The 57,071-nt window shown below is 46.8% G+C and carries 59 protein-coding genes, 1 other RNA gene and 1 pseudogene (2 of these 61 cut by a window edge); 22 read left to right on the plus strand and 39 right to left on the minus strand.

The window, feature by feature from the left end; all coding sequences use genetic code 11:
• The 12 genes and pseudogenes from rfaE1 to gyrA all read right to left on the minus strand — a co-directional run.
• Positions 1-813, minus strand: partial view of a D-glycero-beta-D-manno-heptose-7-phosphate kinase gene (rfaE1, locus tag FD971_RS07490; RefSeq protein WP_215333672.1) — the 5' portion only. The gene continues 117 nt to the left of window position 1, outside the view; only the first 813 of its 930 coding nucleotides appear in the window; its start codon is at positions 811-813; the stop codon falls past the left edge of the window.
• A gap of 50 nt (positions 814-863) precedes the next feature.
• Complete coding sequence (locus FD971_RS07495) at positions 864-2,228, minus strand: UDP-glucose/GDP-mannose dehydrogenase family protein (protein ID WP_215333674.1); 1,365 nt, start codon at positions 2,226-2,228, stop codon at positions 864-866.
• A gap of 21 nt (positions 2,229-2,249) precedes the next feature.
• Positions 2,250-3,461, minus strand: a complete 1,212-nt coding sequence (lapB, locus tag FD971_RS07500; protein WP_215333676.1) for a lipopolysaccharide assembly protein LapB — start codon at positions 3,459-3,461, stop codon at positions 2,250-2,252.
• A gap of 108 nt (positions 3,462-3,569) precedes the next feature.
• Positions 3,570-3,866, minus strand: a pseudogene (locus tag FD971_RS07505) (integration host factor subunit beta); the annotation flags it as partial.
• A gap of 52 nt (positions 3,867-3,918) precedes the next feature.
• Entirely contained in the window at positions 3,919-5,592 is a 1,674-nt protein-coding gene (rpsA, locus tag FD971_RS07510) for a 30S ribosomal protein S1 (RefSeq protein ID WP_215301598.1), read from the minus strand.
• A 133-nt stretch (positions 5,593-5,725) separates the two neighbouring features.
• Entirely contained in the window at positions 5,726-6,388 is a 663-nt protein-coding gene (cmk, locus tag FD971_RS07515) for a (d)CMP kinase (RefSeq protein ID WP_215333678.1), read from the minus strand.
• 11 nt (positions 6,389-6,399) lie between these two features.
• Positions 6,400-7,719 (minus strand): 3-phosphoshikimate 1-carboxyvinyltransferase, encoded by a 1,320-nt coding sequence (aroA, locus tag FD971_RS07520; protein WP_215335290.1) that lies wholly within the window; start codon positions 7,717-7,719, stop codon positions 6,400-6,402.
• An 8-nt stretch (positions 7,720-7,727) separates the two neighbouring features.
• Positions 7,728-8,609 carry a prephenate dehydrogenase/arogenate dehydrogenase family protein gene (locus FD971_RS07525; protein WP_251368606.1) on the minus strand — a complete coding sequence of 294 codons (882 nt, stop codon included), beginning with the start codon at positions 8,607-8,609 and terminating at the stop codon, positions 7,728-7,730.
• A 31-nt stretch (positions 8,610-8,640) separates the two neighbouring features.
• Positions 8,641-9,771 carry a histidinol-phosphate transaminase gene (gene hisC / locus FD971_RS07530; protein ID WP_215333683.1) on the minus strand — a complete coding sequence of 377 codons (1,131 nt, stop codon included), beginning with the start codon at positions 9,769-9,771 and terminating at the stop codon, positions 8,641-8,643.
• Positions 9,768-10,862 (minus strand): prephenate dehydratase, encoded by a 1,095-nt coding sequence (gene pheA, locus FD971_RS07535; RefSeq protein ID WP_215333685.1) that lies wholly within the window; start codon positions 10,860-10,862, stop codon positions 9,768-9,770. The genes hisC and pheA overlap by 4 nt, the downstream gene beginning before the upstream one ends.
• On the minus strand, positions 10,862-11,959 hold the full coding sequence (serC, locus tag FD971_RS07540; protein WP_215333687.1) for a 3-phosphoserine/phosphohydroxythreonine transaminase: 1,098 nt from the start codon (positions 11,957-11,959) through the stop codon (positions 10,862-10,864). The genes pheA and serC overlap by 1 nt, the downstream gene beginning before the upstream one ends.
• A gap of 31 nt (positions 11,960-11,990) precedes the next feature.
• Positions 11,991-14,714, minus strand: coding sequence for a DNA gyrase subunit A (gene gyrA, locus FD971_RS07545; protein ID WP_215333689.1), 2,724 nt, complete (start codon positions 14,712-14,714; stop codon positions 11,991-11,993).
• 160 nt (positions 14,715-14,874) lie between these two features.
• Between gyrA and ompA the strand changes: the two genes are divergently transcribed.
• The 4 genes from ompA (at position 14,875) to ssrA (ending at position 17,339) form a co-directional block, all read left to right on the plus strand.
• Positions 14,875-15,447 carry an outer membrane protein OmpA gene (gene ompA / locus FD971_RS07550; protein ID WP_215333691.1) on the plus strand — a complete coding sequence of 191 codons (573 nt, stop codon included), beginning with the start codon at positions 14,875-14,877 and terminating at the stop codon, positions 15,445-15,447.
• Between the two features lie 100 nt (positions 15,448-15,547).
• On the plus strand, positions 15,548-16,237 hold the full coding sequence (gene ubiG, locus FD971_RS07555) for a bifunctional 2-polyprenyl-6-hydroxyphenol methylase/3-demethylubiquinol 3-O-methyltransferase UbiG (protein ID WP_215333693.1): 690 nt from the start codon (positions 15,548-15,550) through the stop codon (positions 16,235-16,237).
• Positions 16,234-16,911 (plus strand): HAD family hydrolase, encoded by a 678-nt coding sequence (locus FD971_RS07560; RefSeq protein WP_215333695.1) that lies wholly within the window; start codon positions 16,234-16,236, stop codon positions 16,909-16,911. Before ubiG ends, FD971_RS07560 begins: the two co-directional genes overlap by 4 nt.
• A gap of 69 nt (positions 16,912-16,980) precedes the next feature.
• Positions 16,981-17,339, plus strand: a transfer-messenger RNA (tmRNA) gene (ssrA, locus tag FD971_RS07565).
• 79 nt (positions 17,340-17,418) lie between these two features.
• Here the strand turns inward: ssrA and FD971_RS07570 are convergent.
• Together FD971_RS07570 and FD971_RS07575 are read right to left on the minus strand one after the other, a co-directional pair.
• Positions 17,419-19,170, minus strand: a complete 1,752-nt coding sequence (locus FD971_RS07570; RefSeq protein WP_215333697.1) for an IlvD/Edd family dehydratase — start codon at positions 19,168-19,170, stop codon at positions 17,419-17,421.
• 35 nt (positions 19,171-19,205) lie between these two features.
• Positions 19,206-20,195: a tripartite tricarboxylate transporter substrate binding protein gene (locus FD971_RS07575; protein WP_215333699.1), complete on the minus strand. Its 990-nt coding sequence runs from the start codon at positions 20,193-20,195 to the stop codon at positions 19,206-19,208.
• A gap of 109 nt (positions 20,196-20,304) precedes the next feature.
• Between FD971_RS07575 and FD971_RS07580 the strand changes: the two genes are divergently transcribed.
• Positions 20,305-20,727 carry a VOC family protein gene (locus FD971_RS07580; protein ID WP_215333701.1) on the plus strand — a complete coding sequence of 141 codons (423 nt, stop codon included), beginning with the start codon at positions 20,305-20,307 and terminating at the stop codon, positions 20,725-20,727.
• A 20-nt stretch (positions 20,728-20,747) separates the two neighbouring features.
• Here the strand turns inward: FD971_RS07580 and FD971_RS07585 are convergent, their stop codons facing one another.
• The 3 genes from FD971_RS07585 to FD971_RS07595 are packed head-to-tail and all read right to left on the minus strand — an operon-like array spanning position 20,748 to position 23,543.
• A complete protein-coding gene (locus FD971_RS07585) occupies positions 20,748-21,938 on the minus strand; it encodes a class I SAM-dependent methyltransferase (protein ID WP_215333703.1) in 1,191 nt (396 codons plus the stop codon).
• Between the two features lie 3 nt (positions 21,939-21,941).
• Positions 21,942-22,493 (minus strand): carboxymuconolactone decarboxylase family protein, encoded by a 552-nt coding sequence (locus FD971_RS07590; RefSeq protein ID WP_215333705.1) that lies wholly within the window; start codon positions 22,491-22,493, stop codon positions 21,942-21,944.
• 9 nt (positions 22,494-22,502) lie between these two features.
• A complete protein-coding gene (locus FD971_RS07595; protein WP_251368607.1) occupies positions 22,503-23,543 on the minus strand; it encodes a tripartite tricarboxylate transporter substrate binding protein in 1,041 nt (346 codons plus the stop codon).
• 48 nt (positions 23,544-23,591) lie between these two features.
• Between FD971_RS07595 and FD971_RS07600 the strand changes: the two genes are divergently transcribed.
• Positions 23,592-24,359 (plus strand): sulfurtransferase, encoded by a 768-nt coding sequence (locus FD971_RS07600; RefSeq protein ID WP_215333707.1) that lies wholly within the window; start codon positions 23,592-23,594, stop codon positions 24,357-24,359.
• Between the two features lie 11 nt (positions 24,360-24,370).
• Here FD971_RS07600 and FD971_RS07605 read toward each other — a convergent pair whose 3' ends face one another.
• Complete coding sequence (locus FD971_RS07605) at positions 24,371-24,673, minus strand: antibiotic biosynthesis monooxygenase (RefSeq protein ID WP_215333709.1); 303 nt, start codon at positions 24,671-24,673, stop codon at positions 24,371-24,373.
• 75 nt (positions 24,674-24,748) lie between these two features.
• Between FD971_RS07605 and FD971_RS07610 the strand changes: the two genes are divergently transcribed.
• The 4 genes from FD971_RS07610 to FD971_RS07625 are packed head-to-tail and all read left to right on the plus strand — an operon-like array spanning position 24,749 to position 27,759.
• Entirely contained in the window at positions 24,749-25,723 is a 975-nt protein-coding gene (locus tag FD971_RS07610) for a D-2-hydroxyacid dehydrogenase family protein (protein WP_215333711.1), read from the plus strand.
• Entirely contained in the window at positions 25,686-26,267 is a 582-nt protein-coding gene (locus tag FD971_RS07615; protein WP_251368608.1) for a chromate transporter, read from the plus strand. Before FD971_RS07610 ends, FD971_RS07615 begins: the two co-directional genes overlap by 38 nt.
• The gene (locus FD971_RS07620) at positions 26,264-26,785 is read left to right on the plus strand and encodes a chromate transporter (RefSeq protein ID WP_215333713.1); all 522 of its coding nucleotides are present in this window, start codon (positions 26,264-26,266) and stop codon (positions 26,783-26,785) included. The genes FD971_RS07615 and FD971_RS07620 overlap by 4 nt, the downstream gene beginning before the upstream one ends.
• The gene (locus FD971_RS07625) at positions 26,782-27,759 is read left to right on the plus strand and encodes a tripartite tricarboxylate transporter substrate binding protein (protein ID WP_215333715.1); all 978 of its coding nucleotides are present in this window, start codon (positions 26,782-26,784) and stop codon (positions 27,757-27,759) included. The genes FD971_RS07620 and FD971_RS07625 overlap by 4 nt, the downstream gene beginning before the upstream one ends.
• Before the next feature lie 15 nt (positions 27,760-27,774).
• On the opposite strand, the gene crcB is transcribed toward FD971_RS07625, so the two are convergent.
• Genes crcB through FD971_RS07645 form a run of 4 tightly spaced genes read right to left on the minus strand, consistent with a single transcriptional unit; the run spans position 27,775 to position 29,290 of the window.
• Complete coding sequence (gene crcB / locus FD971_RS07630) at positions 27,775-28,152, minus strand: fluoride efflux transporter CrcB (RefSeq protein ID WP_215333717.1); 378 nt, start codon at positions 28,150-28,152, stop codon at positions 27,775-27,777.
• Positions 28,153-28,160: 8 nt separating this feature from the next.
• Positions 28,161-28,940: a 4,5-DOPA dioxygenase extradiol gene (gene ygiD, locus FD971_RS07635; RefSeq protein WP_215333719.1), complete on the minus strand. Its 780-nt coding sequence runs from the start codon at positions 28,938-28,940 to the stop codon at positions 28,161-28,163.
• A 9-nt stretch (positions 28,941-28,949) separates the two neighbouring features.
• Positions 28,950-29,087, minus strand: a complete 138-nt coding sequence (locus FD971_RS07640; RefSeq protein ID WP_173960827.1) for a hypothetical protein — start codon at positions 29,085-29,087, stop codon at positions 28,950-28,952.
• A 35-nt stretch (positions 29,088-29,122) separates the two neighbouring features.
• Positions 29,123-29,290 (minus strand): hypothetical protein, encoded by a 168-nt coding sequence (locus FD971_RS07645; RefSeq protein WP_015421675.1) that lies wholly within the window; start codon positions 29,288-29,290, stop codon positions 29,123-29,125.
• 29 nt (positions 29,291-29,319) lie between these two features.
• On the opposite strand from FD971_RS07645, the gene FD971_RS07650 reads away from it, so the two are divergent.
• On the plus strand, positions 29,320-29,982 hold the full coding sequence (locus FD971_RS07650) for a site-2 protease family protein (RefSeq protein ID WP_215333721.1): 663 nt from the start codon (positions 29,320-29,322) through the stop codon (positions 29,980-29,982).
• 91 nt (positions 29,983-30,073) lie between these two features.
• Positions 30,074-30,523 carry a cytochrome c gene (locus tag FD971_RS07655; RefSeq protein WP_215333723.1) on the plus strand — a complete coding sequence of 150 codons (450 nt, stop codon included), beginning with the start codon at positions 30,074-30,076 and terminating at the stop codon, positions 30,521-30,523.
• Here FD971_RS07655 and FD971_RS07660 read toward each other — a convergent pair whose 3' ends face one another.
• The gene (locus tag FD971_RS07660; RefSeq protein WP_215333725.1) at positions 30,524-31,204 is read right to left on the minus strand and encodes a cytochrome b/b6 domain-containing protein; all 681 of its coding nucleotides are present in this window, start codon (positions 31,202-31,204) and stop codon (positions 30,524-30,526) included.
• Between the two features lie 44 nt (positions 31,205-31,248).
• Between FD971_RS07660 and FD971_RS07665 the strand changes: the two genes are divergently transcribed.
• A complete protein-coding gene (locus FD971_RS07665) occupies positions 31,249-32,454 on the plus strand; it encodes an MFS transporter (RefSeq protein WP_215333727.1) in 1,206 nt (401 codons plus the stop codon).
• Positions 32,455-32,461: 7 nt separating this feature from the next.
• Here the strand turns inward: FD971_RS07665 and FD971_RS07670 are convergent, their stop codons facing one another.
• On the minus strand, positions 32,462-33,403 hold the full coding sequence (locus tag FD971_RS07670; RefSeq protein WP_215333729.1) for a 3-hydroxyacyl-CoA dehydrogenase family protein: 942 nt from the start codon (positions 33,401-33,403) through the stop codon (positions 32,462-32,464).
• A gap of 84 nt (positions 33,404-33,487) precedes the next feature.
• Here FD971_RS07670 and FD971_RS07675 point away from each other — a divergent pair, with 84 nt between their 5' ends.
• The 4 genes from FD971_RS07675 to FD971_RS07690 all read left to right on the plus strand — a co-directional run bounded on the left by FD971_RS07675 (position 33,488) and on the right by FD971_RS07690 (position 38,454).
• Positions 33,488-34,417, plus strand: a complete 930-nt coding sequence (locus FD971_RS07675; protein WP_215333731.1) for a 2-hydroxyacid dehydrogenase — start codon at positions 33,488-33,490, stop codon at positions 34,415-34,417.
• A gap of 12 nt (positions 34,418-34,429) precedes the next feature.
• Positions 34,430-35,356 (plus strand): dihydrodipicolinate synthase family protein, encoded by a 927-nt coding sequence (locus tag FD971_RS07680; RefSeq protein WP_215333733.1) that lies wholly within the window; start codon positions 34,430-34,432, stop codon positions 35,354-35,356.
• A gap of 28 nt (positions 35,357-35,384) precedes the next feature.
• A complete protein-coding gene (locus FD971_RS07685) occupies positions 35,385-36,335 on the plus strand; it encodes a TAXI family TRAP transporter solute-binding subunit (protein ID WP_215333735.1) in 951 nt (316 codons plus the stop codon).
• A 106-nt stretch (positions 36,336-36,441) separates the two neighbouring features.
• Positions 36,442-38,454 (plus strand): TRAP transporter permease, encoded by a 2,013-nt coding sequence (locus FD971_RS07690; protein ID WP_215333737.1) that lies wholly within the window; start codon positions 36,442-36,444, stop codon positions 38,452-38,454.
• Between the two features lie 76 nt (positions 38,455-38,530).
• Here the strand turns inward: FD971_RS07690 and FD971_RS07695 are convergent, their stop codons facing one another.
• Positions 38,531-39,664 carry a mandelate racemase/muconate lactonizing enzyme family protein gene (locus FD971_RS07695; protein ID WP_215333739.1) on the minus strand — a complete coding sequence of 378 codons (1,134 nt, stop codon included), beginning with the start codon at positions 39,662-39,664 and terminating at the stop codon, positions 38,531-38,533.
• A 114-nt stretch (positions 39,665-39,778) separates the two neighbouring features.
• Between FD971_RS07695 and FD971_RS07700 the strand changes: the two genes are divergently transcribed.
• Both FD971_RS07700 and FD971_RS07705 read left to right on the plus strand, forming a co-directional pair.
• Positions 39,779-40,705, plus strand: a complete 927-nt coding sequence (locus tag FD971_RS07700; RefSeq protein WP_215333741.1) for a 3-hydroxyacyl-CoA dehydrogenase NAD-binding domain-containing protein — start codon at positions 39,779-39,781, stop codon at positions 40,703-40,705.
• 71 nt (positions 40,706-40,776) lie between these two features.
• Positions 40,777-42,231 (plus strand): M23 family metallopeptidase, encoded by a 1,455-nt coding sequence (locus FD971_RS07705; RefSeq protein ID WP_251368609.1) that lies wholly within the window; start codon positions 40,777-40,779, stop codon positions 42,229-42,231.
• Positions 42,232-42,317: 86 nt separating this feature from the next.
• Here FD971_RS07705 and FD971_RS07710 read toward each other — a convergent pair whose 3' ends face one another.
• Positions 42,318-42,758 (minus strand): universal stress protein, encoded by a 441-nt coding sequence (locus tag FD971_RS07710; RefSeq protein WP_215333743.1) that lies wholly within the window; start codon positions 42,756-42,758, stop codon positions 42,318-42,320.
• A gap of 88 nt (positions 42,759-42,846) precedes the next feature.
• Between FD971_RS07710 and FD971_RS07715 the strand changes: the two genes are divergently transcribed.
• Positions 42,847-43,248, plus strand: a complete 402-nt coding sequence (locus tag FD971_RS07715; RefSeq protein ID WP_215333745.1) for a DUF2177 family protein — start codon at positions 42,847-42,849, stop codon at positions 43,246-43,248.
• Between the two features lie 13 nt (positions 43,249-43,261).
• Complete coding sequence (locus tag FD971_RS07720) at positions 43,262-44,899, plus strand: SulP family inorganic anion transporter (RefSeq protein WP_215333747.1); 1,638 nt, start codon at positions 43,262-43,264, stop codon at positions 44,897-44,899.
• Here FD971_RS07720 and FD971_RS07725 read toward each other — a convergent pair.
• Positions 44,896-45,627 (minus strand): sulfite exporter TauE/SafE family protein, encoded by a 732-nt coding sequence (locus tag FD971_RS07725; RefSeq protein ID WP_215333749.1) that lies wholly within the window; start codon positions 45,625-45,627, stop codon positions 44,896-44,898. The genes FD971_RS07720 and FD971_RS07725 overlap by 4 nt on opposite strands.
• Before the next feature lie 81 nt (positions 45,628-45,708).
• On the opposite strand from FD971_RS07725, the gene FD971_RS07730 reads away from it, so the two are divergent.
• Entirely contained in the window at positions 45,709-46,467 is a 759-nt protein-coding gene (locus FD971_RS07730) for a helix-turn-helix domain-containing protein (protein ID WP_215333751.1), read from the plus strand.
• A 12-nt stretch (positions 46,468-46,479) separates the two neighbouring features.
• Here the strand turns inward: FD971_RS07730 and FD971_RS07735 are convergent, their stop codons facing one another.
• The 12 genes from FD971_RS07735 to FD971_RS07790 all read right to left on the minus strand — a co-directional run.
• The gene (locus FD971_RS07735; protein WP_215333753.1) at positions 46,480-46,740 is read right to left on the minus strand and encodes a hypothetical protein; all 261 of its coding nucleotides are present in this window, start codon (positions 46,738-46,740) and stop codon (positions 46,480-46,482) included.
• A complete protein-coding gene (locus FD971_RS07740) occupies positions 46,737-46,940 on the minus strand; it encodes a FixH family protein (RefSeq protein ID WP_215333755.1) in 204 nt (67 codons plus the stop codon). Before FD971_RS07740 ends, FD971_RS07735 begins: the two co-directional genes overlap by 4 nt.
• Before the next feature lie 30 nt (positions 46,941-46,970).
• Positions 46,971-48,428, minus strand: a complete 1,458-nt coding sequence (gene ccoG, locus FD971_RS07745; RefSeq protein ID WP_215333757.1) for a cytochrome c oxidase accessory protein CcoG — start codon at positions 48,426-48,428, stop codon at positions 46,971-46,973.
• A 3-nt stretch (positions 48,429-48,431) separates the two neighbouring features.
• Positions 48,432-49,355, minus strand: a complete 924-nt coding sequence (ccoP, locus tag FD971_RS07750) for a cytochrome-c oxidase, cbb3-type subunit III (protein ID WP_215333758.1) — start codon at positions 49,353-49,355, stop codon at positions 48,432-48,434.
• On the minus strand, positions 49,352-49,519 hold the full coding sequence (locus FD971_RS07755; RefSeq protein ID WP_114653815.1) for a cbb3-type cytochrome c oxidase subunit 3: 168 nt from the start codon (positions 49,517-49,519) through the stop codon (positions 49,352-49,354). Before FD971_RS07755 ends, ccoP begins: the two co-directional genes overlap by 4 nt.
• Positions 49,520-49,555: 36 nt before the next feature.
• Positions 49,556-50,206, minus strand: coding sequence for a cytochrome-c oxidase, cbb3-type subunit II (gene ccoO / locus FD971_RS07760; protein WP_215333759.1), 651 nt, complete (start codon positions 50,204-50,206; stop codon positions 49,556-49,558).
• An 11-nt stretch (positions 50,207-50,217) separates the two neighbouring features.
• The gene (gene ccoN / locus FD971_RS07765) at positions 50,218-51,660 is read right to left on the minus strand and encodes a cytochrome-c oxidase, cbb3-type subunit I (RefSeq protein ID WP_215333761.1); all 1,443 of its coding nucleotides are present in this window, start codon (positions 51,658-51,660) and stop codon (positions 50,218-50,220) included.
• 170 nt (positions 51,661-51,830) lie between these two features.
• The gene (ccoS, locus tag FD971_RS07770; RefSeq protein WP_215333762.1) at positions 51,831-52,010 is read right to left on the minus strand and encodes a cbb3-type cytochrome oxidase assembly protein CcoS; all 180 of its coding nucleotides are present in this window, start codon (positions 52,008-52,010) and stop codon (positions 51,831-51,833) included.
• Between the two features lie 9 nt (positions 52,011-52,019).
• Positions 52,020-54,458, minus strand: a complete 2,439-nt coding sequence (locus FD971_RS07775) for a heavy metal translocating P-type ATPase (RefSeq protein WP_215333763.1) — start codon at positions 54,456-54,458, stop codon at positions 52,020-52,022.
• A 9-nt stretch (positions 54,459-54,467) separates the two neighbouring features.
• A complete protein-coding gene (locus FD971_RS07780; protein WP_215333764.1) occupies positions 54,468-55,709 on the minus strand; it encodes an MFS transporter in 1,242 nt (413 codons plus the stop codon).
• Positions 55,710-55,715: 6 nt separating this feature from the next.
• A complete protein-coding gene (locus FD971_RS07785; protein ID WP_215333765.1) occupies positions 55,716-56,471 on the minus strand; it encodes a 2OG-Fe dioxygenase family protein in 756 nt (251 codons plus the stop codon).
• 32 nt (positions 56,472-56,503) lie between these two features.
• Positions 56,504-57,071, minus strand: the 3' portion of a protein-coding gene (locus FD971_RS07790; protein WP_215333767.1) for a TAXI family TRAP transporter solute-binding subunit. 734 nt of this gene lie beyond the right edge of the window; the window shows 568 of its 1,302 coding nt (coding positions 735-1,302); the start codon falls outside the window, past its right edge; its stop codon occupies positions 56,504-56,506.

A 57,071-nucleotide genomic window follows, 5' to 3' on the forward strand; every position in this document is an offset into this window, starting at 1 on the left:
AGCGAGCGTTCCAATAACCGTATCACCCGCACCAGATACATCAAACACTTCACGTGCCTGTGCTTTAACGTGGCTGACACCCGCCTCAGTAAATAAACTCATTCCCTCTTCTGAGCGGGTCAGTAATAAGGCTTCAAGGTTTAATGATTTTCTGAGATCCTGCGCTCTCATTGTGAGATCTTCTTCGCTAGTCCACTGACCAACTACCTGACGTAATTCACTGCGGTTAGGTGTGAGCACGGTAGCACCGCGATATTTAGCGTAGTCATCACCCTTAGGGTCGACTAGGATCATTTTCTTTTGAGCGTGCGCCTGTTCAATCATCATGGCAACCTGTCCTAATGCGCCTTTGCCGTAATCAGACAAAATCACCACATCAGCATCACCCACCAGCTTCTCATAGCGCTCTAGCTTATGTGCCAAAGCAGCCTCACTAGGAGCCTCTTCAAAGTCCAAACGTATCAATTGCTGCTGTCTTGCGATGACTCGCAACTTCACAGTAGTCGGAACTTTGCTGTCGATTTCAAGCTGGCTATCAACACCGCTTGATTTCAACAGGTCTGTGACGCGACGTCCAGGCTCATCGTCTCCAATCACGCCTAAGATCGTCGTCTTTGCACCTAGGGCTGCAACGTTACGAGCCACGTTAGCGGCACCACCTAAACGCTCATCAATCTTGCCTACTTGAACTACTGGCACCGGGGCCTCAGGAGAGATTCGACTTGTATCACCAAACCAATAGCGATCAAGCATGACATCACCCACCACTAATAAGCGGGCTTTAGAAAATTGTTCTCGGTTGGCTTTTTCCACGATGTAACTAATCTCTCTAATCTATCTAATCGATTCTTTTGTAGTGCTAATTAATTATGACGACCAATACCTCGGTACTCAATGCCTAATTCTTGCATAGCTTGTGGCTCATACAGATTACGGCCATCAAAGATGACAGGGTTCTTAAGTTTAGCTTTAAGGAGATCAAAATCCGGACTGCGGAAGGCTTTCCACTCGGTCACAATCACCAAGGCATCCGCATCTTGGGTGGCTGCCATGGGGTCATCCACCAAAGTCACTTGTTTAAGGCCTTCTGGGTTACCTTTGAAGTCCACCTCAAGGCAATGCTTAGTTTCTGGCATGGCTACTGGGTCGTGGGCTACGATCTGAGCACCGCGTTTAACCAACTCTTGGATAATGACTCGACTTGGCGCTTCGCGCATGTCGTCGGTGTTCGGCTTAAATGCTAAACCCCACATGGCAAACTTCTTACCCTTAAGATCAGCACCAAAACGTTTTTCGATCTTCTCTACGAGAATGTACTTTTGGGCTTCGTTCACCGCTTCGACCGCATCTAGAATCTTAAGATCGCGACCATACTCAGTCGCAGTCTTTGATAGAGCTGAAACGTCTTTTGGAAAGCAAGAACCGCCATAGCCAGTACCGGAATACAAAAATCCATAACCAATGCGGGAATCAGAGCCAATACCTTGGCGCACAGCTTCAATATCCGCTCCGACCAAGTCAGCCAGGTTAGCTAACTCGTTCATAAAAGAGATGCGGGTGGCTAACATGGCATTAGCTGCGTATTTAGTAAGCTCAGCACTCTTCACATCCATGTAATAGGTACGCTCATGATGACGATTAAATGGGGCGTAGAGTTTGCGCATTTGCTCTTTAGCACGCAAGCCAGCTGGGGTATTTTGTGTACCAATCACAATGCGGTCTGGGCGCATAAAGTCTTCTACTGCCGCGCCTTCTTTAAGGAACTCAGGGTTGGAAACTACGGAGCATAACTCCGGTGAGAGGCCACGCTTTTCCAATTCTTCAGTAATTGCAGCAGAAACCTTATCGGCGGTTCCCACTGGAACAGTTGACTTATCGACGATCACTTTAGGGGTAGTCATATGACGACCAATATTGCGAGCTGCAGCAACCACGTACTGAAGATCAGCCGAGCCATCTTCGTCAGGAGGGGTGCCAACTGCAATGAACTGAATATCGCCATGGGCAACAGAAGCAGCAATATCAGTAGAGAACTGCAAACGGCCCGCAGCGCGATTGCGCTCAATCATCTCTTTGAGACCTGGTTCATAAATGGGTACGCCACCAGAATTGAGAATCTCAATCTTCTTAGGATCGACGTCTACACAAAAGATGTTATTACCCTGCTCTGCGAGGCAAGCGCCTGTAACAAGACCAACGTAACCGCTGCCGATGATGGTGACTTTCAAGATATCTCCAAGTGATTCAGATTACATTGAAGGTCCGCTAGGAACGGATCCTTCACTACGTCTTGGGGAGTATGCCTCCCAATGATTACAACCAGGACATTGCCAATAAAAGCGTCTTGCCCGGAAACCACAGTTGCCACAGGTATAGCGGGCCAAACGGGTCGTGAGCTGCTTCAATAAACTGAGTGTTGCCTGTAAATCCGATACCCGCTCTGGTGTACCGTTACTTTCCGCCAAAGCCAAACGGGTCTCCGCTAATTTCGATAACGCACTCAAGCTTGGTGAATGCTGCATCACCTCAACGAGCATCACTTCGGCAGCTTGTGCCCCACGAATTTGAGTCATGTGCTTTTGAACAATATCGAGCAACTCACCAGAAGCTTGGATATTTAATAACTCACAGAGCGCGCTTAATCCTTCATCCGCTTTATTTAGGGCAGTGTGTGCTGCCATCCAACGATCCGCAAGCAAATGCATATAGGCAGGATGTGTCTTAGCAATCACAGCCCATACTTCTATAGCTTGAGCCGGACGATCCATTGCAATTAGATAGTCACCTTGCAAAATCAGAGCACGTGCATGATGCGGAACGGCTTGCAAGGCCAATTGAACTGATTGCTCAACTTCTGGCAAATCTTTGCGACGCAGTGCCTCTTGGCCAATCTCACAATGAAACTGTGCAATCTCAGTGTGGTGGGATTTTCCTTGCAAGCCCTCAAGCTCACTAGCCGCAATGATGGCTTTTTTCCAGTCCCGCTCGATCTGATACATCTCGAGGAGGCTCTCTTTTGCAGGTGCCGCAAATTTGCCATCACCCACACGATTTAATGAGGCTTCAGCACGATCCAATAAACCGGCACGTAAAAAGTCGCGACCTAATTCATAAGCAGCATGATCTCGATCGCGCGGCTTTAAGTCGTCACGATTAGCCAAGTGCTGGTGAACTCGAATGGCTCGCTCAGTCTCACCACGTCGACGGAATAAATTGCCCAAAGCAAAATGGAGCTCAATAGTTTCAGGATCGAGTTGAGCAATCTTGACCAAGGTTTCAATCGCTTGATCTGGCTGCTCATTTAACAACAGGCTTAGGCCTTTGAAAGTGGAGCGTTGCTGACGCATCCGCTCGCGCTCATCCATACGATTCTCAAGACGCAAATCCCAGCGCGAAGCCAACCAACCAATACCAAACATGACTGGAAGTAACAATAGCCAGGAGGTTGCGATCTGAATCATGCTGTGCAGAACTTAAATAAAAAAATGGTCCGAATGGACCACTGGATATGCGCTATCTGACTAGGCACCAGAACCCTCTTTAGGGCTCACTTGCTTCAGAGGCTTATAGTCAACGCGCTCACGTAATTCTTTACCAGGCTTGAAGTGGGGCACCCGTTTTTCTGGGATCAATACTTTTTCACCAGATTTTGGGTTGCGACCAGTACGCGCAGGACGATGATGCAAAACAAAGCTACCAACACCACGCAACTCAATACGCTTACCTTCGGCTAAAGCGTGAGTCATGGTGTCTAGCAATGTTTTTACTGCTAACTCCACATCTCTTGGCAGTAGCTGGGGAAACTGTTCCGCCAAGCTCTCCACGAGTTCGGACCGAGTAATTGCTTGTTGCTCTTGATCTGACATGATCTATCAATAAAAAACCGCCGCTCTCCTAGTGGAAAGCGGCGATATTGATTTAGCCTTGATTGTCCAACTTAGCTTTTAACAAAGCACCCAAGTTGGTTGTGCCGGACTGCGCATCACCTTGGAGCTTGCTCATAGCGTCTTGTTGGTCAGAGCTGTCTTTAGCTTTGATTGAAAGATTGATTGCACGAGACTTGCGATCAATGTTGATGATCATTGCAGTCACAGTGTCACCTTCTTTCAATACATTGCGTGCATCTTCAACGCGATCTGTTGAGATCTCAGAAGCACGTAAGTAAGCTTCAACTTCATCAGCCAAGTGAATAGTTGCACCCTTAGCATCAACAGCCTTCACAGTACCAGTTACAAGGCTACCCTTGTCGCTTACGGATGTGTAGTTATTGAATGGGTCACCAGACAATTGCTTGATACCAAGAGAGATACGCTCTTTCTCAACATCAATGGCCAATACAGTAGCTTCAACTTCGTCGCCTTTTTTGTATTTCTTAACAGCTTCTTCCCCTGGCTCATTCCATGAGAGGTCTGAGAGGTGAACCAAACCATCGATACCGCCAGGCAAACCAATGAACACACCAAAGTCAGTAATAGACTTGATTGCGCCAGTCAGCTTGTCGCCTTTTTGTTGGCCACGTGAGAACTCTTCCCATGGATTCGCTTTGCACTGCTTGATGCCCAAGCTAATACGACGCTTGTCTTCATCAATATCCAGAACCATGACTTCAACTTCGGTTCCTAATGCAGTAGCTTTGCTTGGAGCAACGTTCTTGTTAGTCCAGTCCATTTCAGAAACGTGTACCAAACCTTCGATACCAGATTCGATTTCTACGAACGCGCCGTAATCAGTCAGGTTGGTTACCTTACCGAATAAACGAGTGTTTGGTGGGTAACGACGAGCGATACCAACCCATGGATCATCACCAAGTTGTTTCACACCGAGTGAAACACGGTTCTTCTCTTGATCGAACTTCAAAATCTTCGCGGTAACTTCTTGACCAACAGTCAACATCTCGCTTGGGTGACGCACACGACGCCATGCCAAATCGGTAATGTGCAAGAGGCCATCGATACCACCGAGGTCCACGAATGCGCCGTAGTCTGTGATGTTCTTCACGATACCTTGAACAACGCTACCTTCTTTGAGGTTAGACATCAACTTCGCGCGCTCTTCACCTTGGCTAGCTTCAACAACTGCACGACGTGACAACACTACGTTGTTACGCTTACGGTCAAGCTTGATAACCTTGAACTCCATCGTCTTACCTTCGTAAGGGCTGGTGTCTTTGATTGGGCGTGTATCAACGAGTGATCCAGGCAAGAATGCGCGGATACCGTTAACCATGACTGTCAAGCCGCCTTTAACCTTACCAGTAACAGTACCGGTAACGATCTCAGCTTGCTCGAGAGCTTTTTCCAAGTTCATCCATGATGCCAAGCGCTTAGCTTTGTCACGGGAAAGGATTGTGTCGCCATAGCCGTTCTCAAGAGCGTCAATAGCAACAGAAACGAAATCGCCAGGAGCTACTTCAATCTCGCCAGCGTCGTTATGGAATTCTTCAACAGGAATAAACGCTTCGGATTTCAATCCAGCGTTAACAACGACGAAGTTATGGTCGATGCGAAGTACTTCAGCCGAAATAACTTGGCCGGTCTTCATATTCGATCGGGTTAATGATTCTTCAAATAGCTCTGCAAATGATTCAGACATTTATATATTCACTTTGTGCCGCCAGAAGGCCTGACGGGTTAGGTTAAAAAAGCCCCAAGAAACACGCTAAATTAGAAAATCGCGTTGTAGAGTTTCTTAAGACGCCAAAACAACTTCTATTGCCCACCAAAAATTAAGCTATTTTTGATTGATACCAATCCAAAACCGTCTTAACCGCTTGATCTATCGATAATTCTGATGTTTCAAGCACTTTGGCGCCGTCTGCGACCAACAAAGGTGCTGCACCTCGACTACTGTCTCTGGCATCGCGCTCTTGTAAATCATGCAGCAAGTCTTCTAGTTTAGCAGAAATTCCCTTAGCTATCAATTGCTTATACCGACGTTCGGCCCTAGCTTCAGCTGTTGCAGTGAGAAAAACCTTCAAAACTGCATCCGGAAATATGATGCTGGCCATGTCGCGCCCATCAGCCACCAAGCCTGGAATAAGCCTAAAACCATGCTGGACACCGACTAAAGCTTGCCTAACCTCTGGGTGCACCGCAATTGCAGAGGCGCGCAAACCGATGCTTTCAGTGCGAATGGCATCCGTCACGTCTTCAGAATTGAGCAAAATTTGGCCATTTTTGAAGGAAATCACCAGTTTTTTAGCCAAAATACCCAGTTCTGGGCCATTTTGGGGGTCTATGGATGCTTTTTGACTACCTAAGGCAACCAGCCGATACAAGGCTCCACTATCTAGGTAATGAAAACCGAGTTTTTCAGCTACCAAGGAGGCGACCGTCCCTTTGCCAGAAGCGGTAGGTCCATCAATCGCAATAACGGGAGGCAAGTGCATCGCTGAGACTTTTAGGAAACGATCTTTGCAAATTCAGCAAAGTACTTAGGGAAAGTTTTTGCAACGCAATTAGGATCATTGATCTGTAGCGCATTAGGACCAAAAGCGGCCAGTGAGAAGCACATTGCCATACGGTGGTCATCGTATGTATCAATACCTTCAGCAGGAGACTTCCAATCGGCCAGTGATCGAGGGGCTTGCACCACGATGTAATCAGCACCCTCCTCAACAATAGCGCCAACTTTTTTCAATTCTTTTGCCATCGCCGCAATACGATCGGTTTCTTTCACGCGCCAACTGGCAATATTGTTTAGGCGGGTTGGGCCCTCAGCAAACAGCGCGGCAACAGCGAGCGTCATCGCCGCATCTGGAATTTCCGTGCAATCAATGGTGATGCCATTGAGTTTGCCATTCGCATTTTTCACGCCAGCGACTTCAATCCAATCTTCACCGGAAGAAATCTTTGCACCCATTAATGCGAGTGCATCAGCAAAAGCAACATCGCCTTGAATACTCTCGCTACCCACACCCAAGACGCGAACCGGTCCACCACCAATCGCGCCAAGCGCTAAGAAGTAAGAAGCGGAGGATGCATCGCCCTCAACTGATAAGACCCCAGGACTTTGATATACAGCGCCAGTAGTTTTAGCGGGAATTACAAACGACTGTGCATCTGGGCAAGCCACTTTGACACCAAAGCGCGCCATCAGCTTGAGCGTGATATCAATATACGGTCTAGAAATCAACTCACCTATGACCTCAATCTTGACGGACTCCTTTGCCACCAAAGGCAAAGCCATCAACAAGGCTGTCAAAAATTGACTAGAAACATCGCCGCGTACCTTCACAACATCTTTGATTTCAATATCGGCAGCAAGAATCTTGATTGGCGGATAACCTTCTTGTAATTCGTAATCGATCTTTGCGCCAACTTGTCGCAAGCCATCGACTAGATCCCGAATAGGGCGCTCATGCATACGAGGCACACCAGACAAGCGGTAATTACCACCCTGCATTGCCAAAGCCGCCGTTAAAGGGCGAATAGCTGTACCCGCATTACCCATAAAGAGATCTGCGTTTTGGACCGGGAACTTACCGCCGCAACCTTCAACCACGCAGACTTTGCCTGCTTGATCGATTACGGATAAACCCAACTGACGAAGCGCATTACGCATCACTTGCGTATCGTCAGCATCTAGTAAATTTTTAAGAGTTGTCGTACCTGAAGACAAGGCTGCTAACAACAAGGCGCGATTAGAAATACTTTTTGAACCAGGTAAGACAACTGAGCCTTGTGCTCGCTTGAATGGTCCAATATTGATATCAGGCAAACCGCTCATCAAAGCACATCCAAATCTTGACGCGCTTTACTGGCTTTATTAAATAATTTTTCCAAGCCTGCACCCTCACTATCGGCAATCAATTTACGCATGTGATTGACGATAAGTAGATATTGATCGAGTTCTTTTAGAACGGCTGTGCGATTACCCAAACAAATGTCGCGCCACATCTCAGGACTTGAAGCAGCAATACGTGTGAAATCTTTAAAGCCTGCGCCCACATGACTGAGCTTTTGATCAGCGTCTTCAGAATTTACTACGCTTGCCATCAAAGCATAAGAAAGAATATGCGGCAAATGAGAAACTGCTGCATAGATCGCATCATGCTGTACACAAGAAATCTTTTTCACAACAGAGCCAACGGACTGCCAAAAGCCTTCGATTAAATCCGTATCTTGCGGAGAGTTTTCTTGTAGCGGACAAAGAATTGTTTGCTTGCCATCAAAGAGATCCGCTTTCGCAGCGCTTGCGCCGTGTTGTGCGCCACCTGCGATCGGATGCGCTGGCACAAACTGACAAGCTTTTTTACCTAAGACTTCCTTGGCAGCCAGAATCACATCGCCTTTGGTGCTGCCAGCATCTGTCAGCATGGTCCGAGGCTCTAAGTGTGGCTCAATCACTTCAAAAGCAGCGCGCATCTGCGCAACGGGCACGCACAACACAATCACATCGGATTGTTTTGCCGCCTCAACTAAATCGACTACAGCATCAATCGCACCCATCTTGAGGGCTTGATCTAAATTTGCAGTGCTGCGACCAACACCCAAGACCTTATTAACTACGCCAGCTTTTTTTAGCGCCAAGCCCAAAGAGGCGCCGATCAAACCCACGCCAACAATAGTGACGGTACCGTAATTACTGGATGGATTGATGATGGCCATTACTTGATGAAATTTATCTATTTGTATTGAATTACTGCTTCGCCAAAATATCTTTAAGAGCAGTAATAAAGGCTGCATTTTCTTCAGGCATGCCAATCGAGATACGCAACCATTGAGGCAAGCCATAATTTCCGACTGGGCGCACAATGATGCCGCGCTTCAGCAACTCCAAATTAATGCGAGCACCAGCACCATCATCTTCGCCCACTTTCACCAGTACAAAGTTTCCAGCCGATGGGAGATAAGTCAGGCCAAGCGCATCAAATGCTTCGGTAAGTTGAGTAAATCCAGCGCGATTGAGCTCAAAACCTTGCTGCAAGAAAGCGGAATCCTGAAATGCTGCGATCGCTGCAGCTTGTGCAAGGCTATTCACATTAAATGGCTGACGGATGCGATTCAGCAAATCGGTCAAGGCAGGCTGAGCTACGCCATAGCCAATGCGGAGACCAGCTAAACCGTATGCCTTAGAAAAGCTGCGCGACAAAATCATATTGGGGAAACGCTTCACCCAAGCAATCGCGTCATAACGTTGCTCAGGAGTGAGGTATTCGTTATAAGCCTCATCCAAAACCACGACCACGTCAGCAGGCACGGCAACTAAGAAATTCTCAATCTCTTTGGCACTTAAATAGCTGCCAGTAGGATTATTTGGGTTAGCCACAAATACCAGCTTGGCTTTATTGCCAGCAGCTTTTACCGCTTGCAACATGGTAGGTAAATCGTGGCCATACATTTGCGTAGCGGCTACTTCAACTGCTTTGGCTCCAACAGCTTGAGTGGCTAATGGATAAACAGCAAAAGCATGTTTAGAAAAAATCACTTCGTCGCCAGCTTGCGCAACTGCACGGGCAGCTAATTCCAAGATGTCGTTACTACCATTACCCAGGGTAATCCAATCTGTTGGAACACCTAAGCGCGCTGACAACACATTCTTTAATTCAAAACCATTGGAATCTGGATAACGACCCAAATCACTTGCGGCCTTCAACATTGCATCTTGGGCTGACTTTGGCATGCCCAATGGATTCTCGTTGGAGGCCAGCTTCACAATTTTGCTTTCATCAAGACCATATTCACGCGCAACTTCGCTGATAGGCCGCCCACCAACATATGGCGCTATTGCATGGATGTGCTTTAAACCAATATTGGATTTAGATGTCATGCTGAATGAGGGTATGAGCCAAGGTTCTTATAGAAAGCAGCTGTTGTTTTTAACTCATCCAATGCTTTGGCTACTTTTGCATCCTCAGAGTGTCCCGCTATATCAATATAAAAGTGATATTCCCAAGTACCCTTACGAGCTGGACGAGACTCAAAGCGATTCATGGAAACGCCATGCTTTGCCAAGGGCTCTAATAAGCGATGTACCGCACCCGGTTGGTTGTCCACCGACAGCACTAAAGAGGTTTGATCTTTACCGGTTGGCTGACACTCGTAAGTGCCGACCACCACAAAACGCGTACGGTTATGTGGATCATCTTGAATCTGTGCCGCTACCGCTTGAAGACCATAAGCTTCCTGAGCGGGATCCCCAGCAATTGCTGCGAGCGTTGGGTCAATCGAGGCCATGCGAGCCGCCTCAGCATTACTGCTGACTGCCTGCCGCTTTAATTGTGGTGCATGCACACTTAACCATTGCTGACATTGAGCCAAAGCTTGAGCATGAGCGCAAACAGTAGTCACCCCATCTAAGTTGCCACTCTTCGTTAAAAGATGGTGGCGAATCGGTAGTACGACTTCACCACTGATGCGCATTGGCGAATCTAGAAGCAAGTCTAGCGTGCGAGAAATCGCGCCCTCACTAGAATTTTCTACAGGTACAACACCAAACTGCGCTGCGCCCTTCTCTACCGCCTTGAATACCTCATCAAGACTGTTACAAGGCAAGCCCGCAATCGAGTGCCCAAAATAGGTTTGCGCTGCTTGCTCTGAAAATGTTCCTACTGGCCCAAGGTAGGCGATTGTCTGACGAGCCTCTAAGGCACGGCAAGCTGACATCACTTCACGCCAAATCGCCGCGATGCCATCAGGCAACAATGGGCCTTTACTTAACTCCTGCAAACGAGCGACTACTTGACGCTCGCGCTCTGGCCTAAATACAGGTGATGAAAAGCCACCTTTGATATGGCCAACTTCTTGTGCTGCTTTTGCACGCTGCGATAGTAAATCTAAAATCTGCGCGTCCAGCGCATCAATCTTCTCGCGAATTGGTGCTAGGCGCTGCTCTTCGGTACTCTGGTCTTTGGAGCTCATTAGGCACGCCTTTCAAAGTCACGCATAAATTCCACTAAGGCTTTAACACCTTCGAGCGGCATTGCGTTGTAAATACTGGCACGCATGCCACCAGCAGCCTTATGACCACGCAAGGCAACTAAGCCTGCTGCATTGGATTGCTCCAAGAACTGAGCATTTAAGTTCTCGTCCTTCAAGAAGAAGGTGACGTTCATTCTGGATCGATATTCTTTAGGAATTCGATTCTCGTAAAGACTGCTTTGATCCAGGTAGCTATAGAGTAACTCTGCTTTTTCTTGATTGCGTTTCTCGATTGCTTTCACGCCACCTTGTTTTAACAACCACTTAAATCCTAATCCAGCCATATAGATGGAAAAGGTTGGGGGTGTATTCAACATCGAGTCAGTTGCGGCTTGCTTAGACCAGTCCCAAATTGATGGGGTGATCTTCATACTGTGCCCCATTAAATCTTTGCGAACGATCACGATGGTTACGCCGGATGGGCCGATATTCTTTTGCGCACCACCAAACCAGACGCCACACTTTGTGACATCCATTTCTTTGGAAAGAATATTGCTAGAGATATCAGCAACCAGTAACTTGCCATTTACATCCGGCACATCTGGAAACTCTACGCCGCCAATGGTTTCATTCGCGCAGTAGTGAACGTAAGCAGCATCGTTAGATAGTTGCCAAGTAGAGCGATCTGGAATGGTGTTGAATTTTTCAGATGCAGAAGATGCGGCTAAATGAGCCACACCATATTTTTCAGCTTCTTTAAATGATTTTTCAGACCAAATACCGGTCACCAAAAAATCTGCCTTAGGACCATTCTTGGCCAAGGGCATGAGGTTCATTGGAATGGCGGCATTCTGACCTAAGCCACCGCCTTGCAGCATCAATATTTCATAAGAATCCGGAATACCCATCAGGGTGCGCAAATCTTGCAGCACCTCTTCATATAGGGCCATGAACTCTTTGCCGCGATGACTCACTTCCATCACGCTGGCGCCTAAGCCCTGCCAGTTCAACATCTCTGCAGCAGCCTGCTGTAACACCTCTTCAGGCAAGGTAGCAGGCCCCGCAGCGAAATTAAAAATGCGGCGGTCAAACGTCATGATGAATTAATTAACCTTGTATGAATGCCAATTAGGCATCACCAGCTTCTTCAGAATTGGAGTCAACTGCTGGATCAGCGGAAACATCTCCACCTTCACCGTCTTCACCATCATCCAAATCATTCTCATCATCAGAATCACTTTCAGCAATACGCTGCAAGCCAGATAAACGAGTGCCTTCATCCACATTGATCAAAGTAACGCCTTGTGTTGCGCGCCCCATCTCGCGAATCTCTGAGACACGTGTGCGCACCAAGATGCCGCCAGTAGTGATCAACATAATTTGATCTTCTGGAGACACCAAAGCAGCAGCAACCACTTTACCGTTTCGCTCAGTTGTCTGAATTGCGATCATGCCTTTAGTGCCGCGGCCATGACGGGTGTATTCACCAATCGGAGTACGTTTACCAAATCCATTTTCCGTTGCAGTCAATACACTACTCGGAATAGCAAGGCCATTCTCATCAACGACAACTGCTTCAGCGCCTTCTGCCGCTTCAGCTGGAGCAACCAACATGGCGATCACTTGATGACCCTCACCCAAGTTCATACCACGCACACCGCGCGCTGTACGACCCATTGGACGAACATCATTCTCATCAAAACGTACTGCCTTACCCGCGTCAGAGAACAACATCACATCATGCTGACCATCAGTAATGGCTGCACCAACTAAGAAGTCGTTTTCATTCAAATCAACAGCAATAATTCCAGCCTTACGAGGATTGGAGAAGTCAGACAAACGTGTCTTCTTCACGGTGCCTAGGCTTGTTGCCATAAAGACGTAATGATCATCCTGATATCCCTTGATCGGGAGAATCACAGTGATCTTTTCGCCTTCGATCAATGGGAACATATTGACGATCGGCTTACCACGTGAATTACGGCTACCCTGTGGAACTTCCCATACTTTGAGCCAGTACATGCGTCCACGATCAGAGAAGCACAGAATGATGTCATGCGTATTCGCAACAAAGAGCGTTTCAATCCAGTCTTCGTTCTTCGTAGCTGCAGCTTGTTTGCCGCGACCACCACGTTTTTGCGCACGGTATTCACTGAGAGGCTGGCTCTTCATATAACCGGTGTTAGAAAGTGTGACCACCATATCTTGCGGAGTGATCAAATCTTCAGTGAACAACTCGGTTGCATTCATTTCGATAAATGAACGGCGACCACTATCACCACCAGCAATTCCAAATTCAGCTTGCACTTCTTTCAATTCAGATTCGATGACTTGAGTAACGCGCTCTGGCTTAGCGAGTAAGTCGAGCAAGTCAGAAATCTCTGCCATGACATCTTTGTACTCATTCACAATCTTGTCTTGCTCAAGGCCAGTCAAGCGTTGTAAACGCATCTGCAAAATTTCTTGCGCTTGACTATCAGACAAGCGATAGAGACCAGTAGTTTGCATGCCGTACTCAGGCAATAAACCCTCAGGGCGATAAGCGTTGCGGCCGCCCGGTGTATCCGTCTCAGCACGCGCCAACATCTCGCGCACCATGGAAGAATCCCATGCCTTGCTCATCAATTCTGACTTAGCAACCACTGGGTTTGCAGCAGCTTTAATGATGGCAATAAATTCGTCAATGTTTGCCAATGCAACTGCCAAGCCTTCTAAGACATGACCACGTTCACGCGCTTTGCGTAATTCAAAAATCGTACGACGTGTAACTACTTCACGACGATGTTGCAAGAAGTACTCCAGCATTTGCTTCAGATTCAATAGGCGCGGTTGGTTATCAACCAATGCCACCATATTCATACCAAAGTTATCTTGCAGTTGAGTGCTCTTATACAAATTATTAAGAACGACTTCAGGAACTTCACCACGCTTGAGCTCGATCACTACACGCATACCTGACTTGTCAGATTCATCGCGTAGATCAGAGATGCCTTCTACTTTTTTCTCATTCACCAACTCAGCAATGCGCTCGAGCAAGTTCTTTTTATTCACTTGGTATGGCAACTCATCAACGATGATGGCCTGACGTGCACCCTTATCGAGATCCTCAAAGTGAGTTTTGGCGCGCATCACCACACGACCCCGGCCAGTGCGATAGCCTTCACGAACCCCTTGAACACCATAAATAATGCCGGCGGTCGGGAAATCTGGAGCTGGAATGATCTCAATCAGCTCGTCGATTGTGCATTCTGGGTTGTGCAGCACGTGCAAACAGGCTGTAACCACTTCATCCAAGTTATGGGGAGGAATATTGGTCGCCATACCCACGGCAATGCCTGAACTGCCGTTTATCAGCAAATTAGGCACTTTTGCAGGAAGAATGAGGGGTTCTTTCTCACTTCCGTCGTAATTTGGCCCAAAATCCACGGTTTCTTTATCTAAATCAGCCAAAAGCTCATGGGCGATCTTACGAAGGCGGATCTCGGTATAGCGCATTGCAGCAGCGTTATCGCCGTCTACGGAGCCGAAGTTACCCTGTCCGTCAACCAGCATATAGCGCAGAGAGAAGTCCTGAGCCATACGAACAATGGTGTCATACACCGCAGAATCGCCATGTGGATGGTATTTACCGATGACATCGCCAACTATACGGGCAGATTTTTTGTAAGCTCGGTTCCAATCGTTGTTTAATTCATACATCGCGAATAAGACCCGACGATGAACCGGTTTGAGACCGTCGCGCACGTCTGGCAGGGCTCTGCCGACAATCACGCTCATTGCGTAGTCCAAATAGGACCGCCGCATTTCGTCTTCTAGGGATATTGGTAGTGTTTCTTTAGCGGCTTGTTCCATTTAGAAATAATATCATTTTGATGACTGATAGCCCCTATGCTAATATTCTGTCAGTTTGTACGAAATTGAGATGTGTCGCTTTGCGGTTTTTTGCTTCAAAGTAGGGCGAATTACATTTAAGTTTGACTTTAATTAAAAAAGAGATTTTTGAGGACTAAAAATGAACAAAACCCTAAAAGTGTTGTTAGCTTCTGTTGTTACTGTTTCTGCATCTGCAGCGATGGCTTCTGATAACTGGGAAAACAGCAACGGTTTGAGCTGGAAAAACGGCGACGGCGCATTGTGCTGGCGTGATAGCAGCTGGACTCCTGCAACTGCAGCTAAAGATTGTGATGGCTATTTAACTCCTAAAGCTGCTACATCTGGTGTTAGCCAAAGCAAAATTACTTTGCAAGCTGACACACTCTATGACTTCAACAAGTCTGACTTGAAGCCAGAAGGTAAAGCAACTTTAGACAAAATCGCTAAAGACTTAAGCAAGATCAAATTAGAAGTAATTATTGCTGTTGGTAACACTGATAGCGTTGGTACTGATGCTTACAACATGGCCCTCGGCCAGCGTCGTGCTCAGTCCGTTAAAGCTTACTTGGTAAGCAAAGGTGTTGACGGTAGCCGTATCTACACAGAATCAAAAGGCAAGAGCAATCCAGTTGCTAGCAATGCAACTGCTGAAGGCCGCGCTAAGAACCGCCGCACCGACATCGAAGTTGTTGGTACAGCTGCAGTTAAGTAATTCTTTTTACTTGTAAAAAAGCCCGGTTCTGCCGGGCTTTTTTATTTCCGCTATATTCGTAATTCATTTATCTTAGTGCGCTTCCAGCGCTTTTATCTCCATGAACGTCGATCAATCTGAAATCGCTAAATTTAGCGCCCTAGCCCATCGCTGGTGGGATCCCCATAGTGAATTCAAGCCTTTACATGCTATCAACCCCTTGCGCCTCAATTGGATCAAATCCTTTGTTGACCTCCAAGGAAAGAAGGTTCTCGATGTTGGTTGTGGCGGTGGAATTCTGGCGGAGTCTATAGCGCAATCAGGCGCCGATACCTGTGGCATCGACTTATCTGAAAAGGCGCTTAAAGTTGCAGAGTTGCATGCCCTTGAGGTGGGTGCCACTCTCAAATACCGCTCTATTTCAGCTGAAGCACTCGCTGAGCAAGAGCCTGCTCAATATGACGTGGTGACCTGCATGGAGATGCTAGAACACGTACCAGACCCTGCCTCAGTTGTTAGGGCCTGCGCAAAGCTCTGTAAGCCAGGAGGCACCCTCTTTTTTAGCACCCTCAATCGCAGCCCTAAGTCCTACTTATTTGCCATTATTGGCGCTGAATACATCCTCCGCCTACTGCCAAAAGGTACTCACGAGTACGCCAAATTCATCAAACCTTCTGAATTAGTCGCCTTTACTCGGCAAGCAGGGCTCGAGATGATCGGCATGAAGGGAATGAGCTACAACCCTATTACTCAGGTTTACAGCCTCGGTGAAGATGTTGATGTGAACTATATGATTGCGGTGCGAAAATGAGTAGCGGGTTAGTAAGTCCTTACAAGGGCATCTTTTTTGATCTAGATGGCACTCTTGCTGACACGGCTCCAGACCTCGTGGCTGCAGCCAATCAACTCCTCATCACCAGAAATCTCCCGCCTAAGCAATACGAAGTATTACGACCTTGCGCGTCTGCTGGAGCCCGCGGACTCATTGGCGGGGCGTTTGGTATCAGCATAGATCACCCAGACTTCATCCCCCTACGAGATGAGTTCTTTGCGAACTATGAGCAGGCTTTATTGGTAAACAGTGTGCTTTTTGAGGGTGTTGATTATTTATTGGACCAACTGGATAGCGCAAACCTTCCCTGGGGCATTGTGACTAATAAAAGTGAGCGCTTTACCCACCCCCTCACGGAACAGATGGGCTTGCGCCAAAGAGCGGTGTCAACCATCTCGGGTGATACGACTCCACACTCAAAACCTCATCCTGAGCCCATCTTGCACGCTGCTAGGGTTGCCAATATTGATCCGAGTAAATCTGTATATGTAGGTGACGATATTAGAGACATCGTGGCAGGCAAAGCAGCAGGCATGAAGACGATTGCAGCAGCTTATGGCTATTGCGGCTGTGAGGAGCCTCCAGAGGCTTGGGGTGCCGATTATCTTGTGCGCCACCCAAAAGAATTACTAGAAATCATCTTCCCACGGTAGGGAGATCAAAAGATAACAAGCAATTTAAGGCCAAGAGCCTTAAAATAGAGTTTCCAATGCTTGCAATCTGGGACCGACATGGTTTCGACGTGGATTACAAAGCATCAAGGGCATACCGAGGACCCGTTATCTCGTAAATCAATGGGAATGTAATAACTGCAAACGACGAACGTTTCGCACTAGCCGCTTAATTGCGGTTGCCCCTGAACTGATTCTCTCTTGGGTCAGCTAGCGCAAGCTAGATCAGGGTCATTTACAAGAGATAAGATCATTTCATGTCACGGGGAATGGTTCGAAAACTTAGTGAATCGCCAGCGTGGAACATGTCAGTCTGTGACTAGCTAGCTAAATTAAATGATATGACTAAGTATGTAGAACTTGTTGTAGAGGATTTGCGGACGCGGGTTCGATTCCCGCCGGTTCCACCATTTTGTAGTACGTAACAGTCAAACGCCACCTTAAAGGGTGGCGTTTTTCTTTGCTTCTTTTTTTACGGTACTGATTAGTTCAACGCTTTGGTGTTTTACCAACCATCTTTGCCGCCCTCAAGAAATCAAAGTCAACACCCTTATCTGCTTGTGTCACGGTATCTAAGAATAGCTTTAGATAACCACGCTCTGCAGTTGGCTCAATCACTGGATTATCTTTTGCACGCCGAGCTAATTCTTCATCTGAAATCAATAAAGTGATCTCGCGATTTTTCACACTCAAGCGAATGCGATCTCCATTCTTCACATGCGCAAGTGGCCCACCTACGGCGGCTTCTGGCGTGACATGCAAGACGATGGTTCCAAATGCCGTTCCACTCATACGCCCATCAGAAATCCGCACAATATCCTTTACTCCTGCTTTGGCAAGTTTCATCGGAATTGGGATATAGCCCGCCTCTGGCATACCAGGCGCACCTTTAGGGCCTATGTTTTTCAGCACCAAAATATCATCAGCTGTGACATCTAAATCTAGGCTATCAATTCGATTGGCGAGATCTTCACTATTTTCAAAGACAATAGCGCGACCCTCGTGCTCCATGAGTTTTTCATTGGCAGCAGATTGTTTGATGATGGCGCCACCGGGGGCAAGGTTGCCATGTAGAACTGCAATACTGCCGCGTGGATAAATTGGGTTATCAAACTTACGTACAACATCCTGCTTAAAGCTTGGTGGGGCCGCATCAATTTCTTCACCTAAAGTGCGACCCGTTACCGTCATCGCGTCTAACTTTAATAAAGGCTTAAGCTCTCGTAGCAGTGTTGTCATGCCGCCAGCATCATGGAAGTTCTCCATGTAGTGATCACCAGAGGGCTTGAGATCTACCAATACTGGGGTTTCATCACCCATCTTATCAAGCGCATCAAGGTCGATCTCTAAACCCATGCGGCCAGCGATAGCAGCTAAATGCACGATGCCGTTTGTAGATCCACCAATCGCCAATAAAACACGCATCGCATTTTCAAAAGCATCTGCTGTTAGTACCTTATCAATAGTTAGACCGTCTTTTGCCATTTGCACAGCACGAGTACCCGTCTCTTCTGCAATCCGAATCCGATCAGCAGTAACTGCTGGTGGGGTTGCACCACCTGGTACTGTCATCCCCAATGCCTCAGAAATACAAGCCATCGTGCTCGCCGTACCCATGACTGAGCAGGTGCCCACACTAGCTACCAGTTGATCATTAACTTCATCTTTTTCAACTTCATCAATTTCGCCAGCACGAAACTTTCCCCAATAGCGACGACAGTCCGTGCAAGCACCCACACGCTCACTACGATGAGAACCGGTAAGCATTGAACCGGTGATCAACTGGATTGCTGGAAGACCTGCAGAAGCAGCCCCCATCATTTGCGCTGGCACTGTTTTATCGCAACCACCAATCATGACTACAGCATCCATCGGCTGAGCCCTCAGCATCTCTTCGGTGTCCATCGACATCAAATTACGCAAATACATACTGGTAGGAGCAGCAAAACTCTCATGAATAGAGATTGTTGGAAAGTCCATTGGTAAACCACCAGCAAGCATCACGCCACGCTTTACAGCCTCAATCAGTTGCGGCATATTGCCGTGGCACGGATTGTATGAACTACCAGTATTAATAATGCCGATTACCGGTCGATCTAGTGCGCTATTGGTGTAGCCCGCACCCTTAATAAATGCCTTACGTAAAAACAAAGAGAAGCCTTTGTCGCCATAGCTCGTTAAGCCCTTGCGCAAACCACTCTCTGTGGATTGCTTTTTCTCTTTGGTCGCATTGCTTGTCATAAATAATTCTTTAAATAAAAAATAAATAGAAATTACTACTCAGCTTTGATATCCGCTTCTTTAATCACTTTTTCCCAGCGTTTTACTTCTGCAGCCAACAACTCCGCAGATTGCTTGGGTTTTGTCGGCGTTGCAGCATAGACCCCCTGCTTTAAAAAAGCTTCTTTAACCTCTGGGTTTACCAAGAGTTTAGCGATAGCGCTATTGAACTGGTCAATGATCGGTGTCGGCGTACCAACTGGGGCTAAAACTCCGAAGGTGGAGCTCACCTCTAAAGCCGGCATACCCGACTCAGCGGTAGTAGGAACATCTGGCAACATCGAGATGCGCTTAGCAGTTGTCACCGCCAAGGGGCGCAATTGACCGGCATTAATAAATGGCAATGCGGCCGGAACTGTTTCCACCATCATATTGACCTGACCCGCCACCAAATCGGTCATGGCTGGGCCGCTACCCTTATATGGCACATGCGTGATTTTGATGCCAGCCTCTTTTTGGAAAATCTCTGCGCCCATCCTTTGCGGAGCACCCGCACCAGAAGAGGCGTAATTTAATTTATCCGGATTGGCCTTTGCATAATCAACCAAGCCCTTCAAAGTTCTGACTGGGACATTGGGATTAACAACCACTACCAAAGGTACTGAACCAACAATCATGACTGGCGTGAAATCCTTCAGAAGATCGTAGCGCAACTTACCCTTTTCGAGAGTTGCCATAGTTGAATGCGATGTCACGGCACCCATCAATAAGGTGTAACCATCTGGGCTTGCCTTAGCAACAGCCTCTGCACCAATATTGCCACCAGCACCGCCGCGATTTTCAACTAATACTTGCTGTCCTAAGGATTCACTAAGATTCTTAGCAAGTATGCGTCCAATCACATCAGTTGCCCCGCCTGGAGGATAGGGAACAACCAGCTTAATGGGTCTATCTGGATAAGCAGCGTGCACTGCAGCAGAGATTCCAAGAATGAGGGCGCCCTGGGCAATGGAACGACATAATTTACCGAATTGAAACGTAATCATTTTTGTCTCCGTAAACAGCTTTATTTTTATAATCTCAATATACTAAACTTTGCTATCGCATACATTTGAGCGTGCTAAGCTCGGCACCACATTAATGCCAAGGACCACCATGTCAACTATTCAACCCTTTCATCTTGCATTTCCCGTAGATAACTTGGAAGCAGCCCGTACGTTTTACGGCAGTACCTTAGGTTGTACTGAGGGTCGCAGCTCAGATGAATGGATTGACTTTGACTTCTTTGGGCACCAACTAGTTGCCCATCTTGCACCTCAAGAATGCGGCAATGCAGCCTCAAACGAGGTTGACGGACATCAAGTTCCCGTAAAACATTTTGGAGTGGTACTGACAATGCCAGATTGGCACGCGTTAGCAGATCGACTAAGCAAGAGCGGCATCAAATTCATCATGGAGCCGCAGATACGGTTTAAAGGCAAAGTTGGTGAGCAGGCTACGATGTTCTTCTTAGACCCTGCTGGCAACGCTTTGGAGTTCAAAGCATTTGAAGATCCAAGTCAGCTATTTGCAAAATAATTTCTGATATCTTGTCCCGATTACTTGAGGCCCAATCGCCAGAGTGAGGTAGTTTCTGCAGCCCTAGCAAAATAAAGTAAATCAGTCTCATCGGCTGATTTTGGATGCTTAGGCTTGGTATCGATGCGGCCCACAACAACTAAACCGGCACTCTCAAACCAAGAGAGCAACTCCTGTCGAGTTCTCAGCTCGAGATGCTCAGCCAAATCAGACAGAATCAACCAAGCCTCACCCTGAGGTAATAAATGATCTTTCAATCCCGCCAAAAATCCTTTGAGCATTTGACTCTCTGGATCGTAGACAGCATGCTCTAAAGTGGAGCTGGGTCTTGCAGGAACCCAAGGTGGATTACACACAATCAATGAAGCTTTTGCTTGGGGGAATAAATTGGCTTTCACAATTTCAATTTGTGAACCCAGATTTAGCAGTGCAATATTTTCTTTGGCGCAAGCGAGCGCTCGATCATCTTGATCGGTGGCAACAATTTTCTGTATGTCACGCATCGCCAAAATAATAGAAAGCACCCCAGTGCCAACACCAATATCAAAGGCTATTGATTTAGCATCTAAAGCCTTAGGTAATGGAGCGTTAGAGACCAGTTCAATGTACTCGCCACGAACGGGCGAGAAAACACCGTAATGGGGATGAACAAACACTGGCTCACCATGCTCATTAGCCAGAATAGGTAAGCCATTCTTACGCCACTCATGAGCACTAATCACGCCCAAGAGCTCACGCAAAGAAACTACATATGACTGCTTGACAGCGCCATACGCTTCTGCGCATGCCTTTGATATATCTGGCGCACGACGTAATGAAATCGTATGGTCTGCGTTGCACTGGATTAGCAACATACCCAGTATTCGGGCCCGTTGAGACCGAACGAGCCGATGTTGATTAAAGACATCTTTTGCTGATTTCTTAGGGGTTGTAGTATCCGACTTAACTACCCTCTTGCCCGCACGCTTGGATTTTTTCGAAGGTTTATCTATTCGCCGAACCAAAGCCTGTAATAGCTGGCGGGCATTCTGGAAATCGCCTTTCCAAAGGATCGCAGTACCTTCGCAAGCCAAATGATAGGCATCATCAGCCGTTAAGGCGTCATCAGCAGTGACTACTTTTTTATGGGCTGCAATGCCGTTTTCAGAATGCCAAACTGCAGAACAGGTTTGACCGCCCTCTTCCCAGCAAATGGAAGCATCTTGCATCATGACTTACTCAGGAGGATGCTCCTCGGGGTTGACATCTAATGCAATTAAAAAACGAGAGACCATGTTGTAAGCTGCCACTACAGTCACCAGCTCCACGGTATTTGTATTACCCAAGGCAGCCTGCAAGCGCTTCATCAAAGCGCCATCAACCTGAATGTTGCGCGTCATCTGAAAAGTTAACTCTGCAGCATCGTTTTCAACATCTGAGAAAAGATCCTTCGGGAAACTAGGCTGACCAATTAAACGCAATGCCTGAACCTGTTCTTCAGTACCGCCAGCTTTGATAAATGGTGGTGCATGATGAAAGAACTCATACTCCGCACCATTAAGAACGGCTACCCCACACATCGCAAGCTCACGCAACTTTGGATCTAGAGAAAGGTTATTACGAATCTCTCCCACAAAATGATTCCACCCCTCAGCAATAGGGGTGCTATGCAAAAGCATGCGGTCTAAATTAATAAACTGGCCGCCACGTCTCTTACGAATGGCCGCCACAAGCTCAGCAGGCTCAGCCAAATCCATCGGTTGGTAAGGAATTAAACGTTCGCTCATATTGAATCCTTATTGCGTTTCTTTAATATTGTTTTCAATAACAAACTTACCCCAAACAGCAATTTGCTTACCGATAAAGTCACGCAGAGTCTCGGGATTACCAGCAACAATTTCAATGCCTTGAGATTTCAATTTAGATGCGACCGCTGGAGTCTTCAGAGCTTTCGTGACAGCCTGGTTCATAGCATTTACGATTGCAGGTGGAGTTTTTCCAGGAGCCAATACCGCCCACCATGCTGGCGCGTTAAAGCCTGGGAAACCACTTTCGGAAATCGTTGGCACATTCGGCAACTCGGGAGATCTTTTGGCGGTTGTGATTACGAGGGGAATTACTCCACCACTATCAATGTGCGGTTTGACCAAAAACTCTGAGCCAATAGCTAACTGCACTTGGCCACCAAGAACATCTTGCATTAAAGGGCCGCCGCCACGATAAGGAATGTGATTCCAATCAAAGCCGGCCTGTTTGGCCAAACGCGCCATCGCCAAATGGCCTAAGCTACCAATACCAATAGAACCATAGCTAAATTGTTTTCCAGCCTTCGATTGATCAACTAATTGCTTAAAGCTAGTGATTCCAGAATTCTTACTCGCAACTAGAACCATTGGTGAGGTACCAATTAAGGTGACAGGCGCGATATCTTTAATCGTGTCGTAGGGAAGCTTATCTTTGAGACTTGGATTTACGCCATGCGTATCAAACACAACCGCAAAGGTATAGCCATCTGGATCTGATCTTGTTAAAGCCGCGGTTCCAATGACACCAGAGGCCCCGCCTATGTTTTCGACAATGACGTTTTGCTTCAATTCAGCCTGCAGTGCTGGGGCTAAGGTTCTCGCCACTTGGTCCACAGAGCCACCTGGCGGGAAAACGGCGATCAGGCGAATTGGTTTCTGGGTGGGCCAAGCACCCACTCCAGCGGTTTGAGCGCTAGCAATAGAAGACCCAAACATCAGAAATACGCTCAATAAGAGCACTTTTTTAGTTATTTTCAAGAAAGTTGGCATCACATCATCCCCCACGATTAAGACTGCAAGATTACCACCCATCACGGCAGCTTGTTCGATAATAGATGCCAGAGCCAGATGAGATTAACCATGAAACCAATTTTGAACATAGCCGCCTATTTATTTGTCAGCCTAGACAATTTGACTGAGCTACGCGCGAAGATATTGGATGACTGCAATGCTCGCCATCTAAAAGGGACCATTCTCTTGACCGCTGAAGGTATCAACATGTTCTTGGCAGGAGAGGAAGCTAAATTACGCGGCTTTCTAGATTGGCTGCGCCTGGATTCTCGCTTTGCCCCCCTTCAGGCAAAAGATAGCTGGTCTGAAACACAGCCATTTAAAAAAATGTTGGTCAAAATTAAGAATGAAATCATCCGCATGAATCACCCGACGATTCGTCCGGAAGAGGGTCGCGCGAATTTCATTACGCCAAAAAAATTACAAGAGTGGCTTGATCGAGGTACCGATGACTTAGGGCGCCCTGTCGTGATGGTGGACACACGTAACGCTTTTGAAGTCGAATACGGTACTTTCGAGAATGCACTGCATTTCAATATTGAGAAATTTACAGAATTTCCCGCAGCAATCACTGCACATAAAGATGAGTTAGCTGATAAAACTCTCGTGAGCTTTTGTACTGGCGGCATCCGCTGTGAAAAGTCTGGCCTCTTCATGCGTGAAATTGGCATGCAACATAGCTATCAACTTGAAGGCGGCATCCTCAAGTACTTTGAAGAAGTTGGCTCCGCACACTACACCGGCACCTGCTTTGTATTTGATGAACGGGAAGCGCTGGAGCCTAACTTAGACTCCATCCCACTAGAGCGCTCTATCCGAAAAAAACAAACCGCCTAATAGCAAAGCCCTTAGCTCGATTTACCCACCAAAGTCATGTGCTCAACAAAAGGTGGTTTGACAAAAAATGGGCCAACAATTGCACGCCATTCAGCAAAAGCGTCGGAACCTCTGAAGTCCACCGTATGGTTCTCAAGACTATCCCAGTAAATCAATAACAAGTAGCGCGCTGGGTTTTCAATGCTGCGGTTAACCTTAAAGCCTTGGAATCCCTTAGCCTTGGCAATGACGCTATTAACGCCACGCAAAATTGCCTCCTCAAACTCAACGGCCTTGCTGGGGTCAATTTCTAGATCGCAGTGCTCCAAAATCATGGGAATTTCCTTTGTCAAAATTGCTTAGGGATCGATAGTAAACTCAAACAGAATAACAAATCAACAAAGAGAGATATGGCCAATTTACCCAATATTGTCGTCCTAGGAGATTACGAACGTGCACTGCGTCGCTTCTCTAATTGGAATCGGATAGAGCAAAGCTCAAATCTCACCATTCACCATGAGCCATTGCGCGATGAAGCCCTATATGAAGCAGTGAAGGATGCCGATGTCATTGCTATTGTGCGCGATAGATCCCCATTTAATGAGGCAATGATTGCGAGACTGTCAAAACTCAAATTATTAATGTTTACAGGCAAACGCAATGGCACTCTAGATAGCGCCGCCCTCCTCTCGCGGAATATTCCGATCGCCTGTACGCCTGGAGGCCCCTCTAAAGAAACTACCACTGAGCTAACCTGGGCCTTAATCTTGGGGGCATCCAAGCAACTGGTTGGCCAAAACAATCTGGTGACTTCTGGTGGCTGGCGTAATGAACTCTCGGTCCTCCCGATGCTTGCAGGTGAGCGCCTCGGAGTTATTGGTCTGGGCGCTATCGGCAGCTCTGTTGCTCGCGTTGGCAAAGCATTCGGAATGGAGCTTGTCACCTGGAGCCCCAATATGACTCCAGAACGCGCCGCAGTAGAAAACGCAAAATCCGTTAGCCTCGATGAATTACTCAGCACATCCAAAGTAGTCACTATGCACTTAGTGGCTGGCCCAGGAACTAAAGGCCTCATTAGCGCAGATCAACTTGCCTTAATGCGCCCAGACTCGGTTCTGGTAAACACATCGCGATCCGCATTGATCAATATGCCTGACTTATGCGCTGCCCTTAAGCAGGGTCGTCCTGGCCAAGCTGCAGTAGATGTATTTGATATTGAACCTTTGCCATCCAATGATCCGCTGCGCAATACTCAGAATCTACTGGCAACTCCGCACCTTGGTTTTATTGCAGAACCTATTTTTGAAACTTTCTCAAAAGGTATTACTCAAACTCTAGAGGCCTGGCTTGACCAAAAGCCAGTACCGCATCCTTTCGAACCTTAATGCTTTGAAGAAGCTCACACCCTCACAGTTATTTATCAGCTTCAGCAAAATCGGCATGTCTGGTTTTGGTGGAGTGTTGCCATGGGCACGGCGTACCCTGGTTGAACGCGACAAGATATTAAGCTCGGAAGAATTTAGCGCCATTCTGGGTATCTGCCAAATTGTTCCAGGCCCGAATATTGTGAATCTTGCGGTGTGTATTGGCTCTCGATTTGCTGGCGCTAGGGGCGCGTTGGCAGCCGTCCTTGGTTTAACGCTAGGGCCCATCTGCATTGTGATGTTGTTAGCCGTTCTCTATACACATTACAGCTACATGGAGTCGATACAAGGAGTGCTGCGCGGCATTTCTGCAGTTGGGGTTGGCTTAATCGCCTCCACTGGCATCAAAATGTTGCGCGACGAGTTACGCTTTCCAGCAATGCTACTGGTTGTACTAGTTACAGTAATCGCAGCCAGCTATTACCAGCTAGGACTTGGTTGGGTAGTACTCATAGCATCACCACTGGCCTGGTTCTTGGCGCAAAAGAAGGCTCGCAAACTATGAACATTTTGCTAAGCCTATTTTTAAAACTCTCCGCCTTTTCTTTGATTGCCTTTGGCGGCGTAAATGCCTTACTTCCAAGCTTGCTGAAATTATCGGTTTATCAAGAGCACTGGATAGATCTTCAAACTTTTGCCGATTATTTTGCGATTGCGCAAGCTGCACCAGGGCCGAACTTTATGACGGTCACCTTAATTGGCTGGCATGTTTATGGTGTTTTAGGTGCGCTAATTGCAACTCTTGCAATTTCATGGCCGTCATCTATTCTGGTCTATCACTTACAACGCCTGATCCTAGGCATGAAAGATGCCCACAAAAAGAAATCGATTCAATATGCAGCTGCAGCTCTAGCCATCGGTCTAGTTCTCTCTTCAGCATGGCAGATTGCTTTACAAATCAATCACAGCTACGCTGCCTATGCTCTGACACTGTTAACTATTGGAATTACTGTTTTTACTCGTTGGCATCCTTTGTATTTAATCGGACTTGGTGCCGCTCTAGGAGCATTAGGACTTATATGAAATTCATGCGATTTTTACAGACGACTGTTTTGTGCTCAGCAGTTTTTTTGATTGGATCTGCAAATGCACAAGCAAACTATCCCAGCAAACCGATCAATTTGATCGTGCCCTATGGCGCTGGCGGTAGTGCCGATTCTCGCAGCAGGCAACTAGCTCAGAAAATGAGTTTAATTTTGAGGCAGCCGATTGTGGTTGATAACAAACCCGGCGCTGGCGGAAACATTGGTACTGAGTTTGTTGCAAGATCAGCGCCAGATGGCTACACAATTGGGATGGGAAACTTCGCACCCATGGCAGTGAATAAAACCTTATTTGGTAACCTTCGCTACGACCCCGAAACGGATATCAGTCCAATCATCTTGATTGAGAAGGGTCCCTTAGTTTTAGTAGTTCACCCAAACTCACCCTATAAAACTATTCAAGATATTGTCACGGCAGCGAAAGCAAAGCCAGGTACTCTCACCTTTTCTTCAGGGGGTATTGGCGGCAGTCATCAATTATCTGCAGAACTATTTATGCAGAATGCCGGCATCAAAATGATTCATGTTCCTTATAAGAGTGGTTCCGCTGGTTTAACGGACCTCATGGGTGGCAACGTGGATATGATGTTTGATCAAATGTATTCAGCAGTGCCCAGCATCAAAGCGGATAAGTTACGTCCTATCGCCATCACGAGCAAAAAGAGATCTCCACTCCTGCCAAATGTTCCTAGCTTTGCTGAGGTTGGCTACCCCAAGGTTGAGGTGCTGAATTGGCAAGGATTTATCGCGCCCGCCAAAACTCCTAAGCCAATTATTGATAAGCTAAATGCCGCAGCCAACGAAGCTTTGAAAGATCCACAACTGCGTGAATTGATGCTTTCTCAAGGAAATGAAATTGGCGGCGGAAGTCCTGCTGATTTCGCAGCCCTGATTAAGTCTGAGGCGGCGAAATGGAGTGCCGTAGTCAAGGCGGGAAATATCAAGCCTGAATAAGCTTGACTGAAAAACTTACTTCAGCGCTTGGTAAGTCAAAATACCCAAGAAAGTAAGGCACAGCGAGCCTACCAAATGCAGGAGCGCTGTACCTAGCGCCCAAGTCACTTCGCCCCGCTGCATAAATCCTACAACCTCAGCAGAAAAGCTGGAGAAAGTTGTGAGGCCGCCTAGGAAGCCTGTAATCACGAACAACTTCCATTCTGGGGAGAGATTGGGATTGTTTCCAAAGAAGGCTACCGCAATACCAATTAGGTAACCGCCAACCATATTGGAAATAAAGGTTCCCAAAGGAAGCATTGATGCGACATTGACTGTTACAAGATTAAAGCCTGCCCTCAGTAATGCACCAAGACCGGCGCCGCAGAAGATTGCAAGAATAGATGGCCACATAAGAATATTTATTGGATTGTAAAAGTAAGCATACCAATGGAACCCATTTCTATTCCATCAACTTGTGTCTTAGGCGCCTCACCCTGCTCTTGCTGAGCGAGCACATACAATGCCGGCCAATAGTGCTCAGGGGTTGGAATGGATAAATGAGCGGCATCACCAAATTGCTCCCAATGAATCAAAGTCTCATGGTGATTAGCCTTCATTTCCGAAACAAAGAAATCATTAAACTCTTTAGCCCATGGATAGGGGCTTGCACCCGCCTCCCATTGGATAGTGCGCAAGTTATGCACCACATTGCCGCTTGCCAGAATTAAAATATTTTCATCACGCAAAGGGCGCAATTTTTTAGCCAGCTCGTAATGCTCATTTGCAGATAAGGAGCCATCTAGACTCAACTGCACCACAGGAACATCAGCATTTGGGTAAAGATATTTGAGAACAGACCAAGCGCCGTGATCAATGCCCCATTCATTCTCTTCAAGTACGACAGGAACACCTAGCAATTCTTTTACGCGATCCGCAAGCGCAGGACTTCCTGGCGCTGGATACTGAATATCAAACAAGGCCTGCGGAAATCCGCCAAAGTCATGAATCGTTTTAGGTTTGGGCATTGCAGTAACCCATACTCCACGGGTTACCCAATGGGCCGAGATGACTAAGATCGCATCTGGGCGTTTGAGTGATTTACCAAGACTAGCCCAAGTGGCTGTATAGCGATTGGGCTCGATGGCATACATCGGACTGCCATGGCCAGCAAATACTGCAGGTTGGCGATGGCTAGTCATTAATGCAGATTAACCGAATACGTAACCAGTATGAGCTGCAACCAATGCAAACAAAATAGCCAAGCTAGTAGCGGCTGCCAACATCACGATCAGAGTAATGATCTTCTTGTTGATTTCGTCTTTCGTTTCTTTATGCCATTCGTTCATGCTAAATCCTCATTAATTAGTATCGTAATTATCCACTATCGGCCGCGGCCAGCCTTACGCATCATGGCTTTTCCGCCTCCAAAGCCTGCCTGAGGCCTACCGCCAGGACCAGATGGGCCTTTGGGGGCTGGTGGACGGGCTACCGGCTTGGCTGCTACTGGCTTGGCTGGGGTTTTTGATTCAGGTTTTTTATCGTCAGTCACTTTTTTGCTCCTATGGATATCATATTGCCATGATTACTGACTATTCTATCCAAGCTGTCGCGATTAATGCGATTCCCTTGATTTTTGCCATCACGATTCATGAGGCCGCTCACGGCTTTGCTGCACGTCAATTTGGCGACAATACGGCCTATATGCTGGGTAGAGTAAGCCTCAACCCCATTAAACATATAGACCCCGTGGGGACAATTCTGATCCCCCTGCTATTGATTTTGTCAGGATCCCCTTTTTTGGTTGGCTATGCCAAACCAGTGCCGGTGAACTTTGGGCGCCTACGCAACCCCAGAATTGACTCTATTTGGGTAGCCTTAGCTGGCCCTGGCTCCAATTTCATTCAGGCCTTGATTTGGCTAATCCTACTCATTGGCTTGGTTGGGCTTGGCATCAATGAAAAGTTCCTCATCTCCATGTCACAGGCCGGCATTACTTGGAATTTGGGATTGCTAGTTTTCAATCTATTTCCGCTTCCACCCCTCGATGGTGGCCGGATTCTTGCAGGACTTCTCCCGGTGCGCCAATCCATTGCCTTAGGTAAGTTAGAGCCTTGGGGCTTTTTTATCGTTCTAGGCCTCGTATTTACTGGGATTATTGGCAGCCTGTGGATGACCCCCTTGATGGCTTTTTTTGAGTGGTTGATTCTCTTGCTGACCAGCCCCTTAAGAATGATTTTCTAGATTGATTCCGATGGGCAAAAAATAGCATTCGGGAGTATGCTGAATCCACATAGCCTCACCCCCAAATCAATTGAAATTATTGGAGCCTCTTATGAAACTCAAACATCTTGTTTTAGCCACCCTTGCACCAACATTGCTGGTTAGCGGAATTGCTTATGCGCAATTCAAAAAACCTGAGGATGCAATTAAGTACCGCCAAAGCGCATTTACTGTGATGGCAAATTCTTTTGGGAAAATTGGTGCTGTAGTTAAAGGTGAGGCACCATTTAATAAAGATGAAGTAGCGAAGAATGCTGCTGTAGTTGCAACCATCTCCAGCCTCCCATGGCAAGCCTTTGGACCAGGCACTGAAGGTGGCAATGCACTACCAGAGGTTTGGTCGGACAACGCTAAATTTAAAGCCGCTTCAGAAAAGATGCAGCTTGCTGTTGCAAATCTAAATACTGCTGCGCAATCGGGCGATCAAGATGCTATTAAGAAGGCTTTTGGCGCAGCTGGCGCCACCTGCAAAGGTTGCCATGACGACTTCAAGAAAAAGTAATTAGTTCGTTATCAAGTAACCCAGAATCACCGCAATCAGGCTGAGCAGTAATAACGCCAAGCCGCGTTGCCAACCTCCATCCTTGGAGGCTTGACCCAAGTCAGCAGGTAGATACCTTACCTCCTCGCTTGGGTCGATTTCTTTATCGCCCAGCAACATTGGCTTAATTAAGTTCTCACCCCTAAATTTTTGATAATAAAAAATTGCGCAGAGGTGAACAACAATCAAAATAATGAGAACCTTTTCATTTTGATGATGAATGGAAGTTAAAAGCTCAACCGTTCCATTGGAAACCTGTTTTGCTAGCGGCCCCTCAAAAGCAATATCGTCATTTGCGAAAAGACCAGTCACCGCCTGAAGGCCAATTGAAAAGAGTAAAGCTAAAACAGATAGCGCGCCCAAGGGGTTATGCCCCAGTCCTGCCTTGGCTCTACCAGATAGATAATTCAGAAGCCCTTTTGGGCTAGGAACAAAATTGATAAAACGGGCATGGTGGGAGCCAATCAAGCCCCAGCAGATTCTAAAAATAATCAAACCTAAAACACAGTAGCCCACTCGCGCATGGAACTCCATGGCATTGCCGCCAATCTTGACGGTCACGAAACTCAAAAAAATTCCGACAACCAAAAGCCAATGAAAGAGGCGAATCGGCAAATCCCAGACGCGAATTATTTTTTTCATATCTAGAGAATAAATCACTGTCACCTTTAGAATAAGAAAAATTCATGAAAACAAGCCAAGCCTTTAAAACCTTGTTGCTCTATCGCATAGGCGCAACTCTCAGCTATCAAATCATGATGGTTGCAGTAGGGTGGCATATCTATGAGATTACTAATAGCGTCGTTTCCCTTGGTCTAATTGGCTTAGCGGAGCTTGTCCCCTACTTTGTATTAGCACTCTATGCTGGCCATGCCGTAGATCATCATTCTAGAAAACTGATTTCGGCGATTGCGTGTGGCCTCCACATTGCAGTCGCTTTGCTCTTAGTCGCAATTGCACTCGACTGGCTAACGCCACCCGTTCCTTTGATTTACACGGCAGTAGCCTTTTTAGGTTTGGCGCGCGCACTATTGCGCCCTTCTTATCAAGCCATCTTTGGTCAAATCATTCCCCGAGATCAAATGCCACGCTATACCGCATACGCATCTTCTGCCTTTCAGATTTGCGTTGTTGCTGGACCGGGCCTGGGTGGGCTCATGATTGGATTTGCTGGGCTAGAGTGGACTTATGCCATGGCTGCATTGAGTGGGGCTATCGGCCTCTATGGAGTGAGCTTTATTCACATCAAACATGAACGACCTGAAGGCGTAAGCAATGATTTCTTAAAAAGCTTTTTTGAGGGCTTTAACTACGTACGAAAACATGATCTGATTGTCAGCATCATGCTCTTAGATATGTTTGCCGTGCTATTTGGTGGTGCTGTATCCATTCTTCCGGCCTTTGTTAAAGAGGTCCTTAATGCTGGTCCGGAAGCTCTTGGAATTCTCAGGGCAGCGCCTGCAGCCGGGGCAGTCATCACGGGCCTCTACTTAGCGCGTCGACCCTTACTAGAAGATTCTGGCAAACACTTATTTTTGTCAGTCGGCGGCTTTGGTATTGCCATTATTGCTTTTGGGCTCTCTAACAATCTTTGGCTTGCAGCACTCTTCTTATTTATCTCGGGTTGTTGCGACTCTATCTCGGTAGTAATCCGTGGCAGCATTATGCAGTTAACGACTCCGGATCAGATGCGAGGCAGAATCAGTGCTATTAATGGGATATTCATTGGCTCCTCCAACGAATTGGGTGCGCTTGAATCTGGGGTTGCAGCAAGTCTGATGGGGCTTATTCCATCAATCGTATTTGGCGGGGCTGCAACCATACTAGTCGTATTACTTACCTACCAATTTGCACCCCAACTGAGAAAGCTCAATCTCAAAGATCTTACCTAGAGTTTGATTACTTAATCTCTGGTAAATCCTTTTGAATGATCTTTAAGCCTTCACGTAAGGCTTCTTGATAGCGCTCTCGCTCCGCCTTCATCGTCTCTGCTGTCCATGAATAAAAACCTTCGCCGGTTTTCATTCCCAACTTGCCACTGGCAATGCGATCGCTCAAACATTTTGCAATATCTGGGGAGTTATTCAGAGTGGGATAAATCGTTGCGCCACCAGCGCCATGCACATCTAGACCAGCGTGATCCCTCTGCATTGCAGGTCCAGCAGCGATGTAGCGGAAACCAAAACCAAAACGCACTGCCTTATCAATATCTTCTAGGCTCGCAATCCCCGCATCGACCATAGCAAAGGCTTCACGTGATAAAGCGTGCTGCAAGCGATTTGCTAAGAAGCCTGGCAAATCTTTTTTAACAGTAACTGGCACCATACCGCAGGCCGTCATCAATCGAGAAAGGCTTTCGCCCACCATGGGAGAAGTCTTTTGGCCATAGACCACTTCTACACACGGCACCAAGTGCGCAGGCATGAAGAAATGCAAACCAATCATTCGCGCCGACGTTTTCAACCCTTTTGAAATGTCGCTAATCGGAAAGCTCGTACTATTGCTTGCCAAGACTGCCTCTGGCTTTGCATATTGCTCCAGCTTGGCAAACAATTCTTGCTTAATATCCAAACGCTCAGGCACGCACTCAATGACTAAATCGACCTCTGGCCAATCCATCTCCTCTAACGAGCCGGCGGTAGAGAGTAAATGTAAACGATGCTCGTAGCCCAAATCAATCATGGTGTTAGCAAAGTAATCTGGTAACAGTGCACGGCGCTCGGTGGTGGGCTCTAGAACCTGCACAGCACAACCCCCGCGAGCACAAACAGCCGCCACATCAGCGCCCATAGTGCCGCCGCCAACGATGACGACTTTAGTTTCGGATGGGGTAAACAACATCTCAATTTCTCCTTCGGGGGCAAGATAAGGATTACAAATCCTCTTACAATGTTTTCATTATTCCAATAAAAAAGTAAGTGAGACATGATCCCAGTCAATTCGGTACTGCAGGTCGGGCAATTTCCAGAAATAATGCAATTGGAGATTGATAAGCGACTGAGCACAAGCAAACTACTTGACCCTCAGGGCAAGCTTCCCGATGGCAACTTCACCGCCATCCTTACCCGCTCAAACACCCAAATCCCGCAAGAGTTGCTGGAGAAGATGCCGGGCATACAAATGGTTGCGACTTGTGGCGTGGGCTATGACAACCTTCCCTTGAACTATCTCAAGGCCCATGAGATCAAAGCCAGCAATACCCCAGGCGTTCTGAATGATGCCGTCTGTGAGCTGGCCATTGGCATGCTCTTTAGCTTATTGCGTCGCATTCCGGAAGCGCAGGACTTTGTTAAAAGCACCGCTTGGTCGAAAGCACCTTTCACCATAACCACTACTCTTGCAGGGAAGTGTATTGGCATTGCAGGTATGGGTCGCATTGGGCAAGATCTAGCAAAACGCTTAGAGCCCTTTAAGGTCAAACTAGCCTATACCGGCCCTACTCCCAAAGAGCTTCCTTACGAGTATTTCAGCGATATCAAGTCCCTAGCAAAGGCATCAGACATTCTTATTCTTGCGTGCCCCGCCAGTCCAGAAACAGAAAAAATGGTTAATACCGAAGTCCTGGAAGCTTTAGGGCCGAGAGGCTATCTTATTAATATTGCGCGAGGCAGCGTAGTGGATGAAGCTGCACTTTTAGTTGCACTGCAGCAAAAAACCATCGCCGGGGCAGCACTCGATGTATTTGAAAATGAACCAAATCCAAACGTCGACTTCTTAAATATTGATAATGTCTTACTAACCCCGCATATTGGAAGTGCTACTTCTGAAACGCGACAATTGATGACGAACCTAGCAATAGATAATTTAGAAGCTTTCTATAATAAAAAACCACTTCTTACCGAAGTAAAAAATTAAATTGGAGTAAGCATGACGATTTCCCTACACCCTTCCACGCTACCTGCAGTACTCTCACCTGTATTGACTCCATTTAAAGAAGACGGAAGTCCAGATGCGAAAAAATTACTGAAGCAATGTCAATGGCTCGAAGCCAATGGCGTTGGTCAGGCTATCTTCGGCACAAACTCAGAAGCGAACTCCATGTCTGCCCCACAAAAGATGGACACGTTGACAGCGCTTATTGAAGGCGGCTTAAATCCTGCGCACATGATGCCTGGTACGGGCGCCACGTCGATTGATGCCACAGTCAATATGACACGTCACGCAGTTCAACATAAGTGCGCAGGTGTCTTAATGTTGCCACCTTTTTATTACAAAGATGTCACTGATGATGGTCTTTTCGCCTACTTCTCAGAAGTGATTCAAAAAGTGGGTGATGCTGGATTACAAATTTACATCTACAACATTCCGCCTGTTACCAAAATCAATCTAAGTCTTTCTTTGTTAGAGCGCTTAGCTAAGGAATACCCAAAAACTGTTGTTGGCATGAAAGATAGTTCTGGTGATTGGGCCTATACAGAGTCAGTCATTAAGCTCTTAGCACCATCAGGTTTCCGCGTATATGCCGGTAGCGAAGTATTCCTAATGCGTGCCCTGCGTGCAGGTGGAGTTGGCTGCATCTCCGCTACCGCTAACGTAAACCCTAGGGCCATCGCTGAATTGGCGGCCCATTGGAGAGAATCTGACGCAGATCAACGTCAAGCGGCTTTAGATCAAGTACGCTCAATATTTGCTCAATATCAAATGATTGCCGGTATGAAAACTGCAGTTGCCCATTTCAGCAAAGATTCAGAGTGGTTGCGCGTACGCCCACCACTCATGCAGCTGAGTGCAGATCAGCAAGCGAAGTTATTGGGTGAACTACAACAGATTAATTTCAGCATGCCAGGCCTTTAATTAAATAGACGCAAAACAGGAGACAAAAATGAAACTAATAAAAGTAATTGCTCTATCGCTCACTATGTTGTTTAGCGCAGCACAAGCACAAAATATTTCAGTAGCAACCGGCGGTACTGGCGGCGTTTATTACCCAATGGGTGGTGGACTTGCCTCAATACTCTCCAGCAAGGTACCTGGAATGTCTGCAACCGCCGAAGTGACTGGTGGCTCAGTAGACAACCTGAACCTCATCGGCACAGGCAAACCTTACGTTGGCTTCTCAATGGCCGATGCCGCTAAAGATGCTAAAGATGGCGAAGGTAAATTCACAAACAAGAAAATCGATTTGCGCACACTCTTAGTGCTATACCCAAATCTCATGCACGTTGTAACAGTGGACTCTACTGGCATTAAGTCCATGAAGGACCTTAAGGGCAAGCGCATTAGTACAGGCGCCCCTGGTAGCGCAACCGAAGTGATGGCTTTTCGTCTGTTAGAGGCTGCTGGCCTTGATAAAGACAAAGACGTCAAACGCGAGCGTTTGAGCGTAGCCGAGTCCGTCAATGCGGTAAAAGATCGCAAAATTGATGCTTTCTTCTGGGTTGGTGGCTTACCAACTGCAGCAGTTACCGATCTTGCCAATAGCCCTGGCATGAAAATCGTCATGATTGATAACGCCGCTGAAGTCGCTGCCATGAATAAGAAGTACGGCAACCTGTACTTTGCTACAGACATCCCAAAAGAAACCTATAGCGGTATGACCAAAAACAATAAAGTAGCTGGCGTCGCCAATATCTTGGTAGTTAATGCCAATATGCCTGATGATGAAGCCTACAAAATTGTGAAGGCTGTCTTTGATAACAAACTTGAATTGGTTCGCACTCATAAGGAGTACATCAACGTAACCCTTGAGAATCAAAAGCAAAGCTCCACACCAATCGCATATCACCCAGGTGCAGCGAAGTATTTCAAAGAAAAGAACGTAAAGTTAAATTAATTTAACTGAATCCCATAATCAGGAGTGCACACCAGCACTCCTGAGTCTTTTGATGATTAAGTATTAGTAGCACTAAAAAAGCTGTATATAAAAAATAGGTAGAGACATGACACAAGCTGTGATTGATAACGAAACACAAGAAAAATTAGATGCCTTCATCAAACAAGAGGAAGGTGATTCCAATGACTACAAAGGTCTCTTGGCCAAGTTCATCACCTTGGTGGCGGTTGGCATGTCACTCTTTCATCTATATGCCGCTTACTCGATTGTTCCAACCCAGCAACTGCGTGTTATCCACGTAGCCTTAGTACTGTTTTTAGTTTTCCTGAGCTTTCCAATTGCAGCCCGATTTAAGAACCGCCTCATGTGGTGGGATATCTTATTTGCTGTCGGGTCAGTGGTTATCGCCTATTACATCCTCAGCGGTGGTGACGATCTTTTTGATCGGAATACCGCCCCGAATTCAACTGATGTGATGGTTGGCGTCTTTCTCATCGCCCTAATCCTGGAGAGCGTCAGAAGAACCAATGGCATGGTCTTGGTAGTAGTGACCTCACTCTTCTTGGCGTACGCCCTCTTTGGTAACTACTTACCCGCCCCATGGACACACAAAGGCTATGACCTTGATCGCCTAGTTGGTTACATGTACATGACGCTGGAAGGCATTTATGGGACTGCAGTTGACGTATCAGCCACCCTCATTATTTTGTTCACCATTTTTGGCGCCTTTCTCCAGTTCACAGGTGCAGGCAAATTCTTTATCGACTTCTCTTTTGCCGCAATGGGCGGTAAATCCTCTGGTGTTGGTAGAACAATCGTTCTTTCTTCATTCTTATTGGGCGGCCCATCAGGTTCTGGTGTAGCCACTACTGTTACCGTTGGTTCGGTAGCTGCTCCAATGCTCGATAAAGTCGGTTACGAAAAAAATGCGGCCGGTGGTTTGCTGGCCGCCGGTGGTTTGGGTGCAATCATCTCCCCGCCAGTACTCGGCGCAGCAGCATTCTTGATCGCTGACTTTTTAAAGATTTCATACTTAGATGTGTTGCTGATGGCAACCATTCCAACCATTTTGTTTTACCTTGGCCTATTGGTCATGGTGGAAATTGACGTACGAAAGTACGGGATGAAGAACATCCAGTTCAAAGCAGCGGAATCTGCCTGGCAGCTCACCAAAAAATATTGGTTCCACTTCTTCTCATTGATTTCGATTGTGGTCTTCATGATGTTTGGCTTCTCGCCCGTCATGTCGGTATTTTGGGCGACTGTCGTATCAGCACTCTCCAGCATGCTGCGTCGCGATACCGCCATCATTCCTTGGGAATGGTTCCAGGGTAAAGAGAAAATTTTCTCTGGCTTGTACAACTCCAACCTCACTAAAGCGCTGGCATCCGGCTCCACAGGCGTTCTAGCGATTGCAGTGACCTGTGCTGGCGCCGGTTTGATTGTTGGCACCGTCACGTTAACTGGTTTAGGCTTGAAGTTCAGCTCCATCGTCATTCAGTATGCGGGTGGCTCACTCTTGCTTACCGCTATCTTCACAGGTCTCGTGGTTTGGGTTGTCGGACTTGCCGTTCCAGTGACTGCGTCTTACATCATTTGCGCCGTGATCGCGGCACCTGCCTTAATCAATCTTGGCGTTCCAGAATTTGCAGCGCACATGTTCATCTTTTATTACGCCGTACTTTCTGAGGTATCCCCTCCTACAGCGTTATCACCTTTCGCTGCAGCGGCAATTTGTAAAGGCAATCCCTATAAGACAACCTTGCAAACCTGGAAGTATGTTGCTCCAGCGATTTTGGTCCCCTTCATGTTCGTACTCGACAAATCCGGCGTGAGCTTATTGCTGATGGGCTCTACCACCGCATTAGAGCAAGCCGATTGGTCACAGATTGCTTGGATCTCATTCACCGCTGTAGTGGGCATCATCTGTTTGGCTGGCGGCCTACAAGGCTGGTTTATCGAAAAGACCAAGGTCTTCGAACGCATCATTATGGTGATTTCTGGTGTAGCACTTTCTTATCCATCGACCGAGGCTGATGTCATTGGATTTGTAGGGTTTGGTTTGGTGCTGATTACTCAGTCAATCACCCATTTCAAATTGAATCCGAAATCCAGCTAAGAAAATTTAGCTACGTCAGGACATAAAAAATCCCGCCTCATGTGCGGGATTTTTTATTGCTAGGAATTTAAATCCATTACACAATCTTTGTCCAAGCAGTCTTGCCGGCATACTTTTTAATCGCCGCCTCATCAAACTCAAAACCCAATCCTGGAGTTTTATGCAAAATCAAATCTCCATTCTTAAAAGTCAATTGCTTGTTAATCAATCTGCGGAAGTTTAGGACCTGATCATCAAGGAAAAACTCTACAAACCGCGCATTTGGAGTTGCCGCAACTAAAGGCGCATGGAGGTCATGCATCCAGTGTGGGCAAACAATCACACCTTTTAAATCTGCGTAGGCTGAAATACGACGCCACTCCGTAATGCCGCCACATACCGCAGCATCGGACTGCAAAATAGCCGCACCGCCAGCATCAATCAGCTCTCTAAAGCGCCAGCGTCCCGCTTCCATCTCACCAGTGGCAACATTGATCTTAGTTTGACGAGCCAAGGCTGCATGTAAATCAATTGCGTCTGGTGAAAATGGCTCTTCAATCCAATATGGGTTGTAGGCCTCAAAACGACGAATATATTCCAGGGCGGTCGGCAGATCACGCCAAGCATTATTGGCATCCAGGGTCAGTAAAACATCCTCACCTACGGCCTTACGAGCGGCCTTAACGCGTGCCTCTTCCTCTCTTGGGGATAAGCGCCCTACTTTCATTTTGACGGCCTTAAAGCCCTGTTTCACGTAGGACTCCATCTCCTTACCCAACATAGCAGGTGTTTTGCCATCTAAATAGTAGCCACCACTGGCGTAGGCTGGAACGCGGTCGTCTACGACTGACCCCAAATAGTGGTGAAGGGGCAACTTGGCCGCACGGGCATTCAGATCCCAGAGTGCCGTGTCCAGAATAGAGATGCCGCGCATAACAGCGCCAGCGCGCCCTTGCAAAATAGACTCGTTGTACATATCCATCCACAGACCCTCACTGCGATGGCTATTTTGACCAATGAGTTTTGGGGCTAGTAATTGCTCTACGGCAATCTTGGCAATATCCCCGCCTGCACTACCTACATAACAAAAGCCAATGCCCTCATTACCATCCTTGCCGCGCACTTTAACCAAGCAATAGTGACGCTCTGATACCGTCCGAGTAGAAAAAGAGGTGACCTTATCCAGGGGCACCGCGACGGCAGCTACTGATACTGACTCAATAATAGGCATGGAGACTCCTGTATTCAAAAAATTATTGTAGCCATTATTGAAAATAGATGACGGCTCCTGAATAGGGAATAATGGGTCGCTATTGAACTTATTTCATTTACAAATTGAGGCGCTATGAGCAAAGTCGTTGTAATCGGGACGGGCACCATGGGAGTGGGGATTGCTGCTAGCTTTCTAGCTTTTTCTGCCAACACGATCTTGCTGGGCAGGGATATACAGAAAGCAAGGCTCAGCCTTTCTAAAGTGGAGGCTTGTACCGACTCTATTAACCCTGCATGGCGTGACAGTGGAGCTCAACTCACGGCTGGCACGATAGCGGATTGGTCCGATTGGGAGAATACCGATCTCATTATTGAAACTATCTCTGAGCGCCTAGATCTTAAAAAAGCAATTTTTAGTGAGCTTGATCAACGGGTACCACCCAACATTCCGATTGGTAGTAATAGCTCAGGATTTCCAATTAGCGATATTGCACAAGGCCTTAAAACAAGCCATCGCATGTTTAACACCCACTACTTTATGCCAGCTCATATTGTTCCTTTGGTAGAGGTAGTTTTGGGCGAAAAGTCGGATCCTCAAATAGCAGAGCAGATTTGTAATCTGTATCGCATTCATGGCAAGAAGCCAGTATTGGTCAAGCGAGATATTCCGGGTTTTCTAGCCAACCGAATTCAACACGCATTAATGCGCGAAGCACTCTCTTTAGTGCAAGAGGGCATTGCCTCTCCGGATGATGTAGATACTGCAGTACGCTATAGCTTTGGCTTTCGCTATGCAGCAGTTGGCCCGATGACTCAAAAAGAAATCTCCGGATGGGAGGGTATGGCACTTGCTGCAGAGGTCATCTACCCATCCCTCTCCAACATAACAGAGACACCTGCTTGTGTCATGGATCTGGTGAGTAGTGGAAAAACAGGCATGGCTAAAGGTGCAGGCTTTAGAGAATGGTCGCCAGAAGAGGTGGCTCAAATGAAGCAAGTCTATGAGATGCGACTGAAGGCAGCATTTGAAGTGTTAAAAATAGCACCTGAATTGAATTAATCCAGAATTGCTGCGATACAGCACACCCCAAAATACCGTGATCTGTCAGGACAATATTGGATAATTGGGGTGTGAAGAAAAATGTCGATGAGCGGCCCCTCTTTTTGAAAGGGGTAATTAAAGTAATTGGATTTACCCTAGTTGGCCTGATTCAACTGCCAGGGTTGGAACTCGTCTCTAGTGCGCTGGCACAAACTACAAGTCAAAATAGCAAAGCGCCCCAAGTAAAGCAAAAGGTCGTAGTTCAAAATAATAAGCAAGCCGGCCTCAAAGTAAATAGTGGCTCGCTCAATCAATCCTCTAAAAGCATGAGCCTCAATCCCGAGTTATTTAAACGGATTGAGGGCGTGTACAGCAGTGAAGGTAACTCAAATCTAGATTACCGCGTTCAGCGTGGCTGTCTACGTCGTAGCTATAACGAAGAAAACCTCCCTGAGAATCTCGGTCTTAACGATCGCAACTTGAATGAATTCTTTAAATCCCAAACCAAAGGATTTTTTGATCGGATGCGGAGCAACTGCATTCCTTACGCCCTGGCTCTGGGAAGTCGTAATCGCTTTGAATCACTGAGCATCATGAACGGCCCTATTCAGGATGCGAAGACAGAGATTTGGACTTTCACTCCTTCAGCTGCCGGTAGTTTTTTGATTCAGCAAGATTATTTAAAAGATGAATCCAAGCGCTTTACTGAAATTCAATTACCACTGAGCGATGTCTTATATGATCCCAAAAAAGTAGGTGATAAATTGCCCGTGGAACTCATTTGGGAATTGAATTCTGTGATTAAACAGATTTACCCAGAAGAGAACAGCGCCCTTGAAAACACCAACAGCATAGTGCGATTAATTGTGGACTTTGGCGACAAGGAGCGCTGGGCACAAATATGGGCAGCTGAAATTATTGACCCAGCATCTGGCGAAGTCTTTTCCAGCGCATTTTGGGTTGAGAGACGAGATATCCCCGGTGGTTTTTATACTGCCAGTGGAGAGTCAATTGAACGCACCTTCTGGACAAACCCCCTGAGCTATCGACGCATTTCTAGAGGTGTTGGTAGTGTGAGAGCTTCTAGCAAAAAGGTGGCTCCATCTAAAGGCGCAAATGCGGCTGTGGCAGCGCCAAAGCAACGGTATCGCACCCACATGGGAATTGATTATTCTGCACCAATTGGGACGCCTATTTTTAGCGTAGCTACTGGCAAGGTCGTGCATTTAGGCTTTAGCGGCGCATTTGGCAACCTCATCATCCTTGAGCATCCCGGGAACTATCGCACTTACTACGCACACTTAAGTAATTACAACGCCGAGCTCGAGGTGGGTAACGAAGTGCGACGCGGTCTAGAAATTGGCTATGTTGGATCGACTGGACGCTCTACCGGCCCTCACCTACACTTTGAATTAAGAAAAGATGGGGTCTATGTTGATCCCTATGGTGCTAAAACTGAATTGGATCTGTGGAATATGCGTGACAGTGATAGTGGTCTACTCACTCGAGAAATTTTATTGCTAGGTACACCTCTCAAGAATTGAGTAGCGTTTTATTTAATCAAGTTAGAAATGAAAAAAGGAGCCGATCAGGCTCCTTTCTGTTTTCAGCGTCAGCTATTAAATTAGCACTAACCGAGCACCAATACAGGCAACTTGGAGTGCACGATTACCTCATGGGTTTCGCTGCCCAACAAAACACCCTTGATACCGGTACGTTTATGGGATGCCATCACAATGACATCAGCCTTGGCCTTCTTAGCGCCTTCCAAAATACCTTCAGATAAATTGCTATCGGCGATATGAAGCGTATTGACTTTAATGCCGGCGCCCAAAGCAATAGCGGCTTTTTTAAAGACATCAGCAGCGAATGCCTCGCACACTTTCTTATGATCTTTTTGAGAGATGCCATAACCCATAGTGCTATCGGAATACACCATCGGCGGCATTGGGTCAGAAACATAAACCAATGTCACAGCAGCCTTATCTGCCTTAGCGAGCTCGGCAACCTTCTTTAATGACTTTTTACTCACATCTGAACCATCAACTGGTACTAATAAGTGCTTGAACATATTGACTCCTGTTAAATTAAACCCTAATGCCTTTCATTCCATCATAATCCTTATTACCTGTCTGTAAAAGCATAAAAAGGAAACTGAATTGCTCAAGTACTTAGCGGTGTATTTTTCATTTTTACTATCCTTGGTCGTCATTGATTTGATATGGTTGCTTGGCATAGCCAAAAACCTCTACCGCGACGATATGGGTTCACTTATGGCCAGCGAACCCAAGCGACTGGCTGGACTTGGCTTTTATCTACTGTACGCTCTTGGCGCATCGATTTTTGTCATTCTGCCAGCAATCTCAAAACAGTCTTGGCTGTATGCAGCGCAATATGGCGCCCTATTTGGCTTCTTTTGCTACATGACTTACGACCTCACCAACCTCGCCGTCATCCGCGACTTCCCCATGCGATTAGCATTTGTGGATATTGCTTGGGGCTCAGCAGTAACGGCACTATCTACCACCATTGCCTACTGGGTTAGCAGTCGTATAGCCTAAGAATCTTTCTCCAATGAATCTCTTTCACCCAAAACTACTCGATGCTTTTAAGGGCTACAACGGCGCCCTTTTCAGTAAAGACGTATTAGCAGGCATTACGGTTGGTGTGGTTGCATTGCCTTTGGCAATGGCTTTTGCAATTGCTAGTGGACTTAAGCCAGAAGCGGGTATTTTCACCGCCATTATCGCGGGTGGACTCATTTCTCTATTGGGTGGTAGCCGCGTGCAAATTGGTGGGCCAGCTGGCGCATTCATTGTGATTGTGTACGGCATTGTTGATCATTATGGGATTGCCAATTTACTCTTGGCGACTGCCATGTCTGGAGTGTTTTTATTTCTCATGGGAGTCTTTCGCCTCGGGACATTAATTCGATTCATTCCAGTGGCTGTCATTATTGGATTTACTAACGGCATCGCTGTACTGATTGGTTTATCTCAAGTCAAAGAATTTTTTGGCCTACAAATTACCAAGATACCTGCTGAATTTTTTCAGGCAGTTCAGACTCTCTATGCTGCCGCCGATACAGTAAATCCAATCGCTCTAATGTTATCGATGGGGAGTCTTGTTCTTTTAATTATCTGGAGGGCTTTTCAAAAACATCTTGGCTATCTGAGTCAAATGCCAGGAACGGTAATTGCAATGGCGCTGGCTACCGTTATCACCAGTGTATTCAATCTTCCGGTGGATACGATCGGCAGTCGTTTTGGTGGCATTCCATCAGGACTCCCTAGCTTTGAATGGATTCCTATCAGCTGGAGCACTGCGCAGTTTGTCATTGCACCTGCCATCACGCTTGCCTTACTTGGTGCAATTGAGTCACTCTTATGTGCCCGTATTGCGGATGGACTCATTCATGATCGGCACGAATCCAACCAAGAGCTCATGGCTCAAGGCGTTGCTAATTTGGTTACTCCGTTTTTTGGTGGGATGCCAGCCACCGGAACCATTGCAAGAACAGTGACCAATATTCAGAGTGGCGCTAGCACGCCAATTGCCGGCATTGTGCATTCGCTAACCTTGCTCCTCATTATTTTGTTTGGGGCTCCGCTCGCAAAAAATATTCCCTTAGCTAGTCTGGCTGCCATCCTCATGTTTGTTGCTTGGAACATGGGTGAGTGGAGAAAGTTTGCAGATCTTAAACAATTTCGCCTGCCTTATCGCATGACCATGTTGAGTGTATTTTTTCTGACTATCATTCTCGACCTCACCGTTGCCATCCAAGTGGGCCTGCTCTTAGCATTTATTACTTTCATCTATCGCATCTCCAGCTTATCTCGCTATGAATCAGCAAGTGCCGTCGACTTTCCTGAACTTCAGCAACACCAAGGCAGCGTTGCTGTATTCAGAATCTATGGCGCCATCTTTTTCGGAGCGGTAAAAATTCTGGAGAATATTGAAAACGAGTTACCCTCAAAAGCATTGGTGCTAGATTTAAAGAACGTAATCTATATTGATGTTTCTGGAATGGATGCCCTACTCGAGCTGGAGGCAACCTGCAAATCTAGGGGCATCAAGCTCCTGATTTGTGGCCTGCTACATCAGCCTTATGACATGGCGGTCCGAGGCGGTCTCCTTGAAAGATTGCCTGATGATGGTATCTACCCAGACTTACAACACGGTATTGCCGCAGCAATCAGTCAATCGCATTAACTAATACAAAAGCCACCCTTGAGCAAAGCTTCAGGCAAATACCAGGCGCGATAAAGACCAAATATTCCCGCAGATAATAGGAGCCCTGCAGCAATATATCTCACCCAAATGTATTGGCCAAATTGGGTCAATGCTGCCGAAAATTTAGAGATCAGCAAGAGATTGGGCAACGTGCCCAATCCAAATGCCAGCATGAGTCCAGCCCCCGTTAAGACATCTCCCGATAGAAAAGCAAGCGGCAAAACACTGTAGACCAGACCGCATGGAACTAGCCCCCACACCATGCCACTGAACCATCGGGATGTACGACCTGTAAAACTCCCTAAATATTTAGCCCAGTAGCCAGCGACCCGGACACCAAGCCACTTTCCAAGCAATAGGGGGCTATTCGATCTCTGGCGCAAAAGACGCAAGCCCATCACCAACAAAATGAGTGACGTAAAAGCAAACAAGGGGCGCTGAATCGGCACCACATTTTGCTGCCAAAGAACGGCTCCAGCCCAAGCGGCGGCGGCCCCCAATAAAACATAGGTCGTCAGGCGCCCGAAGTGCATGATGAGTTGAAGATAAAACAGCTCAGATTTACTTTGTAATGGGGTAAAAACCGCCTCCCGAGAGTCTCCTTGGCGCTCAATCGCAGCTGCTATTCCGCCACACATTAAGGCACAGTGCCACCCGCTGACAAGCGCCCCCAAAAAGACGGCCAAGAGAAGGCTGGAAGTCAACATTTAGACTCCCAGCACTGCAGGGAAATATGAAAATTGAACATTATCCGAGTAGAATAAACTGATCTGGTAACTAGATCCAATATGAATTACACCAACTCAGATGTCCCAAGTAGCAAATGCTCAGTCTGCGTACTGGGTCAGTTTTGCCTGCCAGTCGGGATCAGTCCAAGTGATATTGCCAAGATCGATACCCTTGTAAAAGAGCGAGTGCACCTACAAAAAGGGGAAAGCCTCTACCGTCATGGTGACCCACTGTCTGCAGTTTATAGCGTTCGTTTTGGAACACTAAAGACTGAGTATGGCCTCGAAGATGGGCGTCAACAAGTGATTGGCTTTCACCTTCCAGGGGAGATCCTGGGGCTTGATGGGATTGGTGAGGGTAGCTATCAATCTGAAGCGATAGCACTTGAAGAAAGTGAAGTCTGCATCATTCGCTATGAAGCCTTTGAAGATTTAGCACGTCAAATTCCAGTACTGCAGAAACAGTTCCACCGCATTTTGAGCCGTGAACTCACACAAGATCAACGCCACCTACTGTCATTGGGAAGCTTGCGTGCCGAAGAGCGCTTAGCAGCCTTCTTATTGAATCTTTCTCAACGCCTAGCTGCCCGTGGCTATCTCAATAATGAGTTTGATTTACGCATGAGTCGCGTAGAAATTGGTAGCTACTTAGGTATCCAGATTGAAACGGTTAGCCGTATGCTCTCCCGCTTTGCTGAATCAGGCCTGATTCAAATTAAGCAACGTCATATCAAGTTGATCGATATGGATGGCCTTTATGAATTAGCCAGCATCCCCAACCCAGACCGTGCCGTTCAAATCAAGCCGATCAGCGCTTAAGCAATACCAGCTTTAAATCAAGCCGCGGTCGGAACCCTTGGTCCCATCTGCATCAATACCAGGCAGGATATAGGCAGTTAAAGCACTTGAGAATGAGCAAAATATCCAAATGACAAAAAATCCAATGGTGTAAATACCTTCATCGGAAATGTTTGGGTGATAACCAAAAAATAATAGCTCAGCAGGATGCACGATACTAAAGAGCAAGCCTTCAGCCAAAATTGAAACCAAAAATGATGGCCACATGATCCAAATAAATAGACGGTACTTCATTTGCGATCCTGCTCTACTTTGAGTTGCTCTACTTTCAGTCCGCGCTTAACAACGCCATCACGCACCGGCTTATCTGAATACAGATTAACGGCCAAATAAATAGTAATCACACAGCCAATCGCAGCTACTGCTGGGCCGCTAATTAGTAACCAGGGCCAGAGCTGTTTAAACCAAGGCTTATTTGTTTCATGTTCTGACATATTCATCCTCTCCATCTTTTGCTATCTAGCTTAGCGGGGAACAATAAAGCTGGATTTTTCATCGCGCACTCTGGTGACTAACTCATTACCAGACATCTCTTGGCCAATCACATCAAAATGAATTGGGTAGTTACCAGGCTCGTGCGCACCAACAGTTGTACTTACTTTAACCGGAATCAATAGATTGCTGGCTGGACTTACTTCAACTTCAGTAACAAGTTGCCCCTGGGAGTTCAGAATTCTCAAGTCATCCAACCCAGTTGCCTTTAACTGCACTTTCATACTATTTTCAGAAGCGTTCATGATCTGAATGCGGTAGATATTCTCAATACGAACCCCATCCACCTCTCGAGCCAATGCCCCGCGGTCACGCATCACATCTACCCGTAATGGATTACGGGTAAGCAAAGAAACCAGGAAGGCACTTGTAAGCACTGTAATGAAAGCCATGTAAATCAATACGCGGGGACGCAAAATATGGCGTATTGCACTTTGATTGGTTTCTTTATCCTCAATAGCGCGCTCAGTTGTATACCGAATCAAACCTTTTGGATAATCCACCTTCTCCATCACTTGATCGCAGGCATCAATGCAAGCCCCACAACCAATACACATGTATTGCAAGCCATCACGAATATCAATGCCGGTTGGGCAGACCTGCACGCAAATACTGCAATCTACGCAATCACCTAAACCCAGAGTGGCATGATCAGCGGACTTACTACGACTACCTCGTGGTTCACCGCGAACCTTATCGTAGGTAACTAAAAAAGTATCTTTATCAACCATGACGCTTTGGAAGCGTGCATACGGACACATGTATTTACAAACCTGCTCACGCATGAAACCAGCGTTGCCCCATGTTGCAAAGCTATAGAAACACAACCAAAAGGTTTGCCATGGCCCTAGCGATAAATGCAAGATAGCCGTAGCAAGGGTTTCAATTGGCGTGAAATAGCCAATGAAAGTAAAGCCAGTCCAGAAGGCAATTAGTAGCCATAGGAAATGCTTGGTGATTTTGAGGCGCCACTTGCGAATACTCCATGGCCACTCTTCGCCATCTAAGCGAATACGAGCAAAACGATCGCCCTCAACCTTACGCTCGATCCACATGAAGATTTCGGTATAGACAGTTTGCGGACAAGCGTACCCACAAAATAATCGACCGGCGATGGCGGTAAATAAGAAAAGGGCTAGTGCGGAAAGGATCAAGAGGAGCGTGAGATAGATCACATCCTGTGGCCACAACACTAAGCCAAAGATATAAAACTTACGCTGAATTAAATCAAAGAGTACGGCTTGACGGCCATTCCAGCTGACCCAAGGCAAGCCATAAAACAATAATTGCGTTGCAAATACTAAGATGAAGCGCCAACGGGCGAATAGCCCGCTTACAGAACGAGGGTAAATCTTTCGCCGGACCTCGTAAAGAGATTCCTCTATGACATCAATAGGAATAGGCTTCCCAACCGGCGAATGATCTGACACTGTTTATTTAGCTGTCGCAGTCTTGTTGTTTGACAAGCCCCAAACATAAGCAGTTAAGAGATGAATTTTTTCAGGACTCAATACTTTGTCTTGGGAAGGCATCATTGCCATGCGACCTTTAGTCACAGTCTCAACAATCGTTGCCTCTGATCCACCATACAACCAAGTCTTATCCGTCAAGTTCGGCGCACCTAAAGCGATATTGCCTTTGCCATCCGCACCGTGACAAGCCGCGCAATTGGACTTAAATACTTCTGCACCGCGTGCTGCTTTTAAGTCATCCGCAGGCAAACCTGAAAGGCTACGTACATAGTTAGCCACATCCACGATTTGCTTGGCATCAAGCTGTGGGAATGGAGGCATGACACCTGCACGGCCATTAATTAATGTAGTTTTGATATTTTCTGGGGAACCGCCATAGAGCCAGTCGCCATCAGTCAAATTCGGGAAGCCTTTTGCACCACCCGCATCTGAACCATGGCACTGAGCACAAGAATTCAGGAACAAGCGTTGACCCATCTCACGAGCCTTAGGATCTGCTGCCACTTGCTCAATATCCATCTTCACGTACTTGGCATATACCGGCTTCAACTCATCATTCGCTTCTGTCATAGAGCTCATCAAAGCACCGTCAGTGGAATAACCCACAACGCCAGGGAATGAGCCTAAGCCTGGGAACAAAACCAAGTAAACCAATCCAAAGATGCAAGAGAACAAGAACATCCACATCCACCAACGCGGCAATGGATTATTGAGTTCGCGCAAATTGTCATCCCAGACATGTCCAGTATCAGCTACTGCGCCATCGGCTGTGTGAACTACCTTAGCTTTACGCTGAGAAAACAAAAGCCAGATACACCAAACAATACCGACTAATGAAACCAGCGCGATGTAGTTGCTCCAACCGTTATTAAAAAAGTCACTCATGATTTGTCCTTACTAAATTCATCTGGAAGATCAAATGGAAGTTCAGCTGATTCTTCATTAGCCGACTTTCTACCTGGAGACCAAGCCCACCAAACAATCCCAACAAAAAAGACGAGTCCAATGACTGTTGAAAAAGCGGAGAGATAAGCTGTGATCTGTTCCATTTGATTTATATAGTTTTAAATTAATAACCTTGGTGATTATTTCGCTACAACTTCATCAACGATGATGTAACGACGATTGACACCCAAGCCCTGAAGGTAAGCAATCAATGCATCTTCTTCAGTCTTGCCTTCCAACTCCTTAGGAGCCTCTGCAATCATCTCTTCGGTGTAAGGAACGCCTAAACGACGCATTGCAACCATATGAGACTGAATGGAGGAAGCATCGGCAGCATTTTTTTGCAACCAAGGGTATCCAGGCATATTGGACTCAGGAACCACATCACGCGGATTGCGGAGGTGAATACGATGCCAATCATCAGAGTAGCGAGCGCCAACACGAGCTAAGTCAGGACCGGTACGCTTACTGCCCCAGAGGAATGGATGATCAAATACTGACTCACCAGCCAAGGAGTAAGGACCGTAACGCTCTACTTCAGAACGCAATGTACGGATCTGCTGTGAATGGCAGCCAACACAACCTTCGCGCTGATAGATATCACGACCAGCTAAACGTAATGCCGTGTATGGCGCTACACCGGGACTTGGTTCCGTTGTGGTGTGCTGAAAAAACAGGGGCACAATTTGAACCAAACCAGCAATCGAAACTACCACGATGGTGGCAATGATTAGCCAGCCAACGTTTTTCTCAAGCGTTCCGTGGGAAAAGAATTTATTTTCGCTAGACATTTTTCTTCTCCTTAGTGAGCAGTTGCAGATGTTTGTGGAATTGGGGCATTTACAAAAGCTTTACCGATAACAGTCTTGTAAACGTTGTATGCCATCAAGAACATGCCACTCAAGTAACAGAGGCCACCTAACAAACGAATCACGTAGAAAGGGAAGGTTGCTTTGACAGATTCGACGAAGCTATAGGTCAAAGTTCCATCTGGCTCAAAAGCTCTCCACATCAAACCTTGCATTACTCCGGCAATCCACATGGCAGCGATGTAAAGAACAACGCCAATCGTAGCAATCCAGAAATGCACTTCAATTAAGCGTGTGCTGTACATCTCTTTTTGTCCAACTAAGCGTGGGATCAAATAGTACAAAGAGCCGATTGTGATCATAGCCACCCAACCCAGGGCGCCTGAGTGTACGTGTCCAATTGTCCAGTCGGTGTAATGCGACAAGCTGTTCACAGTCTTAATCGACATCATTGAACCTTCAAACGTAGACATACCGTAGAAAGACAATGCCACTACCAAGAATTTCAAGATTGGGTCGGTGCGCAATTTAAACCAAGCACCAGATAAAGTCATGATGCCGTTGATCATGCCACCCCATGATGGAGCTAACAAAATGATTGAGAACACAGTTCCAAGCGACTGAGTCCAGTCAGGCAAAGAAGTATGTTGTAAGTGGTGAGGACCAGCCCACATATAAGTAAAGTTCAAAGCCCAGAAGTGGACGATGGATAAACGATATGAGTAGATTGGACGTTCAGCTTGCTTAGGAATGAAGTAGTACATCATGCCCAAGAAGCTGGTAGTCAAGAAGAAGCCAACTGCATTATGGCCATACCACCACTGAACCATGGCATCTTGTACTCCAGCATATGCAGAATAGGATTTCCACAAGCTTGCTGGCATTTCTAAATTATTAAAAATATGCAGAATCGCAATGGTCAGAATGTATGCACCGAAGAACCAATTAGAAACATAAATATGTTTTGTTTTGCGCTTCATGACAGTGCCAAAGAACACCACTGCATAGGCAACCCAAACCAGGGTGATCAGAATATCGATTGGCCACTCAAGCTCAGCGTATTCCTTAGAAGTAGAAATACCTAAAGGCAAGGTTACTGCTGCCAATACGATCACCAATTGCCAACCCCAGAAGGTGAAGGCCGCTAGCTTGTCACAAAAGAGTCTTGCTTGGCAGGTCCGCTGCACGATGTAATAAGACGTTGCAAACAACGCTGATCCACCGAAGGCAAAAATCACTGCATTGGTATGCAATGGACGCAAGCGACCATAGCTTAACCATGGAATATTAAAAGTAATATCAGGCCAAATGAGCTGGGCTGCGAGGATAACCCCCACGAGCATGCCCACAATTCCCCAAAGTACCGTAACGATGGCAAATTGGCTGACAACCTTGTAATTGAAGGTATCTTGATTGTTCCCCACGGTAAGTCCCATGGTTTCTCCTTTTTTTGTGACCTAACAGCGACATAATCCAAATAGACTGAAGCCATTATCAAAGTAAGCCTAGGGGTGCGTTTTGATCTATGTCAAAAAGGATGCGTGCATTTACGCTTTATGAAACTTGATTTATTTCGGTGAAATAGCTAAATGTCTAAAAAATATGGTTATTTTTGATAGTGTTCACTAACATTTTTAGGTTTTGGCGTGTCGTCGTCCATCAAGATCGCTTCACCAGGACCCTCTAAATCGTCAAATTGACCTGCCTTTACAGACCAATAGAAAATCCAGGCCAACAAGCCAATTAATAGCAGTGAAATAGGGATCAAGAGAAAAAGGCTTTCCATCCCTCTAGTCTAGGCCTTTCTGAGGCGCCAGGCGTTTAATGTGACCGCCAGGGAGGATAAGGACATTCCAATGCCAGCAACCCAGGGATTGACCCAACCCATCATGGCCGCCGGAATCGCCAGCAAGTTGTAAACCAAGGCCCAAATCAAGTTTTCCTTAATAATGAGCTGGGTCTTATCTGCCAGCAACAATGATTTAGCTAGGGAAGCCAAGGAGCTTGCAGTCAAGATAGCATCCGCACCCGCTGTAGCTAGTGGCGCACCTGCACCAACGGCAATAGAGACATCTGCTCTGGCTAACAGTGGTGCATCGTTAATACCGTCGCCAATCGCCCAAACAAAATGACCTTCTTTTTGCAGATGCTCGATGTAGTGACATTTATCTTCCGGTGAGCAGGCTCCTTTGAAATTACTGATGCCAACATGATGAGCCCACCATGCCACCGTCGCAGGATTGTCCCCAGAAACTAAATGCACAGTGATCTTGCGAGATTTTGCGGCAAGCAATAAGTTCTCAAGACCCGCTCTTGGAGTGTCTAAGAATAAAAAGCTCGCAATCAAACCTTGCTCATCTGACAAATGCACTTGACCATACTGCCCCTCTTGCTCAATCTGTTGAGCGCCAACCCAAGCTGCACTTCCTAGTCTATAAACACCTGAGCTCAGGCCTTTACCCAATTGATTGGTAACGGCTTCAGATAAAACTCTTGGGACGCAATGCTCAGCATCGGCAGCCCGCAATATAGACAGTGCAAGAGGATGTTTTTGACCAGCCTCTATTGACGCGGCGAGACTGAGAACATCCGATCTTGAAAACTCTGGGCGAGCAATCCGAATTTCTTGTAATTCAGGCTGACCCATCGTGAGCGTGCCGGTTTTGTCCAGCACCAAGTCTGTAGCCTTAACCAACCCTTCTAGCACGTGACCGCGCACAATTAATAAACCCAGTTTGGTTACTGCGCCTTGGGCTGCAGCCATTGCCGTTGGTACAGCAAGAGATAAAGCGCAGGGACAACTCGCAACCAATACTGACACTAAAACTGTCCAAGCTCTACTAGGATCTACGTACCACCAAATTGCTGAAGATAAAAAAGCAGCAATCAATTGAAATCCAACGAAATATCCAGCCCACTTTTCAGCAAGACTCACCATGATTGGTTTGGCCTGCAATGCTTGATCGAGTAGTGAGGCAATACCTGCAATCCGAGTTGCTTGACCTACCGCATCAATTCTCATGAGCAAGGGATTCAAAATATTGTGCGTGCCGGCATAAACACGATCACCAATCTTCTTATCAATTGGCTTGGATTCTCCGGTGAGCAGTGACTCATCTAGAGCGCTCTCATATTCAATCAAGATACCATCGGCAGGAACAACATCCCCAGGCGGCACTCGAAGAACCTCGCCGGGATTGCAATTAACAACTGGAACAATTTCTATTTTCTGGGAAACGGGGTAATTTGGCACTCGCTCGCAAGTGGCTGGCAATTGTTTTGCCAAGGCCTCTGCCCCACCCTGCGCATCTTGACGCGCTAATAATTCCACATAGCGTGCCGCCAAAATAAAAGCTACAAACATAGTGATGGAATCAAAATAACCTTGGCCGGAGCCAGTTGCTAGATTCACAGTACCAGCAGAGAATGCGAGCGCTAAAGCTAAAGCTATGGGTACATCCATGCCCAACATATGCGTTTGCCGAAATGAAGCAACACTACGCCACGCAGCTTGGAAAATAGGGCCAGCAGAATAAACCATCACCGGAACAGTGAGAGCCCAACTCGTCCAACCCAATAAGAGATCGTACTCGGCAGTGATATCACTATCACCTACATAGCTTGGCCAGGCGTACATCATGACCTGCATCATTCCCAGTAAGGCAACCCCCAGCCGCGTGAGCAATTGACGGCGTTCCTTTTTAGACTTTTCAATCGATAGTGAAGGCTCGAATGGCCAGGCTTCATAACCAATACGCTCCACTTCAAACAGCAAGCGTGCCAGGCTAGTTTGCTCAGGTGAAAACTCTGCCTTGACCTTTTGACTCACGTAGTTAATCTGCACATCTTTAACACCAGGAATACGTCGTAAATGTTGCTCACATAACCAAACACAAGCAGCGCAGCGAATTTTCTCAAGGCGTAAAGTCGTCTCTAGATTACCCTCTTCACCACTAGGTCGGGTATATCTCCCCAGCAAAGATGGATCATCATAAGGAGCTAGACTATCCGGAATTTCATTTGAGGCCAGATAAGCTGCAGGCTTGTCGCTGGACTGTGCGCGACGAGCGTAGAAAACCTCAAGACCTTCGCCATGAATAGTTTGCGCAATTGCCATACATCCAGCGCAACAAAATTTTCTATTAATGCCACCCAACTCCGCCTCATAAGAGTCATCCGGAAGAATAAAACTTCCACAGTGGTAGCAACTATTGCTGGGTAAGCTAGAGCTCATGAAGAATAATTAATTTCGGGTGAGGGGCTTACCTACCCAGCCATTGCGACGTTCGTACAGAACAAATAGAACGCCCCAGATCACTACTGCAGCATATGCCCAGACCCAAGAAATTTGTGAGGCACGTGAACCGGTTAAATCTAGTACAAAACCAAAAATAGCCGGGCCTAGTAAACCACCTCCAAAACCCATCAAGGAATGCAGGCCCATTGCAGCACCTTTAATATTTTCCTGAGCACTCACAACTAAACCCGCAGTCAAAGTAGCCGAATCGGCCATGATAAAAATCGTATGCCCCACTGCTAAAGCAATAATTAACCACCAGGATTGTCCGGTTGATAAAGCAAGTGAGACTCCAAATACTGCGCTAGACAGCATGACAAAGAAAATCCATTTCTGACGACCAATGCGTAATGCAATTTCGTTTCCAATAATGGATGCGGGAACGCCGAAGAAATTAATCACTCCAGCAATCGTAGTTGCAGTTACGAAGAATGGTTCACCCGTCACAATCGCACAGAAGCCAAAAAAAGCAACTATCCAACTGCGAGAAGCAAATAATTCGATTGAGTGGACCGTGTAACCAAAAATAAATCCTGAAGCTGTTTTGTCTTGTAGGACTAAGCGCCATTTATCAACCGGGAAAATATCGTGCAATCGAATACGAATTGGTCCATGCCATTTTTCATGAGTGAGCGCCGGGATAAATATCAGCACAATCAATAAAGCAGTGAATGGGCCCAAGGCAATAAAGCCAAAAACATAGCGCCAGCCCAAGCTATCCAATATCCAACCTGAGCAAAGATATGAAAACCCAGTGCCAATGCCAAAGAAGGCGGTATAGAAAGCGATATGGCGACTCAACTCACCAGTCTTAATGCGATCCGACAGAATTTTTAAACCGGGCATATAGGTGCCCGCTAAGCCAGCCCCGTTGAGCGCCATGAAAAACAGGGCAGTCCAAAAGTTGTAGGCAAATAAGCCCATGCCAAGCAAGCCACAAGTCGCTGAAAGTCCCCCCATGAGATAGACTTTTTTGGCATCAACGCGATCAGTCAGCGCGGTTGCCAATGGAACCATTAGCATATAGCCAAAGAAAAAAGCACTCGCAATTAACCCGGACTGCAAATTACTAAGGCGCCACTCATCTTGCAAAGTAGTGAGTACCACCGCATAGCAAGCGAAGCCCAGCAATGCGCAAGTTTGCGCCATGAGCATGAATGGGGTGTAACCGGTAGGTTTAAAGCGCATAAGGGTTTACTGCTGACTGCGATTTGGTGAATCCTGAAACCCATTCGAGCGGAAGGTCAGCACTAAGGTATCTCTATAACCGTGAGGGCCTAATGGCTGTATGGGAGTGGATTCATGAATCATGCGCTCATCATTCATCAACAACAAAGACCAGGGCTCAGAGAGCGTAAACCGTAAGCCAGCAGAGCCCGTCGCATCAAAGATACGCGTCTCACCACCCTTAATACCCACTCGATTGAGTAAAAAGACGGCTACAAAATCTACGCCGTCGCGATGGGCACCCTCAGGCGTCGGACGACCAATTCCATCGGTTGTATCAATCCGAAATTGGTGCGCTTCAACAAACCAGGTGTTCACCTGCTTAACGCCATTGAGTATGTGCGCCAATCCCAGCAAAAGTGATTGCCAGGCAGGGTTATTTGTCAGCAATGTCTGCGAAGGCTCGAACCAACGCTCAATGCCGCCATGCAAAGCGTTGTAATTGACAGACTGCCAATGCGCACGATGCGGCACCATCGTGAGGGAATCGCCCTTAATCTCAAAGCTTGAGTGGCGACGAAAACGATATCTCCCGCCATCCTTAAGGTAAGGGTCTCGTGGCAAACCCTCCCAAAACTGATTCAGACTGAGTAACTGCTCAAGATCAACATGGGCAATTTGTGCCACATCTTGAGCGCAAACTACTGCAAAACCTTCATCCCTCAAAGATTGTGCCAACTCCTTAACGGGGGTTAACTGGGGCGAAAGGCTGGAAATAGTCATGCGCTTATTTTAGGCTCTTACCAGCAAAAAACTTAAGAATGTAAATTTAAGCGAACGCGTACTTCACCCACATGGCCTTTTAAGTCATATAACTCTTTGGCATCGAGCATGGAAACCTTAATATTGCCCACCCTTCGCTCAATATCATCCAGATCCTTAAAGTTCTTATCTTTCAATGCTGGATTAGATGCATTGCGCTCAATCACCTTGAGCTCCTCATACACTTGAGATAACTTCAATCGCAAGAGCAAATTTTTAGCCGCAGGAATATAAGTAAATAATGGAATCAAAATCACTAGAAGCGGAATCACAATTTTTGCGAAACGGCCAATCCAGACCGCAGTCCAGAAAGGAAGGTGGCGGTGCAAGAAAGAAGGCCCATCTTTCAAGTAGATTTCAGCGTCAACGTGCACAGGAAAATCTAGACCAGCGCCAGATGGAAACTCTCCTGGCTTTTGCAAATAGGAATAAGTTTTGAGAATGTCGTAGGTTTCACCAAGCAATAAGGTCACTAAAGCAGGGCTGATATCGTCCTTACCCACCAAGGTCGCCGTTGCCGCTAAGACCTGAATGTCTTGGCGAGGTAAGTCATACGCAATA

The organism is Polynucleobacter sp. AP-Ainpum-60-G11, assembly GCF_018688375.1.
Lineage (GTDB): Bacteria > Pseudomonadota > Gammaproteobacteria > Burkholderiales > Burkholderiaceae > Polynucleobacter.

Excerpts from the sequence above, each read along its gene's own strand:
- FD971_RS07690 (WP_215333737.1), top strand. The coding sequence starts at position 36,442 with ATGACACAAGCTGTGATTGATAACGAAACACAAGAAAAATTAGATGCC.
- ygiD (WP_215333719.1), bottom strand. The coding sequence starts at position 28,940 with ATGACTAGCCATCGCCAACCTGCAGTATTTGCTGGCCATGGCAGTCCG.
- FD971_RS07600 (WP_215333707.1), top strand. The coding sequence starts at position 23,592 with ATGAAACCAATTTTGAACATAGCCGCCTATTTATTTGTCAGCCTAGAC.
- ompA (WP_215333691.1), top strand. The coding sequence starts at position 14,875 with ATGAACAAAACCCTAAAAGTGTTGTTAGCTTCTGTTGTTACTGTTTCT.
- ubiG (WP_215333693.1), top strand. The coding sequence starts at position 15,548 with ATGAACGTCGATCAATCTGAAATCGCTAAATTTAGCGCCCTAGCCCAT.
- FD971_RS07570 (WP_215333697.1), bottom strand. The coding sequence starts at position 19,170 with ATGACAAGCAATGCGACCAAAGAGAAAAAGCAATCCACAGAGAGTGGT.
- ccoP (WP_215333758.1), bottom strand. The coding sequence starts at position 49,355 with ATGAGTGACTTTTTTAATAACGGTTGGAGCAACTACATCGCGCTGGTT.
- FD971_RS07665 (WP_215333727.1), top strand. The coding sequence starts at position 31,249 with ATGAAAACAAGCCAAGCCTTTAAAACCTTGTTGCTCTATCGCATAGGC.
- rpsA (WP_215301598.1), bottom strand. The coding sequence starts at position 5,592 with ATGTCTGAATCATTTGCAGAGCTATTTGAAGAATCATTAACCCGATCG.
- FD971_RS07675 (WP_215333731.1), top strand. The coding sequence starts at position 33,488 with ATGATCCCAGTCAATTCGGTACTGCAGGTCGGGCAATTTCCAGAAATA.
- FD971_RS07780 (WP_215333764.1), bottom strand. The coding sequence starts at position 55,709 with ATGCGCTTTAAACCTACCGGTTACACCCCATTCATGCTCATGGCGCAA.
- FD971_RS07595 (WP_251368607.1), bottom strand. The coding sequence starts at position 23,543 with ATGGGTGGTAATCTTGCAGTCTTAATCGTGGGGGATGATGTGATGCCA.
- FD971_RS07685 (WP_215333735.1), top strand. The coding sequence starts at position 35,385 with ATGAAACTAATAAAAGTAATTGCTCTATCGCTCACTATGTTGTTTAGC.
- FD971_RS07650 (WP_215333721.1), top strand. The coding sequence starts at position 29,320 with ATGATTACTGACTATTCTATCCAAGCTGTCGCGATTAATGCGATTCCC.
- FD971_RS07580 (WP_215333701.1), top strand. The coding sequence starts at position 20,305 with ATGTCAACTATTCAACCCTTTCATCTTGCATTTCCCGTAGATAACTTG.
- FD971_RS07735 (WP_215333753.1), bottom strand. The coding sequence starts at position 46,740 with ATGAAGTACCGTCTATTTATTTGGATCATGTGGCCATCATTTTTGGTT.
- ccoN (WP_215333761.1), bottom strand. The coding sequence starts at position 51,660 with ATGGGACTTACCGTGGGGAACAATCAAGATACCTTCAATTACAAGGTT.
- FD971_RS07620 (WP_215333713.1), top strand. The coding sequence starts at position 26,264 with ATGAACATTTTGCTAAGCCTATTTTTAAAACTCTCCGCCTTTTCTTTG.
- FD971_RS07725 (WP_215333749.1), bottom strand. The coding sequence starts at position 45,627 with ATGTTGACTTCCAGCCTTCTCTTGGCCGTCTTTTTGGGGGCGCTTGTC.
- FD971_RS07575 (WP_215333699.1), bottom strand. The coding sequence starts at position 20,195 with ATGATTACGTTTCAATTCGGTAAATTATGTCGTTCCATTGCCCAGGGC.
- FD971_RS07640 (WP_173960827.1), bottom strand. The coding sequence starts at position 29,087 with ATGAACGAATGGCATAAAGAAACGAAAGACGAAATCAACAAGAAGATC.
- FD971_RS07560 (WP_215333695.1), top strand. The coding sequence starts at position 16,234 with ATGAGTAGCGGGTTAGTAAGTCCTTACAAGGGCATCTTTTTTGATCTA.
- FD971_RS07670 (WP_215333729.1), bottom strand. The coding sequence starts at position 33,403 with ATGTTGTTTACCCCATCCGAAACTAAAGTCGTCATCGTTGGCGGCGGC.
- FD971_RS07720 (WP_215333747.1), top strand. The coding sequence starts at position 43,262 with ATGAATCTCTTTCACCCAAAACTACTCGATGCTTTTAAGGGCTACAAC.
- FD971_RS07785 (WP_215333765.1), bottom strand. The coding sequence starts at position 56,471 with ATGACTATTTCCAGCCTTTCGCCCCAGTTAACCCCCGTTAAGGAGTTG.
- FD971_RS07755 (WP_114653815.1), bottom strand. The coding sequence starts at position 49,519 with ATGGAACAGATCACAGCTTATCTCTCCGCTTTTTCAACAGTCATTGGA.
- pheA (WP_215333685.1), bottom strand. The coding sequence starts at position 10,862 with ATGAGCTCCAAAGACCAGAGTACCGAAGAGCAGCGCCTAGCACCAATT.
- FD971_RS07610 (WP_215333711.1), top strand. The coding sequence starts at position 24,749 with ATGGCCAATTTACCCAATATTGTCGTCCTAGGAGATTACGAACGTGCA.
- FD971_RS07605 (WP_215333709.1), bottom strand. The coding sequence starts at position 24,673 with ATGATTTTGGAGCACTGCGATCTAGAAATTGACCCCAGCAAGGCCGTT.
- FD971_RS07775 (WP_215333763.1), bottom strand. The coding sequence starts at position 54,458 with ATGAGCTCTAGCTTACCCAGCAATAGTTGCTACCACTGTGGAAGTTTT.
- cmk (WP_215333678.1), bottom strand. The coding sequence starts at position 6,388 with ATGCACTTGCCTCCCGTTATTGCGATTGATGGACCTACCGCTTCTGGC.
- FD971_RS07660 (WP_215333725.1), bottom strand. The coding sequence starts at position 31,204 with ATGAAAAAAATAATTCGCGTCTGGGATTTGCCGATTCGCCTCTTTCAT.
- crcB (WP_215333717.1), bottom strand. The coding sequence starts at position 28,152 with ATGTGGCCATCTATTCTTGCAATCTTCTGCGGCGCCGGTCTTGGTGCA.
- FD971_RS07590 (WP_215333705.1), bottom strand. The coding sequence starts at position 22,493 with ATGAGCGAACGTTTAATTCCTTACCAACCGATGGATTTGGCTGAGCCT.
- ccoO (WP_215333759.1), bottom strand. The coding sequence starts at position 50,206 with ATGTCTAGCGAAAATAAATTCTTTTCCCACGGAACGCTTGAGAAAAAC.
- hisC (WP_215333683.1), bottom strand. The coding sequence starts at position 9,771 with ATGACATCTAAATCCAATATTGGTTTAAAGCACATCCATGCAATAGCG.
- ccoS (WP_215333762.1), bottom strand. The coding sequence starts at position 52,010 with ATGGAAAGCCTTTTTCTCTTGATCCCTATTTCACTGCTATTAATTGGC.
- gyrA (WP_215333689.1), bottom strand. The coding sequence starts at position 14,714 with ATGGAACAAGCCGCTAAAGAAACACTACCAATATCCCTAGAAGACGAA.
- FD971_RS07525 (WP_251368606.1), bottom strand. The coding sequence starts at position 8,609 with ATGGCCATCATCAATCCATCCAGTAATTACGGTACCGTCACTATTGTT.
- serC (WP_215333687.1), bottom strand. The coding sequence starts at position 11,959 with ATGACGTTTGACCGCCGCATTTTTAATTTCGCTGCGGGGCCTGCTACC.
- FD971_RS07730 (WP_215333751.1), top strand. The coding sequence starts at position 45,709 with ATGAATTACACCAACTCAGATGTCCCAAGTAGCAAATGCTCAGTCTGC.
- FD971_RS07680 (WP_215333733.1), top strand. The coding sequence starts at position 34,430 with ATGACGATTTCCCTACACCCTTCCACGCTACCTGCAGTACTCTCACCT.
- FD971_RS07695 (WP_215333739.1), bottom strand. The coding sequence starts at position 39,664 with ATGCCTATTATTGAGTCAGTATCAGTAGCTGCCGTCGCGGTGCCCCTG.
- FD971_RS07625 (WP_215333715.1), top strand. The coding sequence starts at position 26,782 with ATGAAATTCATGCGATTTTTACAGACGACTGTTTTGTGCTCAGCAGTT.
- FD971_RS07585 (WP_215333703.1), bottom strand. The coding sequence starts at position 21,938 with ATGATGCAAGATGCTTCCATTTGCTGGGAAGAGGGCGGTCAAACCTGT.
- FD971_RS07700 (WP_215333741.1), top strand. The coding sequence starts at position 39,779 with ATGAGCAAAGTCGTTGTAATCGGGACGGGCACCATGGGAGTGGGGATT.
- FD971_RS07655 (WP_215333723.1), top strand. The coding sequence starts at position 30,074 with ATGAAACTCAAACATCTTGTTTTAGCCACCCTTGCACCAACATTGCTG.
- FD971_RS07740 (WP_215333755.1), bottom strand. The coding sequence starts at position 46,940 with ATGTCAGAACATGAAACAAATAAGCCTTGGTTTAAACAGCTCTGGCCC.
- FD971_RS07710 (WP_215333743.1), bottom strand. The coding sequence starts at position 42,758 with ATGTTCAAGCACTTATTAGTACCAGTTGATGGTTCAGATGTGAGTAAA.
- lapB (WP_215333676.1), bottom strand. The coding sequence starts at position 3,461 with ATGATTCAGATCGCAACCTCCTGGCTATTGTTACTTCCAGTCATGTTT.